Genomic DNA, 56620 nt, shown 5'->3' on the forward strand with positions numbered 1-56620 from the left:
CGACGTGGATGGCGAGCGGCTGCCCGGCGCGGAGGGGCGATCGCAGGACTTCATCATGGTCAACGCCACCGCCTTTCAGGCGAAGACCGCCGAGAAATTCCTGAGCAGCCTCAAGCTGCTGGCGCGCACCACCGACAGGGCGGAGGGCGGCAAGAAGGCGCTGTCGGCGGTGCTGCGCGGGGTGAGCAGCGCGCTGGGCGCGGTCGGAGTCGAGAGCGCGACGATCAACACGCTCGGCGGCGCGCCCAACGTCGACCCGATCGGCGAGACCTATTACAGCGCGACCGCGTTCCGCTACGGCGATCATATCGCCAAGTTCAGCCTCGCCCCCGTCGCCCCGGGCCTGAAGGAGCGCACCGGAGCGATCATCGACACCGCCGGCGACCGCGACGCGATCCGCCACACCGTCCGCGACGAGCTACGCTCGATTGACGGCGAGTGGGAGTTCCGTGTCCAGCTCGCCCGCGATCTCGCGCGGCAGCCGGTCGAGGATGCGACGGTCGAATGGGACGAAACGGAAGCGCCGTTCGTCCGGGTCGGCACGATCCGCGCTGCGGCGCAGAACAGCTGGGACGATGCGCGCGTCACGCAGGTCAACGAGCAGATGCGCTTCAGCGTCTGGACCGGACTTGCGGCGCACCAGCCGCTCGGCAACATCAACCGCGCGCGTCGCGACACCTATCGCCACTCCGCCGACTACCGCCAGCGCGTCAACCGCTGCCCGATCCACGAACCGGGTTGATCCGGGCGCGCCGCTGACCCGGAATGAGCGGGCGGCGGCGGATCGGATTGCGGGCGTCGACCGCCCGGCACATCCTGCTGCGCGGCGGCTTCGCGGAAGGATGTGACATGCGGATCGTGACACTGGCGGTGCTCGGGTTGCTGATCGGGGCCGCGCCCGCCGAAGTGCCGACCGGGCGCTCCCGGGAATGGCGGTCGTGGGAGAAGAAGCCGCTGACCTTCACCTCGGGCGGCATCACGGTCGCGGTCACCCCGCTGCCATGCCCGGCGCAATCGAGAGGCGACGACACCTGCTCATGGGAGCATTTCAACAATCAGGCGGAGGTCACCGTCACCGCGCCCGGCGTGGTCCCGCTCACGGTCAAGACCGACCGTGAAGGTGCCTATGCCCGCATCGCCGTGGTCAAGCTGCGGCATGACGATCCGCGCCCCGGTGTCATCGTCGAGAGCCAGTCGGGCGGCTCGAGCGGCGACCTGACCCTGCAGCTCATCGTGCCGACGCCGGATGGATATACGGTCGCCACATCGGAGGCTGCCGGAATCAGGCTTCAGGGCCAGATCGAAGACGGACCGCGCGACCTTTCGGGCGACGGCAAGATCGATCTGGTGCTTCAGGACCCTGCGTTCGGTACGGTGTTCGGCTGCAACGCGTGCACGCCGCGCCCGCCGTTGATCGTCACGGTCGGCGCGGGCCGGCTCGTGAACGAGAGCCGCGACCCGGCGCTACGCCCGGTCTTCCTCGCCGATATGGCGCGGTTGCGCCCGCGCTGCTTCTCCACCGATCGCGACCGCAACGGTGCCTGCGCCGCCTATGTCGCTGATGCGGCCCGAGCGGGTCGGTTGACCACCGCCTGGGCGGCAATGATGAAGCATTATCAACGAGACGGTCGCTCGTGGGAGTGGTGCGACATCCCGGTGTCGCAATGGGCGGGCCGCAATTGTCCCGCCGGGCGCACGACGCGCTTCACCACTTTCCCCGATGCACTCCGCGCCATCCTCGAACGCGGCGGCTATCTCCCCGGCTGACGGACCGCCCGCATCCGCACCAGCCCCTCCTGCGCGACGCTCGCCACCAGCCGTCCGTCGGCGGTGAAGATCCGCCCGCGGTTCATGCCGCGCCCGTGCCCCGCCCACGGACTGTCCATCGTATAGAGCAACCAGTCGTCGGTCCGCGCCGGCTCGTGCAGCCACAACGCGTGGTCGAGGCTGGCGGTCTGCATCCCCGGCGTGATCCACGTCACGCCGTGCGGCAACATGCACGTCCCCAGCAGCATCATGTCGCTGGCATAGGCAAGCACCGCGCGGTGCATCGCCGGATCGTCACCGACCGGCGCGACCGCGCGAAACCAGTAATGATGCACCGGCGGGGCCGGGGTCGGCTCGGTCCAGTGCCGCGGCGTCACCGGGCGATATTCGATCGCGCGCGGGCGGAGCAACTGCTCGCGAAGCTGCGGCGGAATCCTGTCCGCCACCGCCGCGCGCAACGTCTGCTCGTCCTGCAACGCTTGCGGGGGCGGCACGTCGGGCATCGCGTCCTGATGCGCCAAACCGTCCTCGGCGCGCTGGAACGAGGCGGCCATGTTGAGGATCGGCGTGCCGCGCTGCATCGCGATCACCCGCCGCGTCGCGAAGCTGCGCCCCTCGAAATCGCGCACCACGCGGTAGATGATCGGATGTTCCTCCGATCCCGCGCGCATGAAATAGGCGTGGAGCGAGTGCGCCACCTTGTCGGTCTCGCCCGCCGAGCGCTGCGCCGCCTGCAACGCCTGCGCGATCACCTGCCCGCCGAACACGCGCCCGACCCCGCCGGTCGAGCGCCGCCCGCGATACAGGTCGGTGTCGATTTCCTCGACGTCGAGCAGATCGACCAGATCGGCGACCAGTTCGGCAGGGGAGGGCGCGTCGCTCAATAGCCGCGCCCGCGCGCCACGCGCTCGGCGTGGAAGTTCGTGTCGCCGAACATCTCGGCGAGCACGCGGGCGCGCTTCATGAAGAAGCCGATGTCATATTCGTCGGTCATGCCGATTCCGCCGTGCATCTGCACGCCTTCCTGCACCGACACCGTCGTGGCAAGCCCCGTCATCGCCTTCGCCACCGAAACCGCCTGATCCGCCGCCGCATCGCCGGCGTCGAGCAATTGCTGCGCCTTCAACACCGCGGCCCGCGCCACCTCCAGCTCGGCATAGAGATGCGCGGCGCGATGCTGGAGCGCCTGGAAGCTGCCGATCAACGCGCCGAACTGCTTGCGCTGCTTCAGGTACGCGACCGTCATGTCCATCGCGCCACCACCGACGCCGAGCAACTCCGCCGACGCCCCAGTCCGCCCGGCGCGCAACAGCCGGTCGAGCGGCGTGCGCCCGTCATCGACCGTGCCGATCACCGCATCACCGTCGACCGCGACCCCCTCGAACGTCAGCCGCGCGGCGATGCTGCTGTCGGCGAGCCGCTCGGCGGTCGTGGTGAGGCCGGCGGCGTCGGCGGGCACCGCGAACAGCGTCATGCCCTCGTCATCCTCGTCGCTACCGGCGGTGCGCGCCGCGACGATCAGCAGGTCGGCGGCATGGCCGTGCGTCACGAACTGCTTGGCACCGCTCAGCCGGAAGCCGTTGCCGGACCGCTCCGCGCGCATCGCGATGCGATCGCGGTGCTTCGGTCCCTCGTCGATCGCGAGCGCCGCGACCGTCTCGCCCGACAGGATGCCGGGGAACCAGCGTTCCGCCTGCATGGTCCCGTCCAGCGCCGCCACCGCGGCGACCGCGGTGGTGAGGAAGGGCGAGGGCGACAGGTTGCGCCCGATCTCCTCCAGCACCACGCCCGCCTCGACATGCCCGAGCCCCAGCCCGCCGGCCTCCTCGCCGATCAGGATGCCGGTGAACCCCATCTCCGCGAACTGCTTCCAAAGCGCGCGGTCGAAGCCGGTCGCGTCGTCATTGTCGCGCAGCCGCCGCAGGTGCGCGACCGGCGCATGCTCGCCCACGAAATCGCGCGCGGTGTCGCGCAGCATCGTCTGTTCGTCATTCAGGAAAAGCGGCATCGCATCCTCCGTTCAGGCCCATGGGGCAGGGCTCTATCGTCAACATATCCGTCGTCCCGGGCTCGACCCGGGACTCCGCTTCTTCTTCTCGACCGCCCGGCAGGATCGCGGCCCCGGATCACGTCCGGGGTGACGGGAAAGGGCTTTGCGCGCACTCTGAGTCAAAGACCGCCCCCGCCACCTCCACCGTCGCCCCTGCGCAGGCAGGGGCCCATGTCTGTTTCGTGTGCCGGATCATCTGACACACGCAGCCCGCTCACCGACAGCCACCGCAGCATTTCCATTCGACAGCCATAGGCCCCTGCCTGCGCAGGGGCGACGGCGTTTCACGCGACCGGCCCGCACGATCACCCCGGCAATTCCAATATCCGCTTCGCCACGATGTTGAGCTGGATCTCGCTCGTGCCACCCTCGATCGAATTCGCCTTGGTCCGCAACCACGCCCGCGCCGCGCGCCCGCCGCCCGAGCGCTCGCTCTCCCATTCGATCGCGTCCGACCCGCCCGCCGCCATCGCCAGCTCGTGCCGCGCCTTGTTCAGCTCGGTGCCGTAATATTTCATCATGCTCGGCTGCGCGGGATGCGCCTGTCCGGCCTTCAGCTCGTCGATGAACCGCTCGCTCTGCGCCGCGAACGCCAGCGCGCGCACCTCGTACATCGCAATCTGCGCACGCAGCAGCGGATCGGCGAGCCGCCCCTCAGCATCGACCCCAACCGTCGCCAGCGCCCCCTCGACCAACGCATCGCCGCCGCCCGACAGCCCCATGCCGGAGATCATCTCCCGCTCATGCCCGAGCAGATATTTGGCGACGTCCCAGCCCTTGTTGAGTTCGCCGACCAGATTGGCCTTGGGCACCTTCACATCGTCGAAGAACGTCTCGCAGAACGGCGAATAGCCGCTGATGAGCAGGATCGGCTTGGTCGACACGCCCGGCGAGGCCATGTCGAACAGCACGAAGCTGATCCCGCCCTGCTTAGTGGTCTTGTCGGTGCGCACCAGACAGAAGATCCAGTCGGCCTGATCGGCATAGCTGGTCCACACCTTCTGCCCGTTGACCACGAAATGATCGCCGGCATCTTCGGCGCTGGTCGCGAGGCTCGCGAGGTCGGACCCGGCGTTGGGCTCCGAATAGCCCTGGCACCAGCGGATCTCGCCGCGCGCGATCTTGGGCAGATGCTCCAGCTTCTGCGCCTCGGTCCCGTATTTCAGCAGCGCCGGCCCGAGCATCGAGATGCCGAAGCTGTTGAGCGGGTTGCGCGCCTTGATCCGCGCCATCTCCTCGCGCAGCACCTTGGTCTCCGACGCGCTCAGCCCGTCGCCGCCATAATCTTTCGGCCAGTCGGGCACGGTCCAGCCGCGCGCCGCCATCCGGTCGAGCCACGTCTTCTGCGGCGCGGTCAGCCGCGACTGGTCGCGCCCGCCCCACACCACGTCCTTATCGGAGACGATCGGCGCGCGCATCTCGGGCGGGCAGTTCGCGTCCAGCCACGCGCGTGTTTCTTCGCGGAAGGTATCGAGATCGCTCACTTGAACGCCTCCCCGGTCTTGAGCCCCTTGGCGACCGGAAAGCCGTAGCGCTCCAGCCCGGCGATCACCTTTTCGGCACCTTCGCTCTGCGCCCAGAACATCGGTCCGCCACGATAGACCGGCCAGCCATAGCCATAGACCCATACGACATCGATGTCCGACGCGCGCTGCGCCATGCCTTCCTCAAGGATCAGCGCGCCTTCGTTGACCATCGTATAGAGCGTGCGCGCAACGATCTCGTCGTCGCTGATCGCGCGCGGTGTCGCGCCCTCCTTGGCGCGGAAGTCGTCGATGATCTCGGCCACGCGTGGCGACGGCGTCGGGTTCCGCTTTTCGTCATAATCGTAGAAGCCCGCGCCTTTCTTCTGCCCCCAGCGTCCCTCGGCGGCGAGCGCGTCGCGGATGTTCTCGATCCGGCCGGGATCGCGGTGCCAGCCGATATCGACCCCGGCGAGATCGGCCATCTGGAACGGTCCCATCGGCATCCCGAACGCGACATGCACGCGGTCGATCTGCTCGGGGGTCGCGCCCTCCATCAACAGCTTGTTGGCCTCGACCTGCCGCGGCATCAGCATCCGGTTGCCGATGAACCCGTCGCACACGCCCGCGACCACCGCGACCTTGCGGATCTTCTTGGCCAGCGCCATCACCGTCGCCAGCACGTCGGGCGCGGTCTGCCTGCCGCGCACCACCTCCAGCAATTTCATGACGTTCGCGGGTGAAAAGAAGTGCATCCCCAGCACGTCGCCGGTGCGCTTCGTCACCGCGGCGATCTCGTCGATGTTGAGGTAGCTGGTGTTGCTCGCGAGGATCGCGCCCGGCTTGGCGATCGCGTCGAGCCTGGTGAAGATGTCCTTCTTGACGCCCATATCCTCATAGACCGCCTCGATGATGAGGTCGCAATCGCCGAGATCGTCGAGCGACAGGGTGGGGGAGAGCAACCCCATCGCCTTGTCGGGCGCATCCGCGGGCAGCCGGCCCTTGGCGGCGCTCGCCTCGTAATTGCGCCGCATCACCCCGGTGCCGCGATCAAGCGCTTCCTGCTGCATCTCGACGATCGTCACCGGCACGCCCGCCGACAGGAAGTTCATCGCGATCCCGCCGCCCATCGTCCCCGCGCCGATCACGCCGACGCGCTTGATCGGGCGCAGCGGGGTGGCGGCGTCGATGTCGTCGATCTTCGCGGCCTTGCGCTCGGCGAAGAAGAGGTGCCGTTGCGCCGCCGATTGCGTGCCGTTCATCAGCGCCATGAACTGTTCGCGCTCGACCGCCAGCCCGTCCTCGAACGACTGTTCGGTCGCGGCGACGACGCAGGTGATGCACGCCTCGGGCGCGTCGAACCCGCGCAGCTTGCGCCCGTGCGTCTTGCGGAACGCCTCGATCGCGGCTGGATCGGGCGCGACGAGCCGGTCGCGGACGCGCGGGATCGGTCGCTTGCCCGCCACCTCGCGCGCGAAAGCCAATGCGTCGGCGGCCAGCGTGTCCTCGCCGACCACCTTGTCGACCAGCCCCATGTCCGCCGCCGCCTGTGCGGACACCGGATTGCCGAGCACGATCATCTCCAGCGCCGCCTTGACCCCGACCAGCCGCGGCAGCCGCTGCGTCCCGCCCGCGCCGGGCAGCAGCCCCAGCTTCACTTCGGGGGTGCCCAGCTTCGCCGAGGGGACGGCGACGCGGTAATGGCAGCCGAGCGCCACCTCGCACCCGCCGCCCAGCGCGGTGCCATGGATGGCGGCGATCACCGGGGTCGGGCTCGCCTCGATCACATCGACCAAGGTCGGCAACGGAATGCCCTGCAGCGGCTTGCCGAACTCACCGATATCGGCGCCGGCGAAGAAGGTCCGGCCATCGCAACGTATCACGATCGCCGAAATGCTCGAATCTGCGACCCCGGCTTTCACCGCGGCCTCCAGACCGTCGCGAACCGCGGCACCCAGCGCGTTTACGGGCGGCGAATCGGCGACGATGACGAGAATATCGCCTTCCCTTTCGGTACGGATCGGCCCGGACCGTTCGATGCTATGCGACGTCATGGGGCTGCTTCTCCTCGGTTCGGCATACCGTTGTTTCGAATCGCTGATTGTCTATCGTGTCAGGGGAGGGCGGCGCAATCATCCTTGTGCGGACCGCGACAACGATCGGCACCCGCCGCGACGCCGCGCACGTCGCATGCCGGCCGGGCTTGTCCCTCGACCGCTTCCCCGCCTAATCCTGCACCCCGAAAAAGAGACGGACGGGGGACGGCTGGTCGATGCGCGTGACGAAGGACTTTCTACGTGGGCGTGGCCGCAGCGGACTGACGCAGGCTGAAAAGGATGTGCTCGAAAGCGCGGTCGAGCGGGTCGAGCGCCTGCCCGCGCGCAGCATCGTCACGCGCCGCGGCGAGGCGGTGACGTACAGCACGCTGCTGCTCGACGGGGTGATGTGCCGCTACATGGATGCGCGCGACGGCTTCCGCCAATTGGTGGCGTTGCAACTGCCCGGCGACTTCGTCGACCTGCACGGCTATCCGCTGCGGCGGCTCGACCATGACGTCGGAACGCTGACCGAGGCGCGGATCGCGCTCATACCGCACGCCCGAATCGACAAGATCCTCGTCGAGCACCCGCATCTGACCCGCCTGTTGTGGCGCTCCACCCTCCTCGACGCCGCCCTCCACCGCGAATGGATCTTCCGCATCGGCCGCCTCGACGCCGCTGGACGGCTCGCGCATTTCCTGATGGAGACCTACCACCGGCTGCGGGCGGTCGGGGCAGCGGACGGCGGCGCGTTCGACTTCGCCCTGACACAACAGGATCTTGGCGAGGCGCTCGGCCTCACCAGCGTCCACGTCAACCGCATGTTGCGGCGGCTGCGCGAGGCCGGGCTGGCCGAGTTCGCGCGCGGCGTGGTGCGGATCACCGATCACGACCGGCTGGCGCGGCTCGGCGAATTCGATCCCGACTATCTCTACCTCGAAACCGGCCTGTGGCATGGCGCGAATTGAGCGGCGCGCGAAGAAGCTTGGCCGGGCGTGGTAATTGCCCGTAGGTGACGAACATGCCCGACCAATCTCCGCCCGCCGAACCGTTTATCCCGGCACCGACCGCGGCGGGGATCGACCCGCCGCTGCGGCGCGACCGCCTGCTCGCCGGGCTGACGCTGACGGCCGGGATTGGGCTGGTGCTCGGACTGCCGTTCGCGCTGCAGGCGGGGGCGGAATTCTTCATGCCGACCGCGATCGCGCTGGTCGTGTCGCTCGCGCTGATCCCGCTGCTCGAATGGCTGGAGCGGCGACGGCTGCCGTCGCCGATCGCCGCGCTGTTGTGCGTGATCCTGTTTCTGGTGATCGCCAATGTCGCGCTGGCCGCGATCGTCGTGCCCGCGACCGAATTCTTCCGGCTGCTGCCGAGCCGCATCCACCGCATCCAGGCGAACCTAGCGCCGATCCTCGACCTATACTCGAGCCTCGAACGTTACGCGAACCGCACCTTGCGCCAGATCGCCACCACTCCGGTCAAGCCATCGGCCACCGCCGCGGTGGCGCCGCCCAGCTCGATCGTCGAACTGGCCGCCACCTCGGCCCCGGCGGTGATCGTCCAGACCTTCTATGCGATCCTCGTCGCCTTCTTCTTCCTGTCCGGCTGGACGCGGATGCGCGAGAAGATGATCACCGGCCGCGCCAGCTTCGGCGGCGCGATGACCACCGCGCGGGTGTTGCAGGAGATGGTCGACGCGGTGTCCTCGTATCTCGGTACGATCACCATCATCAACATCCTGCTCGGCGCGGTGGTCGCCGGCGCGCTTCACCTGCTCGGCATGCCGTTCCCGCTGATGTGGGGAGGGATCGTCACCCTGCTCAACTACGTGCCCTATTTCGGGCCGGTGGTCGCCGCGCTGCTGCTCGCGATCGGCGGGCTGATGACCTTCTCCGACGTCTGGACCGCGTTGTCCGCGCCCGCGCTGATGTACGGTGCGCATCTGATCGAGGCGAACGTCGTGACTCCGTTGATCGTCGGGCATCGCCTGACCATCAATCCGGTGATGATCCTCATTTCGATCAGCTTCTGGGGATGGGTGTGGGGGACGGTCGGCGCGTTGCTGGCGGTGCCGATCCTGATCATCGTCCAGACGATCCTGTCCGCCGCCGGCCGCCCCGACATCGCCGGCTTCCTGTTCGAGGACGGCACGCTGATGCGCGGTCAGGAGGAGCAGGTCGCCGTCGTCGAAAAAGTCGCCGATAGTCGTTGACAGGGGGGGGCGTGCCGCCTAGTTGGCGCGCCTCACGCTTCTACAAGCGGGTGTAGCTCAGTTGGTTAGAGCGCCGGCCTGTCACGCCGGAGGTCGCGGGTTCGAGCCCCGTCACTCGCGCCATCCCTTTTGCGGGTTGGTTTGTGGTCGTCGCGAGGATGACGCGAAACATGCGATCTTGCGGGCGCGACGCCGCGCCGATTCGTGGCTCGCGTTAGGAATGCGGGTGTAGCTCAGTTGGTTAGAGCGCCGGCCTGTCACGCCGGAGGTCGCGGGTTCGAGCCCCGTCACTCGCGCCACTCATCAGTGGCTCAGACTCAGCGCCAGCGGCCGGTCTCCATCCAGCGGAGCAAGGGCTTGAGCGGCGTGATCCAGATGATCCCGGTCACGACATAGAAGAGCAGTTGCACCGCGCGGTGCCAGCGGCCGATCGTCGCGGACAGCGAGGCGATGCCCACGCACCACAGCAAAATCAGCAGCAGGATGATCAGCATCCCGGCGGGCTTGCGCCATGAAGGTGTCATGCGGTGATCCACTCCTGTTCGGTTGCGACGGCGTGCAGCGGCACGTCCCATGGATCGGCAGTCAGTCCGTCGATCCTCTGCACGCTCCACGCCACCCCGATCCGCAGCGCGCCGGGAAAAGCCGCGAACGCGCGGTCATAATGCCCGGCGCCCTGCCCGAGGCGGTTGAGCGCGCCGTCGAAGGCGACCAGCGGCGTCAGTACCACGTCGGGCGCGACCGGCACGCCGTCATGCGCGGGTTGCCGCAACCCGAAGGGCCCGTTCTGCAACCCGCTCCCCGGTGTCCAGCGCAGGAACGACAGCGGCGTCGCGCGATCGACCACATGTGGCAGCGCGAGTGTGCAGCCGGCGGCGAGCGCCGCCTGTTCCAGCGGGGCGGGATCGGCCTCGCTGCCGATCGGAACATAGCTCGCGACGATCATCCCCGGGGTCAGCAGCGCCACGAACCGCGCATCGACCCGGATCGGCGGGTGCGGCGCCGCGACGAAGGTGGCACGCGCGAGGCGCGCGGTGGCGCGCAAGCTGATCTTGTCGCTCATCGAAGCACCATATGGCGGGTGGCGGGACCGCCATGGTCGTTTGCCGGATTATCCACTGACGCCCAGTACGTCAGGTGGGGATCATGTGCGTCGGGCCAGGACCCGGGCAGGGACAACCCCCATGGATGATGAATAGCCTCAGGGATTTCTCTAGGCTCGTACCGGGCAGAACCCGCCGCCACCAATCTAGGCGCTCGGCAGCGTTTGCTCAAGGGCCGCGGCGATCGATTCGAGGCGTTCGGACAATTGGTCGAGTGCGACGCCCTCCGGAGTCTCGGGGGGCGGCGCGTTGCGCGCGTCGATCAGCGCGTCGGCGACCATCAGCGCGGCGAGCAGCATCGCGCGGTTGGCACCGCCCGCGCCGGCAGCGCGGCGCGCCAGCTCCCAACGCTCGTCGATCAACGCCGCGGCCTCTTTCAGCCGCGCCTCGCCGCCGTCGCGGCAGGCGAGGTCGTAATTGGTGTCGCCGATGCGCAGCGTGACGATCGCCATCAGCGCTGCGCCTCCGACTCGGCGGCGTTGGCGATGATCGCGTCGAGCGCCACCACCGCCTGCGCCATCGTCGCTTTCAGCGTGGCATGTCGCCGCTCCAGCAGCGCATCGGCGGCATGGCGCGCGGCGATCGCGTTTTCGACGCGGGTGATGGCGGCGTCCAGCCGGGCGATCGCGGGATTGTCCATAGCGGCAAAGCGATAGGATCGCGCGCGCGGCGCGACAAGTAGCTTGCGCGCCGGACGGTCGCTGCAGCGGGGCGGTTGACGGGTGCGCGTCCACCTGCGCAAAAGCCGCCGCATCTGGACGGAATTGGCGGAGGACTGACGATGACGAAGGTTGCGATCAACGGCTTCGGGCGCATCGGCCGGCTGGTGGCGCGCGCATTGCTGGAGCGCGGCAGCGAGCTGGAGCTGGTGGCGATCAACGATCTGGCCGACACCAAATCCAATGCGTGGCTGTTCAGCCGCGACAGCGTCCACGGCAAGTACGCCGGCACCGTCGAGGCCGATGGGCAGGACATGGTGATCGACGGCAAGCGCATCCGCGTCACTGCCGAGCGCGATCCCGCCAACCTGCCGCACAAGGAACTGGGCGTCGACATCGTGCTGGAATGCACGGGCTTCTTCACTGACCGCGCCAGCGCGCAGAAGCATATCGACGCGGGTGCGAAGAAGGTGCTGATCTCCGCGCCGGCCAAGGGCGTCGACATCACCGTCGTCTATGGCGTCAACGATGACAAGCTGGAGGCTGGCCACACGATCGTCTCGAATGCGTCGTGCACCACCAATTGCCTCGCGCCCGTCGCCAAGGTGCTGAATGATGCGATCGGTATCGAGCGCGGCCTGATGACCACGATCCACGCCTATACCAACGACCAGAAGATCCTCGACCAGATCCACCCGGACCTGCGTCGCGCGCGTGCGGCGGCGATGAGCATGATCCCGACCACCACCGGCGCGGCGCGCGCGGTGGGCGAGGTGCTGCCCGAGCTGAAGGGCAAGCTGGACGGCTCGGCGGTGCGCGTGCCGGTGCCGGACGGCAGCCTGGTCGACCTGACCTTCATGCCGGCGCGCGAGACGACGAAGGACGAGGTCAATGCGCTGCTCAAGGCGGCGGCGGACGGTCCGATGAAGGGCGTGCTGCACTTCTCCGACGAGCCGTTGGTGTCCATCGACATCGTCCACACGCCTTATTCGTCGACCGTCGACAGCCTTGAGACCGCGGTGCTCGACGGCAAGCTGGTGCGTGTCGTCAGCTGGTACGACAATGAATGGGGCTTTTCAAACCGCATGGTCGACACCGCCTCGGCGATGGCCAAGCTCGGCTGACGGCGGGAGGCGCGCGATGGCGGGGGTGTTGCTCGGGATCGCGCGACACGCCCGGTCGCGCGCGCCGATGGAGCTGGTCGACCATGTCGAGGTCACCGTGGAGGGCGGCATCCATGGTGACTTCCGCGGCGCGATGCGCGGCAAGCCCTACAAGCGGCAGGTCACGCTGATCGAGCGCGGCGACTGGGCGGCGGCGATGGCGGAGGTCGGTCACACGATCGGCTGGGAAGAGCGTCGCGCCAACCTGCTGGTCGACGGGTTCGACCTGCCGCAGACCGCCGGCGTGCGGGTGCGGATCGGTGCCGAGGTCGTGCTCGAGATTACGCGCGAATGCGATCCGTGCGAGCGGATGGAAGCGCTCGCCGAAGGACTGCGCGCGGCGATGACGCCGGACTGGCGCGGCGGCGCGTGCGCGATGGTGATAAGCGGCGGCCGGATCGCGGTCGGTGACGAGATCAGGATGGAGGAAGCATGACCAAGTCGTTCCGGACGCTCGACGATATCGGCGACGTCACCGGCAAGCGCGTGTTGGTGCGCGAGGATCTGAACGTGCCGCTCCATGACGGGCAGGTCAGCGACGACACCCGGCTGCGCGCCACAGTGGCGACGGTCGCCGAGCTGGCCGACAAGGGCGCGATCGTGCTGGTGCTGGCGCATTTCGGGCGGCCCAAGGGTGTGCCGTCGCCCGAACTGTCGCTGGCGCAGATCGTCAAGCCCTATGAGGCGGTGCTCGGTCGTCCGGTGCGCTACATCGACTGGGAAGGCGCGGCCGATGCGATCGCGACGCTCCAGCCGGGCGACATCGGCGTGCTGGAGAATACGCGCTTCTTCGGCGGCGAAGAAAAGAACGATCCGACGGTGGTCGAGCGGTTCGCGGCGCTGGGCGACCTGTACGTCAACGATGCCTTTTCGGCGGCGCACCGCGCGCACGCCTCGACCGAAGGGCTGGCGCACAAGCTGCCCGCCTTCGCGGGCCGGGCGATGGAAGCGGAGCTGGATGCGCTCGAAAAGGCGCTCGGCAAGCCCGAGCATCCGGTCGCCGCTGTGGTCGGCGGCGCGAAGGTGTCGACCAAGCTGGCGGTGCTCAAACATCTGGTCACGCGCGTCGATCACCTCATCATCGGCGGCGGGATGGCCAACACCTTTCTCGCCGCGCGCGGCGTCGATGTCGGCAAGAGCCTGTGCGAGCATGAGCTGACCGGCACCGCCGACGAGATCTTCGACGCCGCCGAGGCGGCGGGCTGCACGATCCACCTGCCGTATGACGTCGTCGTCGCGAAGGAGTTCAAGCCGAACCCGGTGACGCGCACCGTCAATGTTCACGAAGTTGCCGCCGACGAGATGATCCTCGACATCGGCCCGGCTGCGACCGAGTCGCTCGGCGACGTGCTCAAGAACTGCCGGACGCTGGTCTGGAACGGCCCGCTCGGCGCGTTCGAGACGCCGCCGTTCGACACCGCGACGGTGGCGTTGGCACGGACCGCGGCGGCGCTGACCAAGGAAGGCGGGCTGGTGTCGGTCGCGGGCGGTGGCGACACCGTCGCCGCGCTCAATCAGGCCGGGGCCGGCGACTCTTTCACCTTCGTCTCGACCGCTGGCGGCGCCTTCCTCGAGTGGATGGAAGGTCTGGAGCTTCCGGGAGTCGCCGCGCTGACGCGCTGAGTGCTGACCGTCGCCCCGGACTTGATCCGGGGCCCGCTTCGAGCTGAAGTACCGGGGAGAAAGCGGGCTTCCGCGTCAAGCCGAGGGCGATGAAGTGGTTATTTCGTTTACGTGAGGACGTCAGGCGTGCAGCGGACGCTGCACGCCGGTGTTGCGCGACAGGATCGCGCGGGCGTCGCCGGGCGAGCGGACCTCACCGTGCGGCCCACCGGCTGCGGCGATGACACGGTCGAGCAACTCCAGCCCCTCCGGCCATTGTCCGAGCCCGCTGGCGGCGTTGAGGTGACCATGGGCGCCGTAATCGATGAAATGGCTGCCCCAGTCGACCGCCATGCTGTGCGCGCGTTCGATGGATGCCCATGGATCGTCGCTTGAGCCGACGAGGATCGACGGGAAGGGTAAGGCGATCTTGGGGGCGGGCGCGAACGGCGCGAGTTCCGGTGCCACCGCGGCGCGGTCGACATCGGCCGGTGCGACCAGCAACGCACCCGCGACCGGCCAGCCGTAGGGCTGCGGGCTCATCGACGCCCACCATGCGATCGCGACACAGCCGAGGCTGTGCCCGACGAGGATCACCGGCGCGCGCGCCGCGGCCACTGCCTGATCGATCTTCGTCACCCAGCTGTTGCGGTGCGGGCGGTCCCACATGCCGAGGTCGATTCGCGCGGTGTCGGGCCGGCTCCGCTCCCACAAGGTCTGCCAATGCGCCGGCCCCGATCCGCCGAGTCCGGGGACGGTCAGCACGGTCGGCTGGACCGACAGATCGTAGTTGGCATGTCCCATGACGTACCTCCTGTTGCGTGCCATCAAGGCGAGGCCGCGGCTCAGTGCAGGGGTCGGGCGACCGCGGCCTCGATAACGGACATAATCCCTAGTAAGTCGATGGGCAATCGTGCAGCGCAGCAATCGGCACGGGGCGAGCGACTGGCGCGACGGAGCGTTGCCGATGCTTGCGGCGCGGCGCGGCGCGCGCGATAGCGAGGGCATGGCAGCACCTACCAAACAGCGGGTCGATCAGTTGCTGGTCGATCGCGGCCTCGTCGAGTCGCGCACCCGCGCGCAGGCGTTGGTGATGGCCGGGCTGGTATTCGCGGGCGACCGCAAGATCGAGAAGCCGGGGCAGCCGGTCGCGATCGATGCCACGCTCGACGTGCGCGGCCGCGATCATCCGTGGGTGTCGCGCGGCGGGATCAAGCTGGCGCATGGGCTCGACCATTTCGGCTGGGATGTGCGCGATGCGATCGCGATCGACGTCGGATCGTCGACCGGCGGCTTCACCGACGTGCTGCTGACGCGCGGCGCGGCACGTGTCTATGCGGTCGACAGCGGCACCAACCAGCTCGCGTGGAAGCTGCGACAGGACGCGCGCGTCATCGTCCACGAACAGACCAGCGCCCGCATCCTCACCGCCGCGCACATTCCGGAGCCGATCGATCTGGTCGTGTGCGACGCCAGCTTCATCGGGCTTGCCAAGGTGCTGGAGGTGCCGCTCGGCTTCGTCCGCGACGGCGGGCGCGCCCTGGTACTGGTCAAGCCGCAGTTTGAGGCGGGGCGCACCGAGGTGGGAAAGGGCGGGGTGGTCCGCGATCCCGCGGTCCATGCGCGCGTCTGTGGCGAGGTGTCGGACTGGTTCGTCGCGGGCGGCTGGCGGGTCGAGGGCGTCGCCCAAAGCCCGATCACTGGTCCGGAGGGCAATGTCGAATTCCTGCTGGCGGCGCAGTGCGGATGAACCGGTCGCGCTATGATGCGCTTTGCGGCAGGTCGGTGTGGAGCCGCGTGACGGAGGAGTGAGCATGGGCGAGCTGGCATCGAAAGAGCAATTGCGCGGATCGCTGCTTCGCTATGCGGCGGTCGCGGTGCCGGCGGTGCTGCTGCTCGGGTTCCTTTCCGGACGCACCGTCCCGTCGGGCGATCAGAACGGCTGGTATGCGGTGCTCGCCAAGCCCGAGCTGACGCCGCCGGGCTGGGCGTTCCCGGTCGTCTGGTCGGTGCTGTACGTGATGCTGGGACTGGCGCTGGCGCTCGTGCTGAGCGCGCGCGGCGCGCGGCTGCGCGGGCTCGGCATTGCCCTGTTCGTCGCGCAACTGGCCGGGAATCTCGCCTGGACTCCATTGTTCTTCGGGGCGCACCGCATTGCGGCGGCGTTCCTGTTGATCGTCGCGATCCTCGGCCTGTCGATCCTCACCACGATCGTCTTCGCGCAGATCCGCCGTCCCGCGGCATGGCTGATGGTGCCTTATATGACGTGGCTGTGCGTCGCCGGCGCGCTCAACTGGCAGATCGGCCGGCTCAACCCGGATGCGGAACGGGTTGTGCAAGCGCCCGCGGCATCCCAAGTGATCCGCTGACCTTTTGCTCTCGCAGGACGATTCGCCATGCAATCCGAAAACCCTCTGTTCGGTGACGTCGCCAAGCTGTTCAACGGCGCCGCCGGAACGATCGCCGGCATGGGCCGCGAGGCCGAGGCCAATGCCCGCGCCCGCGCCCGCGAATGGATCGGCGGGCTGGACTTCGTCGCACGCGAGGAGTTCGAGGCGGTGAAGGCGATGGCCGTGGCCGCGCGTGACGAGAATGACGCACTTCGCGCACGGATCGATAAGCTCGAAGCCGCGCTCGCTGCGCGCCCCATCGTCTGACGCGACGCTCGCCGAAGCTGCTGCCGGGGATGACGCGCGACCACGGTCGTGCGATAAGATCATGATGCTTGACGAAGCCGACCAATATTCCGAGCCCGAGGCGCCGCTCGACATGCTCGAATCCTATTTCCTCGCGCACGGCTGGCCGTGCGAGCGGAACGAGGACGAGATCACCGCGACGGTGAAGGGCAGCTGGACCGAATATGAGCTTCGCGCGCTGTGGCGCGAGGAGGACGGCGTCGTGCAGTTGCTCGCCTTCCCGGACGTCAAGGTCGCCGAGGGGCGACGCGGCAAGATCTACGAGACGCTGGGGCTCATCAACGAGCAATTGTGGCTCGGCCATTTCGAGATGTGGTCGTCGAGCGGCATCCTCCTGTACCGCTGTGCGACCGCGATCGAGACGCGCGAAGGTGAGGCGACGATGTCGCTGACGACGGCCGAGTTGCTGATCGATTCGGCGATCGACGAGTGCGAGCGCTTCTATCCGGTGTTCCAGTTCGTGCTGTGGGGCGGCAAGTCGCCCGCGGAAGCGATCGCCGCGGCGATGGTCGAAACGCAGGGCGAGGCCTGAGGCGCGGATGCGGTTGTGGATGATCGGCTGCGGCAACATGGCCTCGGCGATGTTGCGGCGCTGGCTGGAGAGCGGCGTGGTTGCGGCGACGGACGTCGACGTCGTCAACCGGCACGACCGCGCCTTGCCCGGCGACGTCCGGCAGGCCCGGACGCTGCCCGACGGGCCGGCACCCGACGTGGTGGTGCTGGGGATCAAGCCGCAGCAACTCGACGAGGCTGCCGCGGTGCATCGCGAGCGCGTGCGCGCTGCGCCGCTGCTCGTGTCGATGCTCGCCGGCCCCGATCCTGCGCGATTGTCGACGGCGTTTCCGGGGCCGGTCGCGATCCAGACGATGCCGAACCTGCCGGTCGAGCTGGGGCGGGGGGTCGTCGCGATCCATGCCCCGGACGCGCCGGTTGAGGCGCGCGCAACCGTCGACCGGCTGATGGCGCCGCTCGGGCTGGTCGAGTGGTTCGATGACGCCGCGCGCTTCGCGGCGGCGGGGGCGCTGTCGGGGTGCGGGCCGGCGTTCCTGTTCCGCTTCGTCGATGCGCTGGCCGCGGGCGGGGTCGCGATCGGGCTCGACCCGGCGCAGGCGGCGGCGGTGGCGCTGGCGACCGTCGAGGGCGCGGCGGCGATGGTCGCGGCCAGCGAGCGCAGCCCCGGTGCGCTGGCCGATGCGGTGGCGAGCCCCGGCGGCATGACCCGCGCCGGATTGAACGTACTTGATGAGGCGGCGGGCCTCGTCCCGCTGCTCGAGCGCACGCTCGCCGCTTCCGCGAAGCGCGGCGCTGAAATGGCGAAGGGGTAAGCGCGGCGCGCCGACGTGCCCGGTTTTACCCGGCACCGCGCTTCTTCGTCACGGCCGGGGTGAGCGTGCGATCCCGCAACAAGCCCGGGGTGACGACCGGCCTGATAGCCAAGGCCGTCGCGGGAAAACTACCCGCGCAACCCTTCGACCCGCGCGATCTCGTCATCGGGGATCAGCCCTTCCAGCACCGCCCAGAAACCGGTCACCGCGCCCTGTCCGGCACGCGAATAGGCCGCCGACAATTTCTCGCGCAGCGCCTCGTACAGGCTGCCCTCCAGCTCCACCCCGGCCGGGGTGAGCCGCAACAGCCGCTGCCGCCGGTCGCGGTCGCCCGCGCGCGTCTCGACCAGCCCGCGCTCCATCAATTCGTTGAGCACTCGTCCGAGCGACTGTTTGGTGATCGCCAGCAACGCCAGCAGGTCGCTGACCGGCATGTCGGGCTTGCGCGCAATGAAATAGAGCGCGCGATGGTGCGCCCGCCCCAATCCCTGCCGCGCAAGACCGCGATCGATCGAGCGCGTGATGTGCGCATTGCCGAAATACAGCAGCTCAAGGCCGCGACGAATCTCGGTTTCGCGCAGGAAAAGCGGCGAGGCGGAATGCGTTGAGGCAGCCATGTTGACCCGCTTTGCCATCGGCCCTAGGCCGCTGCAACCCCGGCGCGTCGACCAGCCGTCGCGCGTCTGCGATCTCTGGAGGTCCTGTGAACTTCGCGTTCGAACCGCATCCCTCGCCCGTTTCCGCCAATGAGCGCGCCGCGCGGCTGGTCGATCCCGGATTCGGGCGCGTGTTCACCGATCACATGGCGGTGCTGCATTATTCGGATGGGCGCGGCTGGCACGACGGCCGGATCGCGCAGCGGATGCCGCTGACGATGGATCCCGCTTCATCGGTGCTCCACTACGCACAGGAAATTTTCGAGGGGCTGAAGGCGTATCGGCTCGAGGATGGCGGTCTCGCGCTGTTCCGCCCCGAGGCCAATGCGCGCCGCTTCAACGCCTCGGCGCGGCGCATGGCAATGCCCGATTTGCCCGAGGAGCTGTTCCTCGAGTCGGTCGAGCGGCTGGTGCTGACCGAGCGCGAGTGGATGCCCAGCGTCGAGGGCGGATCGCTGTACCTGCGCCCGTTCATGATCGCCTCGGAGGCGTTCCTCGGCGTCAAGCCGTCCGCCGAATATCTCTACATGGTGCTGGCCTCGTCGGTCGGCGCTTATTGGAAAGGCGGCGCGCGTGCGGTGTCTTTGTGGGTGAGCCACGACTACACCCGCGCGGCACCGGGCGGCACCGGCGCCGCCAAATGCGGTGGTAACTACGCCACCAGCCTGATCGCGCAGCAGGAAGCGATGCGCCGGGGCTATGACCAGGTCGTGTTCCTCGACGCGACGGAGCGCCGCTGGATCGAGGAACTGGGCGGGATGAACATCTTCTTCGTCTTCGAGGACGGGTCGCTGCGCACCCCGCCGCTGACCGGCACGATCCTGCCCGGCATCACGCGCGATTCGATCCTGCAGATCGCGCGCGACCAAGGGCTGGTTGTGCAGGAAGAGCCCTATGCGATCGAGGACTGGCGCGCCGATGCGGCGAGCGGCCGGCTGGTCGAGAGCTTCGCCTGCGGCACCGCCGCGGTGGTGACGCCGATCGGACGTGTCGCCGGCCCGGATTATGAGTTTACGATCGGCAGCGGCGGCACCGGCCAACTCACTGCGCATTTCCTCGAACGGCTGAGCGCGATCCAGCGCGGCCGTGCCGAAGATTCGCACGGCTGGTTGCATCGTATCGGTTGAGCTTTCCCGCGCGCCCGGCTAAGGCGCGCGGCTCGTTGGGGCGTCGCCAAGCGGTAAGGCACCGGTTTTTGGTACCGGCATTCGCAGGTTCGAATCCTGCCGCCCCAGCCAGCACTTAGCTGAGTTATCCACAGGGCGTTCCGCACCCCGTTCCGCACTTTTCATGCCCTCGCCTCGAGTTTCGCGACGGCCGAATCGCTCAGCTTCGCCGTCATGGCCTGGTAGGTGTCGAGCATTCGGTTGACCGTGCTCACGGTCCAACCCAGCATCGCGGCGATCTCGGATGGCGTAGCGCCAGCCTCCGCGAGCTGCGTACAGGTCGTTCCCCGAATATCGTGGAAGTGCAGCCCGTCTCGCCCGGCGGCGAGCACCGCCTTTCGCCACAGGTGATCGAAGTAGATCGCCTGTCCCTTGTCGTTGATGGTCCATGGTAGGTCCTTGTGAGACAGGATCGTGGTGGCCTTCTTCGGCGCGGCATCGAGGACGCGACGGAGGGCCTGTGTCACCGGCATGTCCACCAGCCGCTTGCGCTTGCCTTGGCGGAAGCGCAGGCGCTTTCCGTCGTATGCGGTCCACGGCAATCGCAGGAGGTCGGCCTTGCGCTGACCGGTTCCCAGTGCGAGCTCGAAAGCGAGCAGCAACGCCGGCGGAGCCACCTCGCGGATCGCAGCAATGTCGGGCGGCAGCCACAGTTTCTCGGAGCGATCGGCTCGATAAACCTTCTTCGGCCTGGTCGCGTGGTTGTGCGCAAGGATGCCGCGATCACGCCCCCATTCGATGATGATGCGGAGCACGGCGAAGATCGCGTCGGCCTGGCGCGGCGACGTGGTTGCCATATCGTCGCGCCAATCGAGCAGGCCGCGCCGGATCTTCGGATCCTCGATCACGTCGAGCGGCGCGGTCGCCCACTTCTTCTCGATGATGACGATCGCGCGTGAATAGTCCGACTTCGTGCGCGTCCCGAGCTTCGCCCAGGCGGCGCTCTTTTGATAGCCGGTGATGATCTCCTGGAACGTGCCCGCCACCCGCGCACGTGCCGGCGCGGCGATCGCCTCGTTGTAGGCGCGCATGAACGCCGGCGTGCCAGGACCAAACGGCAGTAATTCGTCGCCGGCGAGCGGCTTGAGCGGGCCGACGCCGCGCATCGTCCAGTAGTAGCGGATCGTCCCGTCCGCCAATTTCTTGCGATGGCGATACAAGCCCCTGAGTTTAACTTGCATGTCCTGCGGTCCATTGCTCGTAGGGTGACAGGCTCGGGCTATTTACTGGCTTTACCAGGCCAGCGCGCTGGTCGAGCACATGGTCGTGCTGCCGACGATCGTAGCGGTTCGTCCCCGGAACTGGCCCGGGCACGATTCCTTTCGCCTGCCACGCATCGTAGGTCGCCGGGCTGATGTGCCCGAGATACGCGCAGATACCTGCCTTGCTTTGCAGGCGAGCATTCGGATCGAAGGGCAACACGTCGGCCGACATTCAGCTATCAGCCGCGATCGGAGGAGGCATGAGCTGGCTGCTCACGCGCGTATTTCCTCGTAGCGAACCCGCGGCGTGCGGACCGGAGGCTCCGTCGGTTGCAGCCGCGCAAGGATACGCGGAGCGCGCGATCGCAGTGTTGCCCCTACCGCGGCAAGGTCAATGACCGTAACGGCCGGCTCCGCCTTAGAACAGGCGGCGTCAAGCTTGTCGATCGCCCATACCTTGCCGGTGCCGTTGCACGCGAGATAGCGGGTCGTCGGGGTGTAGTGCTCGCGGCATAGCGTCCAGGCGTGCCATGCTTTCTCCGTCGCCCACGCCGCTTCATCGTCTAAGGCGAAGAGCATCACGTCGGTGGCGGCCGCGCGCAGTGATGCCGCCGCCGCCTTGATCTTCAGTCCGTGCGCGGTGAGCGTGCGTAGCAGCACGAGGTAGGCGACGCTTTCGAGCGGAAAACCCGCCGCGCCGCCACCAATATCATGACCAATGACCCCGCGCCGGCGCCAGTCCCGTATAAGTACGGGAGCGGCACCGGTAATCGGTTGAAGATCATCCGGCGCGAAGGTGGCGAACGCGAAAGCGATGGATGCTGACGGTGGCATGCGCTCGTGGTGACGCAAGCGTTGGGCAAGTGTCAACGTGCCCGAGCTTGATCCATTGCGACGTGGTGAGACGCGTTGAGACGCGTTGGCACCGGGCGTGACACTAGAATTTATTTCGCCCTCGACTGGCTTCTCTTGGTTTTGCATCATGCCGCATCTCGGCTGTGTAGGTCGGCAGTCTCAACTGCCTTCATCACAATGTCGGCCTGTGCGCGGATCAGGTTCAGCAGCACCTCCGGATAGGTCCAGGCCTCGCTGTCTGCAATCGCGGAGGCCGGCATCCTGTCATCAAATAGTCGGGCGTGAGCGCGAATGCGCGCGAGCTCGTGGTCCACCACGACGGCAAGCACGTCCAAAAACTCGGCGGTCCCTTGCAGGGCGGTGACACGCGCAAAGGTGTCGGCCGGCAGCGTGACCATGCGGAGTGAAGATTGTTCGTTCGTAGGTGCGCAAAAGGGCGCGCCCGTGATAGGGGCGTCAGTAGCCATGATCGTTCCTCCAGAACGGTTGTGGTCAGAGCCGGGCGGGAAGGTGCAAACTTCCCCTCGGCTCGCTTTGGTGGTATCACCGGCGCATCATGATGGCAACTACTGATACCACGAAACGAAAGCGCCCTGCTCAGGCCGGAACTCCGATCATGTTGCGCTTGCAACCCGATCAGCTCGCGGCACTTGACGCGTGGATTGTGCAGCAAGAGCCAAGGCCGTCGAGGCCCGAGGCGATACGCCAGATAATTTCGCGTACACTGACATGATGCCTATCTATCAGCGGATGGGTATAAATGACCCAGTTTGAGCCTGGAAAACTCTTTTGGGGTGTCGTGAGTGCTGCGGTAACACTTGCCTTCTTCAGCAGTCAGCAGCTTCCATATGCAGACGCATCCGACCTTGTGGGCATAGGCGTGCTATACGCTGGCTCCATCATAGCCGTATGGATCGCAAGTGTTTCGGAAGGTTTTGCGGAGAAGATCTTCGTCGCGGCAGCCGTCGTGCTTTTCGGATGGGCCGGTGTGCTGCTTGGTCTACAAGTATCATTTGCTGAGAACGCAAGCCGTACGAACGACAGGCGCTGTCTAACGATACAATCTGATATGCTGAGCGCTCATCCGAGGCTCTTAGACGGGCACGATAAATTTCAAGCTCTAGGCTGTCGCCCACAGGGCGTGGATGACCGGATCATCGTGCCACCTACCGACCGCGAGCGGCTTGCAGGCAAAGCGCTGCCCTGGGGAGGCTACCCTCCACCCGTAAAGTCGACCCAATGATAAGTCGAACAATCGCGCCAGCTATAATTGCGGCTACAGCAGTTCTGGCATTTACTCTTTCACCCCTTCTGAGATTGACCAACCCTGGGCATCTCCTAATTGGAGGCTTGGTGATAGCATGCGGTTTATTGGTTGTTATTCTGACAGAGATTGAAGGTGGCTCGGATCGTCGTTTCTGGCTGGGAGTCGTCATTGTTTCTTTAGGAGTAATAGAGCTTACAGTCGTGGCGGTGCGGGCGCGTGAGGCTTCGGAAGCTAACGATGTTCGATGCATGACGATCCAAAGTGACATGCTAAGCGCTAGACCGCGCATGGCTAATGCTGCTGACGCTTTTCAGGCTTTAGGCTGTCGACCTCAGGGCATAGGGACCCGTATTCTTGTCCCCCCTAGCGACCGCGAGCGAGCTGCGCGGCGGCCGCTGCCTTGGGGCGGCTATCCACCGTCAAGCTGATGGCTGCGCGGTTCGGAGGGGCATATGGAAACTAAGGATATTGCGCAGCTTGCTGTTTCAGGCATTGCGCCCTTTATAGCTGCTGGTGCCGCTCTTTGGATCGCTGCGCTACAACGGCGGGAGCTGATCTCGGTCTTTATCTCGCATGACTACGACCATCAACGCTACGGCGACGTAGACTACTTTGTCGTACATAATCGCTCCACGCAGCCGGTTGCCATCACCTCGATACGCTACCTATCGGGAGTGATATGGCGCGCACCTCAGCAGGGAACGGCACTGGATTATGAAGATCCGACAGACCTGAACTTCCCTTATCTAGTTCAGCCGGGTGTACTTGTGCGCCTTCGCCTAGATTCACATGCGGCGCAGAAGATTGCCTCGCGTTTTGGCCGTAAGCGCCGATGGCTGGCATGGCTTCTCCGAAGATCGCGTTTCCTAGTAGAGTGTCGCTCATCCTCTGGTGCGCGCTACCGCACGAGCGGTGAGCCAATACTACCTTGGGACGATCAACTGCCATGGCGACGCGGACGATAGCGAGGCGCTATGGCGTCTCGCCGACGTCTACCAGCACCCAGCCCCAGCCCCAGCCCTCGCGCACGCTGATCGGCACGTCGCAGAACATCGTCGTGCTCGCGGGCGTCGTGCCGATCGCCGCTGCCAGGGCGTCGCGTAGCTCGGCCGCCACCCATAGTATCATGTCGGCTGCGCCGCTGATCCTGCGCAGCTCGATCGCGGCTTCGATCATCGGCATCAAGTCGCACATCGCGCTGGCGGCGGCGGCCGGCGCGTTCTCGCTGGTTGAAGGCGCGGCCTGCGCGGCGGCGCGCGTCCTGGTCGTGATCGGCGCGAGCGTCCAGGCCATGAACCGACCAAAACGCTCGTGCAGCTTGTTCGCGCAGAACTTGAGCACGATGCGCGTTCGCTCGCCGGCTTGGCTACGCGCGAGGTCGGGGAACGCGACGGCCGCCACCGGCCCCAGCGCCTCGTTGCGACAGACGATCGCGTCGAAAATCTCGGCATAAGTCCGGGGCAGCATCTCGGTCGCCTCACGCATCATGTCGCGGGCGTGCGCAATGGCGTCGTTGCGCGCCATCAGCCGATCGCCAGCGGTCGCCCGATCGGGCGACGGTCCGCCGCCGTCGTACACTGCGGTCAGTCCGGTCGTGTCCCAGGCCAGCGCTGCCGTCTCCGCGTACCACTCGCACGCATCGGCTTCGTGCAGCTCGAGGACGCCGGCGCGCTTCATGCGCTCGATGCGCGTCATCTTCCGGACTGTGAAGTCAGCGGTACGCGGGGCGGTGCCGATCTGTGGCACCTTCACTTTCTCGATCACGGTCGCGTCGCGCTGCGCAGCCGGCACGCCGGTTTGCGCGGCGATCGATTGCAGCTCGGCCGCGTGCTGCTTCGCGCCGCGCGCCAGCGCACGTGCATTGCCGCCGCGCGGCTTCACCTTGACTGCGATCATAGAACCTCCCGGGCAGCGCCGCCGGCGATCGGGAGCGTTCCGGATATGTGCCGGTGACCATCGTCGGCGGACAGTCCGGAATCCGGCACACAAGGTGTCGGCGGGGTTTCGGCTATGTCATCCCGCCGACGACGCGGACATAGACCTGACCCGCGCCGGCGTCACGGCGCGATCAGCTCGCCAACCTTGTCGGGGAATTCGCCCATGAGCCACACGCGCACGCCCCGACGGGTGACTTCCGTCAACTCGACAGCCCCGCCTACGCGAAAAGGCACCTCCTGATCGACGCCAGGCGTAATGGAAAGCTGCGGAGTTGCGCGCTGTGCCGCTACCAGTGCGAACGCGTCTGCCTCGGGATTGAACGTCGCGGCATCGTCCAGCTCGCACTGACGCCCGAGCAGCTCGGACACGTGCACGTGCGTCCCATGCGAGTGGCGCACCTCGGCGACTTGGTAGCTTGACCATCCAGGGCCGATAATCGCTGCCGCAGCGTCGTCGTGAGACGCGATGATGTAACCGACTGCGCGTTTGCGTCGAGCGCACCAAGCCGCCACCTTCAGGATAGCCCAGCCTTCGGCATCGGGTGGGGCCGCAGCGACGGTTTCATCCAACGCCCTTTTCAGGGCAGATTGAAGGCCCGTCACGAGCGTGCGGAGATTGGCCGCATCGAGGTTGTAAAGCGCACGAGCGAGGATCGCGACGTTGACGTTGCCGGTGGCGGCGATCGCGCAGGGAAAGCGGTCGAACGAGATGATCTTGCCGCTGATCTTCTCAATGCGGCCGTCCGGACGGGTGAAAGCGCAATCGCTGATGATGTACGCCGCGCGCCTGGCGGGCTGCACCGCGAGGTTGATCGCGGTCACGCGTGACGCTTCCGAATGCCGGCGGGCACCATCGCAACACCGGCCGTGGCCGACGCGGCCAGCCCGATCGCGGTGAACGTGCTGGCGCTGATGCCGGCGAAACTCGCTGCACCGGCCGCTGACGTCACCCCGATCAAGCTGGCACCGGCGAGCGCGCCGACGCCGGTTGCGGCCAGCGCAACGGCTCCCACGACGAATGCGGCGGTACGAACAGCTTTCATATGCACCTCCTTGAACAAGGCGATGCCGGCGAGGTCCCTTGCTACCTCGCCGGCTTGGGTCGGGGGATCGCAACCCCGCGCGGTCAGGATGTGGATGGCCCGAGCTAGCCAGGGCAGTCCGTTCCGCGTGCTATCTGCCCTTCGCTTCTCGTTAGATCGCCACACCGTTGAGGCGCGCGACCACAGTGGCGTCGCCGGCGGCGGCATCACGCGCCGCCACCGCGACGTAGATGTTGCCGGCCGCCGTCTTGGTCAGGTTCTTGGCGGCGTTGTCCCAGTAGAGCTTGTCGCCAGCGCTGACCGCGCCGGCCGCCTTGGAAAGCGAGAAGACGCCGACTGTCTCGATCGCCGCGACCGTGTTCTGTTCACCACCCTGCGGGGCAACGCCGAACAGCGCCGCCCCGACCTGGACGCCGCCGCCGGGGGCGACCTTGTAGGGGAGCGTGACGTTCACGTTCTCCCCGCCCTTGATGAAATTCCGCATGGCTATCTCCGCTGGGTTACGCCGGCGCTTTGCCGGGGTTCAGATACGCGCCGCGGTGGTCCACCACGCCAGCGCCGAAATCGAGGATCACGCGGAACTCGGTCCCCAGTACGTCCCAGCCCTGGCGCGTCTCCACGATCGGGCCGCCGCCGCCGTTCAGGTACGCGTATTCCAAGACCGGCATCGATGCCGGGTCTGCCCATAGCGACCAAGGGATGCCGGTAATGCGAGGATCGACCAGCGGCGTGAGCTTGCCGATGAACGGGTTCGTGTCGCCGGGAAGCGTGGCGAGGAACTGCGTCATCAATTGCTCAATGGGCGTTTCCAGCGCCGCGCCGGACAAGATGTATTTCGCCGTCGCATTCAGCGGCGTCACGTCATCCGTGTCCTTTTGCGCCCGCATGACCTGACGGCCGGCATCGAGCGAGGCGACGCTCGGTACCGCCGCCGCCGCCGCCGGAGCGAGGTTGCCGTGATCGGCGTGGAACAGCGCCTTTCCATCCGACAGGGTGACGCCCCGATTGTTGTTGGCCGTGAGTAGGCCGGCGAGCAGCTGCGCCTCGGTTTCGGCCGACGCACGCCCCATGGACCGAAGCGGATCGGTGAACGCGCCCAAGTCGTCGTTGATGAGCGCTTGCCGCGACAGTGCAAAGATCTTGGCGAAGGTGGTGACGCTGTAGCTCTCCGCGCCTTCCTTGAAGGTGCCGCGCTCGATCGAGCCGCCCTCGGGCACCTGATCGAGCTTGCCGGCGCCGCTCAGCTTCAGCGCAGTGATCGCGCGGAAGTCGGCGGCGGTCCGGGTGCGCGCCAGCAGCTTGATCGCCGATGCGGCCGCCTCGAATGTGTCCATGAGGTAGCGCGCGCCTGCATTCTGCAACAGGCCGGGAAAGTCGCCGGTGGTCATCGCGCCGCCGCCGGCCGTGTAATCGGCGCGGGGCGAGAATTGCGAGGCAACGTTGAACACCTCGTCGGGACGCATTCGGCGGACGCCGCGCACGCCGCGATGCTCCAGCATCTCGCGCGCCATGTCCGTCATCGTCAGGTTCATCATGGCGACCGCCGCACCCTCGGGTCGCCTGCCGGACATGCGGGCGTAGAGCGCGTCGGCCATCGTCTGCGCGGAGAAGCTGGGATTGTCGAAGGTCTGCGCCTGCGTGCCGTGCGGGGCGTAATTGGTGATGACCGGCGCGGCAGCGGCGATGCGGTCGATCACGGCCGTGCGCACCTGATCGACGGGAAGCCCCTGTGCAAGCAGGTCCAACGCGAAGCCTTCGGGTAGGCGGGCCTGCGCGACGATCTCGCGAACCTGGTTGATGGTCGCCGGCTGCACCTGGTTGACGATCGCCGGCGCGGCCGGGCTGGGGGAGGGCGCCGGAGCCGGGGAGGGCGTCGGCGTGGCAGTCTCGGGAGGCATGCGGTCACCTTTCAAGCGAGCGGGAACATTCAGGAAACCACGGCCGGTCACGTCCGCCATCGCGATCGCCGTGGAAGGGGTGCCGATGCGATCGGCCAGGCCGATGGCCTTGGCTTCGTCGGCGGTGAACCAGGTCTCGGCCGCCATGAGGGCGGCGATGCGCGCAACCGGCTTGCCGGTGCGCCTCGCGTACATGCCGGCGAGCTGCGCGCCGACCTTATCGAGCTTGTCGGCGTCGGCGCGCAGCTCGCGGGCGGTGCCGGCACAATCCGACGATGGATCGTGGATCATCATCATGGCATTTTCGGCCATGACGATCGGGTTGCCGGCGAGCGCGATCACGCTGGCGATGCTGGCAGCGATACCGTCCACATGGACGGTCACCCGGCCGCGATCATAGCGGGTGAGCGCGTCGTGGATCGCCAGCCCTTCAAACACCAGGCCGCCCACGGAGTTGATGCGCACCGCGAGGTCGCCGGATGCGCCCCGGATCAGTGAGGTGACGGTCGCGGCGTCGAGCCGATCGTCAGGGTCGCCGATGATGCCGTAGAGCAGGATTTCCATGCCGCCGGGTGTACCGGGCGGTGATCGACGGCATCAGCTACGTTGAGCGTCCGAATGCGGCAGCGTGCGGTCATGTGCGGCAGCGATCCGCGCCCCGCGCTGTAAATCTAGCAGCTGGTCCATTGTGTAGCGGATTCGGCCGCCGGGGGTCACGTAGTGGTCGACCTTCCCGGCCTTGCGCCAGGCGCGCAGCGTTCGCGGCGATATGCCGAGGATCCGCGCAGCCGCCTTTTCATCGAAGCCGAACAGCGTTTCAGCCACGAGCGCCGCCATGCTCCACCCAGGCGCGGATGCATTCGTGCAGGGTCGCGCCATCGAGCGGCATGATGTGACGCGCGCGCAGGTCGAAAATCCGCCGCGTGCTGACGCCCAGCAACGCGGCGAGCTGCGCCGCTGTCGGACGGTGAATTGCGAGGTCTGCGCGTGTCAGGCTGCGCGATTTGGGGTACATTTTGCATCCTCGTAACGCCAGAATTGGCGCATTTCCGCGAAAAATAGGAGGTATGATGATGAAGTGACGTTTTCGGCTGTACCTAGCGCGCTTGTGCGCCATTGCCCCCCGCATACTGCGCGGCCTGGGGAGGACCCAAAGGGTGGGGGGTCACCCCGTCCCCGGGGCCGGCCCGGGCGGGGCTGGGGGCGGCTGGTCGCCAGCGCCGGCGTGCACCGCATCGTGGAACGCGGCGGCGAGCAGGGCGACCACCTGGACAGGCTCGAACCGGGGCTGAAGGATCGAGGCGGCCGCGCCGACGAGTGCGCCAACGGCATCGGCCGGATGGCTGGTGTTGCATACCGCCAGCTCCTGAAGGCGTCGGGCAAGGTCCTGGTCGTTCATCGTTGCGGATCCTCGGTAGTGCGTGGAATACTCGGCCCCGGCTCGTGCGGGCTGGTCGTGCCGTCCGCGTTCCACCGCCAGGCGAAGCCGCAGCGAGCTGCGACCGCGTTCATGCCGGCGAGCATGTCCGCGCCGATCGGGCGCGGCGGGTTGGCGTGCGCATCGTCTGCGCGGCGCGGGACGGGCGCGCGTTCCTCGCGCGCGGCGCGGTCGGCGAGCATGTCGAGATAGGCGGCGTGTGCGCGCCGCTGCGACAGGTCGGGGTTGATGAACGCGCGCAGCTCGCCGGCCGATCGAGGAAAAAACCTTCGGCCGGGATGATTGCGATAAGCGCGACTCGCCGCCTCGAGGATGTCGGCCGGCACGTCGGCAAGATCCTCGCGCAGGATCTCGAACGATGCGCGCGCCTCCTGCTCGCTTTCGTCACGCGCGATCGTCGCCAGTCGGAGGCGCGCAAGGATCCGCGTGCATCTGGCGAGGTCGGCCGGGGCGAGCGCGCGGCCATGTTCGTCGGCCGCGAGGCGAAGCGCCGCAGCGCAGCCGGCCGGTAACTGTTCGCCGGCGGCGAAGGCCGCGAGCGCCGCCCGAGTGCGGTGATCGAGCCACGGTGAGACGGGCGTCGTCGTGTCGAGGCGCGGGCTTAGCGCGGCTGGCGGCGGCGCGGCGATGGTGAGCTTGGGTGGCAAGGGTCTAACTCTCGTGATGCTGGGATAAGGGCTCGTTCTCGAAGGCGTTCAGCAGCGGGTCGCGGAAGCGGCCGCGCGATCGCCAGTTGCCGGCATCCGGCGGCTTCGCATCGGGTTTGTCGAAGCGATCGGCACCGGTGACCCAGTTGCGCCAGGCTGCGTCCCAATCCGCCATCGCGCGGCCGGTGGCGGCGGCGTGGTTGCGGAAGCGATCCAGCTCCGACGCGATCCGATCCGGTCGCCAATCGGCCGCCGCGGCTGCCGCGCGGCCGGTGAGTGGAGCAGGCTGCCAATCGCCGGGAAGCCCGCTGCGTGATCGCGTGCGCGTCCCCTGAGAGGGCGAAGCCCTCTTAGGGGTAATGGTTGTTCCTGGTTGTTTGGGTGCACGTGGTGCGGGGGTTCCCGCACGTGGTGCGGGGGTGCATGTCGTTCGGGGGTGCACGTCCTGCGGGGGTGCATCATCTTCGGGGGTGCACGTGGTGCGGGGGTGAACGGTGTAGACGATCCCGCGCCCTCGTCGCTCATCCCGGGTGATGTGGCCGGCGGCGGCAAGTGCCTTGGTCGCGTTCTGGACTGCTCGTTCGCTCAGGCCGGTGTCGGCAACCAGGCGCGCGATTCCCGGCGTGCAGCGACGGGTCGCAATATCAGCACGAAGCGCGAGCACGAGCAGCACATGCCGCTCCACCGACGATGCGCCGACGATCGCCATTGCCGCGCGCTGCAGGTCGAACGTGGTCGTCACGCACCCGCCTCGACAGCCGACCGATCCGGCCCACATCGTTCCGCAAATGGCTGTGTGACTCGCGCAAACGCGCTGGGGATAACTTGGGCGTTCCGCAAAAAAAGCGTGTGACTACATGTCCCAGCGACGGTTTTTGGTACCGGCATTCGCAGGTTCGAATCCTGCCGCCCCAGCCATATTGCCATCTAAGTTATTGTTTTAGCGGCAGGAAATCGGTCGCGGCCACTGGATTGGGCCGGTGGGTGTGATGGCTCCATGTGGAGATGCCGTGCCCGCTATCCAGAACGTCGAGCGCCGAGGCGCCGTCTATTGCTGGCGCCGTACCGTCCGTTTTCAGGATGGTAAGCCTTTTACCATACGTCTCAGCCTTCGAACGACCGCCCAGGCGGTGGCGCGCAGCATGGGGTGCGCGATGACCGCGAAGAGCGAGACGCTGAAGATGGCCTTGGGCCAGGACGGCCGAGCGGCAAGCCTGACGACCGTTCAGAAAGCGGGGATCTTCCGCAAGGCGATGGAGGCGATGCGCGATCATCTCGAGCAGGTCCACGTCGGCTACCAGCGTACCGAACCCGACGCGACGTTCATGATCGAGGGGCTCGTCGGCATCTACGAGGCGATGCTGAGAGATTTCGTCTGCCGATCTGAACCGGGTCGCGATCGCTCGGGCGTCGGCTCGAGCACGGGACCGAGATTTGGCACGACGCAGGCTTTTGGGTGCTACCCATTGCTTGGTACACCGGCTGCCGGAGAGAGGAAATCTGCCAGCTGACGCTCGACGACATCGGTGAGGAGAACGGGATTTGGTTCTTCACGATCACCGACGAGAACGGTGGGCGTGTCAAGAACAGGGCGGCGGTTCGACTGGTGCCATTCGCCGACGAACTGATCCGGCTCGGCTGCCGGACTACGTCAAGGCGCTGCGTGCCGCGGGCGAGACGATGCTGTTTCCCGAGCTTCGGACCGCGTCGGGCGAGCGGAGCTATGGCGACGTCTATTACAAGAACTTGTGGATGAAGATCGCCCGGAAGCTGGATTTCATCGAGCCGGGGCGGCCCATCCACTCGTTTCGGCACACGGTCACGACGGAATTGAAGCACCGTGAGGTATTCCTCGAAACCCGTGCGGACCTCGTCGGCCATAACATGAGCGGGGAAACCGCCGGCCGCTATTCGAAGGCGGCGCGGTTGACCCGGTTGAAGGAGGCAGTGGACCAGATCACCAACGTTACCGACCGCCTCCGGCCGCTGCCAAGGCGTCTTCTACCTGCCTCCAGTCGCCAACCTCGTCCGGCACGATTGAAGGTTGGTGAACGATCTTGAAGTTCAGTATTTCTCAGAGTCAATTACGAAGGGAGAAGGCGCCAAATCGAACCCAGCCGAAATTGACGTAATTGGGCTGATCTCAATCTTACATCCAGCGAAGAACCGAAATTGACCGATGTCATTACCCTTCAGGTATAGTAATCAACGGAGTCCCATCCGATCCATCTTCTTGAGCAAGCCGACCCGCGACAGGCACAGTTCGCGCGCGGTGTGGGTGTGGTTATGGCCGGTGCGAGCCAGTGCCTCGACAATGCGGCGGCGTTCCAGCCCGGCGACTTCTTCTTCGAGACTTTGAGGGGCGGCGGGGACGACGCTTTCTGACGGGGTGTCGCCGACCGCGAAGGCGAGGTCGGCGGCGACTACGATCGTGCCCGCGGCGCCCTGGATCGCCAGCGCGGCGGCGCATTCGACGGCCGAGCGCAATTCGCGGACGTTACCGGGCCATGCACGGCCTGCCAGCCAATCCAGTGCGTCCGGCGAGAAGCTGGCCCGGCCTTCGCTGGCCCGCCGCAGGAACAGGCGGGCCAGCAACGGCACATCCATCGCCCGCTCGGCCAGCGAGGGCGTGCGCAGCACCACGCCTTTGAGCCGGTAGAACAGGTCTTCGCGGAAACTACCCTCCGCCACGGCAGCGGCGAGGTCGCGATGGGTAGCGGCCACGATCCGCACATTGGCCTCGCGCGGGGCGCGGGCGCCGACCGGCTGGTAGCTGCCATCGTTGAGGAAGCGCAGCAGCTTGACCTGCATGGCGGGCGGCATCTCGCCGATCTCGTCGAGGAACAGCGTGCCGCCATGCGCCGTCTCGATCAGGCCGAGCCGGTCGGCAGTCGCCCCGGTGAAGCTGCCCTTCAGGTGGCCGAACAGCTCGCTCTCCAGCAATTCGGCCGGGACCGCGCCGCAATGGATCGGGACCAGCGGCCGGGCGGCGCGGGGCGACGCGGCATGGATCGCGCGGGCGACCAGTTCCTTGCCGGTTCCGCTCGGCCCCAGCACCAGCGCAGGCAGGCGGGTCGGCGCGACGCGGCGGATCAGGTCGCGCAACCCCGCCATCGCGGGCGCGGTGCCGACCAGCCCCATAACCTCCTCCGCCCCGACCTGTGCGCGCAAGGTCGCGACCTCCCGGGCGAGCCGCGCCCGCTCCAGCGCGCGGGCGACGACGACGCGGAGCATATCGGGGTCGACCGGCTTGGCGAGGAAATCCCATGCGCCTGCCTCGACCGCCTTCAGCGCCAGCGCGTGGTCGGCATGGCCGGTCATCACCACCACCGCCGCGGGCGCGAAGGCCGGGATCAGCGCAAGCCCCGCCGCCGGGTCGTGATGCGGCGGCATGGCGAGGTCGAGCAGGACGAGGTCGGCGGGTTTCGCCTTGAACGCCGCCACCGCCGCGTTGCCATCCCCCGCGACCTCGACGTCATGGCCGAGACCACGCAGCCATGCGCCGGTCAGCCGCTGAAAGGCGGGTTCGTCATCGGCAAGCAGGATCATCGGGACGCTCCGAAGGTGAGGCGGAAACAGGTCGACCAGCCGCGTCGTTCGGCCAGCGTCACGGTGCCGCCATGCGCCTCCATGATCCGGCGGACGATGGCGAGGCCGAGGCCGGTGCTGCCGGGGCGGCGCGAGACGAAGGGGCGGAACAGGCTGGCGCGGATCTCGGGCGCGATGCCGGGGCCGTTGTCGCAAATATCGATCGTGATCGGCGGCCCGGCCGCTGCGACGATCGCGACGCGGGTTCCGAGCGCGCGGGCATTGTCGACGAGGTTAGTCAGCGCGCGCAGCAGCGCGTGGCGATCCGCCGTAATCATCAGTCCTTCGGGCACGTCCGCCTCCACGCCCAACGACGCGACAAGGTCGGCCACACGCAGTGGCTGCGGTACGACCGTCCACGCGCGCGCAAAATCGAGGATGTCGGTGAGGAGATGATTCATCCGCGCCACCTGCTCGCCGATCTCGCTGCGGACCTCGGGTGGGGCGCCGGTGGCAGCCATTTGGACGATGCCGAGCGGGTTGCGCAGGTCGTGCGCTACCGTCGCTGCCAGCGCGCCCAACTCGGCCAGCCGCGCCTCGCGCTCGGCATCGACCATGCGGCGGGCGGTCGTCAGGCGGCGTGCGCTTTCCGCTACCAGACCCGCGAAGCGTTCGGCGACATGGCGGGTGGCGGCCGGGGCATCGTCCCAGCCTTTCCAGGGCGACCGTCTCTCCCGCAATGGCGAGGGTTGGACCATCGACCGGCAGGTTGAGCCGCTTGCGCAGCAAGGTCAGCGCGACGTTGCCCAGTGCGGCTTCGTCGGGTGCTTCAGCCAGCCGGTCGCGCCATTCTGCCACGTCCGCCTCGTTGATCCGGCCGCCGGGAAAGACGATCCGGTCGGCCAGCCGCTTGAGCGGGGCGAGGATCGCGAGGCCCAACGCCAATGTCGCCGCCAGCACGCCCCACGTCGCGAACAGCCCCGCAGGGCGTCTAGCCAGTGCTAGCGGGAGCGAGGCGATCAACGCGCTTGCCGCGCCCGCGCCGGCGACCAGCATCAACCACACCAGCCCGCGCCGTGCCCAGATATCGGCGGCCATGAAGCGGTGCCGGACGATGCCATAGACGAGTGCGACCGAGTAGAAGGGCAGCAGCAGGACCGGCACGGGTAGGCATCGATCCCCAGCGCCGGAGAGGCGAAGCCCGTCAGCGCGACCAGCCCGACCAGGCTGGCCACGAACACCGCGCCCGCCTGCCGCCGATGGGCGCCACCCTGTTCGCGCCACGTCTGCGCCAGCCGCAAATGCCCAGCGGTCGACAGCAGAGCCGCCAGCCCGAGCACGCACCAGCCGATGACCGACGGCACGAACATGCCCGGAAAGCCGTGCCACGGCACGACCGCGCCGACGCCGAAGATCAGGCCGACCAACGTGGCGAACGCCGCGGTCCCATAGCCCGCGATCGCCACCTGCCGCACGACGCCGCACAGTGCGAAGGCGAAGGCGAGATGCAGAAACCCCGCCGCGGGCAGCGGTGACAACGCGATCAGCGTCGCCGTCACCCGCGTCGCCGCTGGCCCCAGCAGCGCAGGCAGCGTCTGCGCCACGCTCCACAGCCCCACGCCGAGCAAAAACGCGGCGAGCAGGTTCGCACCCGGCACTGGCCGAACCCGAAGCGAGACGAACAGCGCCAGCAATGCGCTGGCGATCGGGGTCAGCGACAGCGCGCCAATATAGGCGAAAAGGCCGACAGCTATATCCATCGTGGACAGCATAGCAGCTTGTTCCGTTCACGGCGTTCACAATCGCGCACCCGTCTCACGACGGAAAGGCACGCGTTTCTGCCATCCGTGTCAATTGGCATGCCATTCGCAAAGCGTCCTTCGAACCGGGCGATCGTCGCCTGGCATTGAAGGAGACCAACCAACCATGTTGTTGCCCATCGCAGCCCTGCTCATCACCTATGCGCTGACCGCGTTAATCGCATTGCTGGCGGTAGTGACGCTGTGGCGTCCGCTGTCCATCCTGCTCGCCGAACTGTGCGGCACCGAGGAACGCTCGCGCTTCTGGACGGTGTGGTCCACGGTGATGATGGTCGCGACGCCGATGCTGTTCGTGTCGTGGCGCGGCATTGCCACCGATCCGACCGCACTGGTGCAGGGAACGATGACCAGCGCGCTGATCGGCGTGCTGCTGGCGCTGGTCGGCATGGGCCTTGCGGTGTGGAGCCGCAGCCCGCGTGCCGCCGCCTGACGGGAGCGGAGGCGATGCATGTCCTGATCGTCGGCGCGAGCGGCTTCATCGGTCGCCACCTCGCCGCCCGGCGGGTGGCGGAGGGCGTCAGCGTCACCGCCGCTGGCCGCGCGCCGAATCGCCTGAGCTGGCGACTGCCAGGTGCGAAGGCGATCCGCTGCGACCTCACAGCCGATCGCGCGGAGGACTGGCGCGAGCGGTTGGCGGGTGTCGACGCGGTGGTGAACTGCGCCGGGCTGTTCGGTGACGATCGGGGCTATGCCCGCGTCCATACCGGTGGCGCGATCGCGTTGTTCGACGCCTGTCGTGCCGCCGGGGTCGGCCGCGTGCTCCAGATTTCCGCGCTAGGCGCGGCGGCCGACGCCGCCAGCGCCTGTCACCGCAGCAAGGCCGCCGCCGACGACCATCTGGCGGCGATGGGTGCCGGGATCGGCTTTGCGATCGTCCGACCGTCGCTGGTCATCGGTCGTGGCGGGCAGAGCAGCGCGCTGTTCACTACTCTCGCGGCCTTGCCAGTCACGCCCGATCTGGGGCGCGCCGATGGGCCGGTTCAGCCGATCCATGTCGACGATCTGGTCGAGCTGTTGGTTCGCCTGCTTCACGCCCCGCTGCCATTGGCCGTGCGGATCGACGCGGTCGGTACGGAGCCGATGACCACGGGCGCGCTGGTGGCGATCCTGCGCCGCTGGCTAGGCTTGTCGGACACGATGCGGGTGACGGTTCGGCGATGGCTGATCGCGGCAGTCGCTCGCCTCGGCATCGGTCCGGTGGCGCGCGAGGGACTGGCGATGCTGGCGGCGGGCGACACGGCGTCGGTCGAGCCGCTCGTCGCTATGACCGGCTTCCAACCGGTACCGATCGCCCAAGCCCTAGCCCGCCGTCCGGCGAGCGACGGCGATCTGCGGATGGCACGCCTTGCCCCCGTCGCGCCGGTCCTGAGCGCCGCGCTCGCGCTGGTCTGGTTCGCCGGTGGAGCGATACCGTTGTTCGTAACCCCGGCGGCGACCAACATGGCGTGGCTGGCGCGGGTCGGCTTGTCGGGCGGCGCGACGACGACCGCCCTATGGGCAGGCGCGCTGGCCGACATCGCGATCGGCGCTGCGCTGCTTCTCCGGATACGCGGCGCGGCGCTTGCGGGAATCGCCTTGATGACGACCTACACGCTGATCCTGACCCGTATCGCGCCCGAATTCTGGGCCGCACCCCTCGGCCCGCTCGCCAAGAACATTGCCGTTCTCGCCCTTTCGCTCGCCGCCCATGCGCTGGAAACCCGTCATGGCTGACTATCTGCTGCTGAAGACCGTTCATATCCTCAGCTCGACCTTGTTGTTCGGCACCGGGGTCGGCACAGCGTTTTACGGCTGGATGGCGAACCGTTCAGGCGATGCGGGGGCGCGGCGGGTGGTCAATCGCAATGTCGTCCTCGCCGACTGGTTGTTCACCACACCCGCCGTCATCGTCCAGCCGGTGACGGGCGTGTGGCTGGCGCACATAGCCGGCTTTCCGCTGACCACCGGCTGGCTTGCGGCCTCGATCGCGCTCTATCTGATGGTCGGGGCCTGCTGGCTGCCGGCAGTCGGTATCCAGATCCGGATCCGCCGCATCGCCCACGCCACCGCGGCGGACCTGCCGTTACCGGCGCGCTATTTCCAGCTGTCGCGGACGTGGTTCCTGCTCGGCTGGCCCGCCTTTATCGGGGTGATCGTCATCTTCGGGCTGATGGCGACCAAGCCGGAGATCGCATGGTGACTCAGCCCCTGTTCCGCCGACTGCTCGGCTACACGATCGACAATCTACCGCCCGTTTTGCGCGAGGCGCACGACAGCGGGATCGACCAGCGCTGGCGCGGGTTGGCGCAGGTCGAGGCGAACCCGAACCCGCTGGCTCGGCTGCTCTGCCGGATGATGCGGCTCCCTGCGCCAGGGACCGCCATTTCGGTGACAGTGCGGTTCGAACGACACGGCGACGCCGAGCACAGGCACCGCAATTTCGCCCGGCGCAGCTAACGAAGCAGGCTTGTCGACCGCGACGGGCTGATGATCGAGCGGACGGGCATGGCGACCAACATCTTCCGCGTTTCGGTGGAGGACGGCACACCCCGGTTGGACTTGATTGGCTTCCGGTTCCTGGGCGTCCCGCTGCCTTCCGCCCTTCGCCCGTATTGTCACGCCCGCGAATATGAGGGCGACGGGTGCTACGTCTTCGACGTGCCCGTCGACCTCTGGCCCTTCGGTCGGATCATCCGCTACACTGGCCGCATGGAGCGGATTGATGACTGACGGCCCGATCATCCCGTTCGACGCGCAATGCGTCCTGTGCTCCGTCAACGCCCGCTTTATCCTGCGCCACGATCGCCGGCACCGCTTCCGAGTGGCGGCGATGCAGGGTGCAGCCGGTGCGGCGCTGTTACGTCGGCACGCGATCGACCCGACCGATCCCGACACGATCCTCGTCGTCGAAGGCGATCACGTCCTGCGGGACAGCGACGCGGTGATCGCGATCTATGTCGGGCTGGGCTGGCCGTGGCGGGTTGCGGGGGCGGCACGGCTGGTGCCGCCTTGGTTGCGCGACCGGGCCTACCGATGGATCGCCCGCAACCGCAATCGACTTTTCGGTTGGCGATCGACGTGCTGGCTTCCAGCGCCAGAGGATGCCGCTCGGGTTCTACCATAGCCGCAAACCTGCTTGATACGGGAAGAGGCAGTTCGCCAATGTTGCTCTGCGACGAAGCGAAGGCGACTGGATTTGGGACGAAATCGCCGTTTGGCGGCCGGTGGCGAGGGTCGGCTCCAATCAGCAGAGGGTATCGCAGGAGCTTCCGTGTGCCGGTCGACCGTCGCTTCCGCTTGAGCCATTCGGTAATGACGCGGCGGCGGGCTGATTGAACGAGAAGCCGGCACGCCCGTCCGCTTCGTTGGACTGAACGTCTGCGCTAGCCTTATGCGAGATCCAGTCTCACGCGCAGCGGGTCGTTCTGAACTAAACTATCAGCGGCGATGTGTTTTTCTACGCGGTCTCACCTAGCCCTCTAGGGTCAGGACTCGTTGATCACAGCCAGAAAATGACGGTGGCAGCGAGGGCGACGGCGGAAAAGAAGGCCGTGGGGCAGCGATCGTAGCGTTTGGCAACGCGCCGCCAGTCCTTGAGGCGGCCGAACATGATCGCGATGCGGCTTCGACGCCGGTAACGGCGCTTGTCGTATCTGACCGGCTCGTTGCGCGATCGTCGGCCCGGGCCCGGATGCATGGCTGGATGCCTTTGGCCTGGAGAGCGTCCCTGAACCAATCGGCGTCGTAGCCGCGGTCGCCGAGCAGCCACTGCGCTTTTGGCAGGTCGTCCAGCAGGGCTGCCGCACCGGTGTAGTCGCTAACCTGCCCGGCGGTCATGAAGAAGCTCAAGGGGCGGCCGTTCGCATCGGCGACGGCATGAAGCTTGGTGTTCATGCCGCCTTTCGTGCGTCCGATCAGGCGGCCGAGATCCCCCTTTTAACCCGCAGGCTCGATGCCGTGCGGTGCGCCTTCAGGTATGTCGCGTCTATCATAACGGTCTTCGGCTCTGCATCGCCCGCAGCCAGCCCTTCCATCATGCGCGTGAACACGCCTCGCTCGCCCCAGCGCTTTCATCGATTGTACAGCGTCTTGTGAGGACCATAGGCGCTGGGCGCATCTCGCCAGCGCAGCCCATTGCGGTTGACGAAGACGATGCCGCTCAACATCCACCGGTCATCCACCCGAGGCCTACCGTGGCTCTTGGGAAAAAACGGCCGCAGCCGCTCAATCTGCTCGTCCGTCAGCCAAAAAAGGTCGCTCATCCCGGTCTCCTCGCGGAGCCTGAATCAGATCACGACGCTCACATCAATGGGTCCTGACCCTAGCTTCGCCCCGCCGCCGAGCGCAGCCACAGGCATAGCGCCGACCGCTAGCAACTATCTCGTCTGCGTCTCCGCCATGCTCGCGATCGCCGCATCTTTGTCCCGCATCATACGTCTCGCCTCTTGGCTCAGTAGCTTGTCGCAGGTAAAAATCGGCGAGGCAATCGCGCCCCGCCGATGGAACTCAATCAACTTACGGCGTTACTGTATTTGATGGTGCCGTTCACCCCTCCAGGGAAGAAGCCGCCGCTGGTTACCGCCGTTTTCGACGCATAGGCGATGTTAAGCACCAGATCGGGAGTTCTGGCCAGCAGTGCTCCATAATTTGCGTTGTTGGGAACGTTGTCGAGCACGACGATGGTTGGCGATGCCGCGCTTCCTACGCCGCATTCGTAATTCGCCAGCAGATAAGTGCCGTCACCGCCGTTCAGCTTGTTGCGTGCGAGCACCATCTTGTTCTCGGTGTCGTAGAGCGCGCTCTTGCTGAGCCCGGCGCGCCACAAGGCAAGCCGGAAGAAGGTGTCGGCATACGCCTTCCCGCCGATTATCCCCAAAATCTCATCGCGGTTGCTGGCGGTGGTCAGCCGAAACACAATGCCGCGCGCCGCCGAAGTGCAGAGATAGCTGAGCGCACTGGCGCCAAGCAGATAGTTTTCAAGCGACGCATAGGGATCGAAAGGCGTACCGCTTGGAAAAGCGTCGCGCGACGCAATGGCGTCGAACGGACTGCCGCTTCCCCCAGCGATGCTGATTACAGGCTGCGCCGTGACGCTCGCCCCGATCAGCGAGCGCAGCTGTCCCAAACGCGCGACCTCTGCAAGCGCTACTTCACGCAATCCCTGCATAAACAAGTCGTCGGTGAACTGTACTTGCGCGCCGCCGGTAATGGCACCGGCACTTCCCGCCCCTGTCAACAGTGACGACGCAATCGATCCGCCGAACGCCGAGCGCCAGAAGAAGCCAGCGGTCAGATACTGGATTTGCAGCAGAAAATTGAGATAGTCGGTGTCAGTTGCCGTATAGCTCGGAGCTGCCGTCGGCGCTGGCGCGGGCGTCCCCTGCACCACTTCCGCGCCATATTTATCGCTCCCGCAACCGGCCAACATCGCCAGCGAGCTGACCGTGGCCGCACCGCCGCAATATTTCAGAAAGGCGCGGCGCGCATGCGCGCGGTCCACGATGTCATTTCTATCGATCATGATCTTTCCCCTCCCCAGGCGCTCAGGCGGCGCTATTCTTGATGGCGCCATTGACCCCGGCCGGGAAGAAGCCCCCGGACGTCGCCGCCCCACGTTTGATGTAGAAGATGTTCAGCGCCTGCGCGGGCGAACGAGCCGCGGCCGAGCCGCTGGCGTCCAGCGACGCGTGGCTGGCCACCGTTACCCCGTTGACGCTCGTCGCCCGGATGCCGGTCGCAATCGTTTGCCCGGACAGAGTGTTGAACGCTGCCGCAATCTTGTCGACCCATTCGAGCACGGCCGGCGTGGTCTGCGCCGAGCGAAGCAACGCCTCGCGCAGAATCCCAGAGTAATAGCTGTGCGTGCCGAAGAGACCGGTCAATGGTTCAAGCAGCATCGCATCCGAGATGCCGGGAAGGATGCTCCGCAACACACGGTGCATCTCCTCGCCGATAATATAGCCGCCAACCAGAAAGTTGAGATCTGACGCATAGGGATCAAACGTCTCGGTCGCACCAACGATTTCGGCGTAGCGTGCGAACTGCGTGAACGCTCCTGTCTCATCGCCTGCGAGGTTCATGGCCGGCTGCGATACAATGTTCGTTTTCAGGATCGCGCGAAGCATATCGATATGCCCGCCCTGCTGATAAATGATTTCAGTTACGATCGGTTTGATCGTGCTGCCGGTGGCGAATTTGACCTGACGGCCGCCGGTCGGCAACCCCGGCGTGCCCGTCCCGCTGGTTCGGGCCGCCTCCAACGACTTGATTCCCAAAACTCCCATTCGATAATATTGATTGAGGAGATATTCGAGGTTCAACGCGAAATTAAGGTTGTTGGCCGCCTCGCTCGACAACGATCCTGCGCCCTGAGTTTGCGCGACCGCCGTGTTAGCCACCACCGAAAGAACCGCGGCACCGACGAGGCCACCGGCTAGAAGATGGCGGCGAGGCACTTGAGGAACGTGTGCACCTGTCACCTTGGCTCCCGCACCGTTATCATTTCTCATCACTTACCCCCTCCTTGATCTGCCTGTTTGAAAGCGCAGTTCATTTCTCCCGACACCATTCAAGCAGCCTCAGCCATTCGAGCGCGTCGAGTTCGCAGAATCGGAACTCTCTCTCACCGGCCGGCCATCATGACGCAAAGCAGGTGCAACCTCAATATGTGCGTCGTAATCTATATTGTGGTAGCTTGACAAGGCTGATACGCTTGGTTGTGCTCACGTCGGGGTGGAGCAGACCACAATCGAAAAAGGGGGGAGGATTGATGAACGTTCGATCGACTAAATTACTGAATAGTGTGGCAATGACGTCGCTTGCGGTGTCGCTAGTTGTCGCTGCGCCGGTTCACGCACAGGAGTCACAGGTCACTGACGCGGCTCGTGTGGATGCTGGAGCCAAGCCGACCGAAGTTTCCACGACCGTCGACTCGGATAAGCCGGATGCGGTCGGTCAAGACATCGTCGTGCGCGGCCTGCGTGCCTCGCTCGCGAAGTCTCGCGACCAGAAGCGACGCGCCGCGCAGATCGTCGACGTCATTACCGCGGACGACATCGGCAAGCTGCCCGATAAGAACGTGGTCGACGCGTTGCAGCGCGTTCCTGGAGTCATCATGGACCGCACGCGTGGCGAAGGCGGGGACTTCTCGATCCGTGGCCTGTCCGGCGTGATGACGACAGTCGACGGTACGCCGACCTTCTCGGGGATCAACCGGACCACCAATCTTGCTGATATGCCTGCCGATCTCGTATCCGGTATCCAGGTCTACAAGACCCGCACGCCCGACCAGATCGAAGGCAGCAAGTCCGGCGTCGTCAACCTGACGCTGCGCAAGCCGACCGACTTCAAGAGCGGATGGACGGTCGCCCTGAACACCCGCGGCGATTATTCGGACCAAGTCAAGAAAATCAATCCGTTCGTCAGCGGCGTGGTGAGCTACAATACCGATACCGATCTCGGCAAGTTCGGGTTCGTGCTAAGCGGATCACACAATTACGTTCGCTATAACGAGTCGATGCGTGGCAACTCCAATCCTGTGCAGCTACGCTCGCCACGACAAATCGTCGAGCCGACAACCACGCCCGCAAATCTCTATGTTCCTTCAAGCTCCTATTTCTTTGCTCGCGCAGGCTATAATCAACGGGATTCCTTCAACACCTCGATTCAGTGGCGTCCCAACGATCATTGGAGCTTCAGTAGCGACTTCGCGATTAGTCGCGCCGATCGCCCCAACTACGACGACGATTTTGGATTTCCGGTGCGTGATACCTTTTCGGCGTATCCGGCGCCTCGACTCACGAATCTCGTGATCGGTTCGGACGGTCGGTCGATTTCGTCATTGACCGTCGAGACGCGTCAGCCGCTTGGGCCTGGAAAAAACTATGCCGACGCCACTTGGAACAACAAGTCCGCTAAGCAGACCATTGAATATTCCGACGACGTCGCGCACCTGATCGTCTCGCACAATTATGCGGTCTCCGATTACAAACTTGATCAGATCTACCACAAGATACAGTTTGCCAACAACCCGATCTACGACATGGTGTTCAACACCGACAAGGATCCGCGTGGCGGCGTCGCGGTCACGCTTCGTGGCATCGACCTTAGCGACCCAGGGAACTATTCAAACGTTGCGCGGGTGACTCAGACTCACTGGTGGTCCGGCAGCACGGAGCGCGAGATCAAGTTCGATTTACAGCTTCAGACCGGTTGGCTATTCGACTTTCTCAAGTTCGGCGGGCGCCGTGCCAAGCGCACGTTTCGCAGCAGCTATGCCGATCGCGGAACAGATGAGTCGCTCGGAATCCCGATTTCCACGCTGAGTGGCTATAAGCTGGTTCCGATCAGCACGGCACTACAGGGCTCGGGCGACGACATGAGCTGGATGATCGGTGACGCCAACTCGATCACCAACGTATGGAGTACGCTCCGGCCGCTCGTCGCGAAGCGCTTTCCGGATTTCGCCGAGGGCGACTGGCCGATTACCAAGCCGTATAATAAGGTAAATGGCTTTGAAACGAGCTATGCCGCTTACGGCCTTGCTCATTATCAATTCAAGCTGCTGATCCCCTTTGAAGGCATCGTCGGCGCCCGCGTCGTCCACGCCAAAACGGTCATGAACTCCTTCCAGTACACGTCCAATCCGAACGGCGAGGACATCATTGACCCGGTGCAGGGCAGAGGCAACACGGTGGACGTGCTGCCGAGCGTCAACGCGATCGGGCATATCACCGATGGGCTGCAACTCCGCGTGTCGTGGACCAAGGACATGCAAAGGCCCGCTCTCGACAACCTAAATGCGCATGTCAGCCTGGATTCACCGACGTCGACCAATCCTGCGGGCAGCGGCGGCAATTCGAAGCTGCGACCGGTATACCTGAAAAAAATCGACGCTTCGCTCGAATGGTATTTTGGAAAGACCGGATCCGTATCAGTCGCATTGTTTGACTGGCGCGAGGAAGGAACGATCTTCAACGATTTCCGGTACGAGTCGCTGCCTGGCTACACTGTGCCGGTGCGTGTCACACGTCCATACAACGGCGGGCGTAGCAAATACCGCGGCATCGAATTGCAGGGGACGACGTTCTTGCCGATATTGCCGTGGTTGTTTAAATATGTCGGGGTAAACGGTAACTTCACGCTGTTCGACTCGAAGGTTCAGTATCCGATCTTTGATGAGGCAACTAAGACTACGAACTGGTACGAGAGCCAGCAGTTTTGGAAGTCGAAATATGCGTTTAACGCCGCTGTGTTCTACGAGCATGCCGGTCTGAATGCACGCGTGGCCTATAATTGGCGTAGCAAGCGGGTCGACAGCTTGGATCCGAATAATCGCTACCGCAACCTATTCACCGATCCGACCCAGCGGCTCGACGCGTCGATCAACTACGACATCAATGAGCACTTCTCTGTAGGCGCTGAGGCCACGAACCTGACCCGCAAGGGAGATCGTAACTTCTGGGGCTATTACACCTTCCCGCAGGAGATCACCTATTTTGCGCGGACCTTCGCACTGACCGCGCGGGCCCGTTTCTAAGCCGTTCCTCGAAGCCGCCGCTTTCCCATACTAGCGGCAGCATGTGCCTCAGGGCGTCCCATCTCTAATGGGACGCCTCTAGGGACAGGATCACTTCATGGATGGCCTTCCGCTTCGTCGCCTCTTACCTCCCGGTTCGGGCGGCGAGTCACGGATGGGCACCTTTGCAACCCTTGCCTTGTCGCCGTATCGCCGCGCGAGCTGGTAAAGCCGATGGTGGTGTCTTTAGGCGCGTAGACTGACGCGAGGCCAAGCCAACATCCTTCGCGCTAGCGGCACCGACGAAGGCGAGCCCCGGGAGGCGGTCGGCCGGACAGGTTATAAGTAGAACACCCCTCCACGCGGCTGGGTTCGCGTCGGGTTGGACATGCGGCGCGGACTCGTGCCCCCTCCTCAGCATCGCCTATCTGACGCCGACCAGCTTTCTGTCGGGTCGTTATTATTCCGCGCTGCGTGAGCTGATCGCAAGGAGGCGCCTCGATCTAGCCGAACAGCGCCTGCCTCGCTTCGGCCTGGGTGGTCCACCGGCACTGACGGACGAGTTCGGCCTTTGAGGTGTGGAAGAAACTCTCCATCGGGGCATTGTCGTAGCAATTGCCGCTGCGGCTCATCGAGGGCGTCGCGCCGATCGCGGCAAGGTGGTCGACATAGGCGCTAGCTGCATATTGGGACCCGCGATCCGAGTGGCAGATGAGACCCCGCGCGGGTCGTTGCCGCTGGGCTGCCATCATCAGCGCGCGAGCGACAGCTCGGTGCGCATATGGTCGCGCATCGCCCATCCGACGATCTTGCGGGTCGCCAGGTCAAGGACGGCCGCCAGATACAGCCAGCCCTCACCGGTCGCGATATAGGTGATGGCCGCGAGCCAGACCCGGTTCGGCGCAGAAGCCGTGAAGCACCTGGCGGCTGTTGGTCGTCGAGGGCCGGAACCGGCGCCCGGCCAGCGCGCGGATGCGGTGTCGGCGTCATCAGCCGCTCGACGCGGCCACGGCTGCACCGATGGCCTTCCGCCCGCAGAGCGGCATACTTCCTGGGTGATCCGTATCGTCCCTGGTGGCGCGCCTGAAGACGGCGCACGTCGCTAAGCAGCGCAAGATTCGCCGTCGTCCGCGCACTCGGCACCCGACCCCGCCAGTCGTAATAACCGCTGCGCGACACGCCGGGCATGCGGCACATGACGTTCACCGGTCAGGTGGACGCATGCTGCTCGATGAAGCCTGTCCTGAGCCTGCCAAAGGGCGAACTTCACCGCGGCATCTCCGCCGGCTTCTTTTCAGGATGTCACGCTCCATCCGCGTCCTACCCAACTCGCGACGCAACCGCGCAATTTCAGACGCCTGATCCGCCGGCGAGGCCATCGTCGATACTGGCGGCTTCGCCGCCGAGCTTGCCGGCTGAGTGCCGATCTCCTGTAACTTGCGCTGCCAGCGACGCAGCATCGTCGGCATGATTACCAACTCGGCTGTCACCTCGGTCTGCATCCAACTGCTCGTCTCCCAAAGCGCGATTGCCTTACGCTCAAATTCGTTTGTGAACCGACGCTTTGTCGGACTAGCCATCATACACCTCCAGGCTCCGCAGAACCTATAATCGGTGTCCGCCAAAACGGGGGAAGATCAACGCGGGCGTCCACGGTCATCGCGGACGGCATGTAGCTTGGAGTTCAGGCCGCCTTTGGTGCAACTGATACATCGGGGAAGAGCACCTTTTCTAGCCGGCTTGACGGCGTTCGAGGTGCTTTCAAATGCGTGGCGCCGAACATCAACTGGTCCGGCGGCCCGCCTTCATCCTCCGGTCCGGCGAAGATTTCTTTGAAGATCTATCTGCCGGCTTTCCAACCATGTTGCGCATCAACGGAGCCTTGGCAGGCTCCGCTCACCCGGCTTTAGGGAATGAGTCGGTTGGAGGCGGTCTTTGGTGAACCGTAAGCCGCTGATGCATGTCGCAAGCAAAAGCCTTAGCAGATCAAGAACATGATCCCGCTGACGATCCGCCTCATCTGCTTGCCCGTCAGTCAGCACACATCACTCATCAGCGCCTCTCCACACTAGTGAATTAGATTACCACTGATCACAAAAGGTATTTAATGGGTCATGAGCGTAAGTCACACAAAAACCTCTTCCCGGATTGAAGGTGAGCTGACTATTCCTCAATCCCTAGAAACTTAACTGACTAGGGACTTATGTATGGTAATTTTTATCTACATCCTATCTTACTGATATAAAATGATATCTTTCATACCTCTCAGACCTTTGACCCATAAGGTGACGTTAATGTGTACTTAGTGACGTATTAATTGGGTGTCGAAGTTGTAATCGACGTATGTCATAGGCCATGGAAAGGCCATCTAATCTCGAAATAAAGTCGTTGATTTCAGGAGCGATCACGGCATCGCTTTTTGGACTTTGGCCGCAATGGGCAACGGCGCAATCGGCCGGGCAGGTGGACCGCGAAGCGCAGCGAATACTCGAGCAACAACAACAACAGGTGCGCGACCGGGCAGAACAGTTCGACCGGTCGCGCATGCGCCCGCCTAGCGGGGAAGAGGCCCAGGCTCCGGACGCAACTGGGCTGCGCGGCAACGGCTGCGTGGCGGTTCGCGAGGTGCGGCTGACCGGTGCGGATCGCTATCCCGCGGGTAGCTTCGCCGACGTCGTTGCGCCGCTGCGGGGCGATTGCGTCGGCACCGACGCGATCGACGCCGCCTTGCGGGCGATCACCGACCGCTATGTTCGCGATGGTTTCGTCACAACGCGCGCCGTGGTGGGGCCGCAGGACCTGAAACCCGGCGTGCTGACGATCACCGTGATCGAGGGACGGATCGGCGGCATCGAGGGGGCAGGTAGCAGCAAACATTACGGGGCCGGCGAAATCGGGGCGGCTTTCCCGACCCGCGCCGGCGATCGGCTGAACCTGCGCGCGCTGGAACAGGGCGTCGACCAGCTGGCCCGCATGGCCAAGGGCGATCCGAAGATCGACATCGTACCGGGGGCTGCGCCTGGCACCAGCACGGTGCTGATCGCCCGCCAGCCGCTGTCGCGCTGGCTCCGCCCTGCAGTCCTCATCAACAACGAGGGCGCGGCGAGTACCGGACGCTGGCAGGCGAGCGCCAGCGTGGATGCGGATTCGCTGCTCGGCATCGCCGACAGCTGGTCCTTCTATTACCAGGGCATTGCCAGCAAGGACCGCGAGCGGCGCAATACCGCTTATGGCGGGTTCGCATCGTTGCCGCGCGGTTGGTGGACGCTGTCGCTGGCGGCGGGCTATTCCGCCTATCATTCGATATTGGCGGGCCACGGACTGCGCTTCGCGACGCGTGGCTGCACCGTCACGGGATCGGCGACGCTCGATCGCATGATGTTCCGCGACGCGCGGAACAAGCTCGCGCTCTCCGCGGGCCTGTCGCTGCTCGACACGCGCAATTTGATCCAGGGGATTGCGCTGCGGACGAGCAGCTATCGGATCGTTTCCGGTTCGGTCGGCGTGCGTTGGCAACGCCGGCTCGGCGAAACCCAGTTGAGCCTGTCGGGCGGCTATGACCAGGGGCTGGGGCTGCTCGGCGCGCACACCGTCGATACCGGCCCGGGCGGCGCCACGGGCCGGTATCACCGCGTGACCTTCGATGTCGGGGCGCAGACTCCTTTCACGATCGGTCGGTCGCGGTTGATCAACGCGCTCGTGCTGCGCGGGCAGGCGGCCTTCGACAACGTGTTTCCGGCCGATCGCCTGAGCCTGGGCGGAAGCTCGACCGTGCGGGGCTTTCGCGATGACGGCATCTCCGGGCGGACCGGGGTGGCGCTGCGCGAGCAACTGGGGTTCGGGATCGTCGATCTGGCCCGGGCGCAGCCCGAACTCGCCACCAGCCTCTCCGGCTATCTGGCCTATGACGCCGGTGCGATTCGCCCCGTGCGGGACGATCATTTCGAGCGCGGCCTGCTCCAGTCCGGGAGCGCGGGCCTGATGATGCGCAGCCGGCACGTCCAAGCCGAAGTTGCCGCAGCGATACCGGTCACCGCGCCTGCCTGGGTGCGTCACCCCAAGGCCTTGTTCAGCACCAGCATCAGGATCCTGCTGTGATGGCGACCGCTCTCGATTTCGCGCCGCGCAGCGCACGGCGCGGTGCGCTGCGTGCGCTCCTCCTGTCGGTGCTGGCGACTTCGGCACTGTCGCCGGCGCGGGCGCAGAATACCGTGGCCGTGGCCACGCCGCCCTTGCAGCCGGCGAACAGCCGCACGGGGCTGGACGTGACGCCGGGCGGCACGCCGATCGTCAACATCGCCACGCCCGATGCGAACGGCACCTCGTACAATCTCTTCACGCGGCTGTCGGTCGGCAAGGAAGGGCTGATCTTCGACAACAGCCCGACGACCGGAAAAAGCGCGATCGGCGGATTGCTGCTCGCCAATCCCAATCTCACCGGCGGCAAGGCGGCATCGCTGATCCTCAACGAAGTGACGGGCGGGGTGCGCACCACGCTGGCCGGGCCGGTGGAGATCTTCGGGCAGCGCGCGGCGCTGGTGATCGCCAATCCGACCGGCATCACCTGCGATGGCTGCGGCTTCGTCAACACCAGCCGGGTCAGCCTCGCGGCGGCGACCTTGCGCTTCGCGGCCGACGGCAGCTTTAGCGGCTTCCGGCTGGCCGAGGGCGGTGACGTGACGCTGGCCGGGCAGGGGCTGCTGGCCGGCAATGTCGATTATTTCGACATCATCGCAGCCGCGACCCACATTAACGCCAGCCTCTATGCCAAGGACCTGCTGGTCGCCGGCGGCAGCGGCACGGTCGACTATGCCAGCCGGACGGCGGCAGCAGAGGGCGAGACGCAGCGCAGCGGGGTGGCGATCGATTCCGCGCTGCTGGGCGGCATGTACGCCGATCGGATTCGGCTGATCGGCACCGGAGCCGGTCTGGGCATCAACCTGCAGGGAACGGTGGCGTCGCTCGACGGACCGCTGATCATCACCGGTGACGGCGCGATCGCGCTGGCGGCGACCACGTCGTCGGGCGATGCGACCGTCACGACGACGCAAGGCGCGATCACGCTGGGCGACCGCACCTATGCCGGGGGCAAGCTGCGCCTCGCCGGGCAGACGATCCGGCAGCAGGGCGGCTTTGCGGGGGCGCTGGAGGGGGTGGCGCTGGAGGCGGCGGGCGGTGTCAGCTTCGAGGGCGGCAAGGGAGTTTACGCCGGCCTCGACGGCAAAGGCGAACTGAGCGGCACGGGCGCCTTGTCGATCGACGCGGGCGGGGTGGTGGAAGCGGGCAGCGCCACGCTGGCGGCTGGCGGCGGGCTCCGCATCGACGCGCTCGCGGTTCGCCAGGCGACGGGCGGCCGGATCGGCGGCGCGGACATCACGATCCAAACGTTCGCCGAACAGACGCTGTCGGGCGCGATCAACACCGGCGGCACGGCGCGGCTGGAGGGAGACGTGCTCCGTCTGGCCGGCACGTTGGGCGCGAATGGCGGCCTCGTGCTGTCGGGTCGGCAAGTGGTCGTTGCCGGCACTGTGACCGCGCCCGGCTCCGCGACGGGCAACGCCAGCGAAGGGTTTTCGGTATTGGCGGGCGGCGTGTTGCAGAGCGGCGGCCTTGCCAGCCTGACTGCGCCGACGCTCGACCTTGCAGGCACGGTGTCGGGCGGTTCCGGCGTGTCGTTGCGCGCGACGACGCTGACCACCAGCGGGACGATCCGGGCAGGCGGCGATCTGGTGGTGAGCGCAGCCGGCGATGCAGCGCTGGGCGGCAATTGGACGGCGACCGGCGACGGCACGCTGGGGATCGCCGGCGACGCGTCGGTAGCGGGCAGCATGGCGGTGGCGAAGGCACTCGCCATCCGTGCCGGCGCGCTCAACATCGGTGGCGCGGTGCAGGCCGGCGGCGTGGCGGCGCTGGCGTCAGTGGGCGATCTGACGACGCAGGCCGGCGCGAAGCTGCTCGCCAATGGCGCTGTCGACATCAGCGCCGGTGGGTCGATCGCGCTGGGCGGACAGATCGGCGGCAACGACACCCTGAACATCCGGGCGGCGGGTGTGCTGGATGCGGGCGACGCCACGCTGGTGGCGAGCGGTGCGCTCAGCCTCACGGGCGGGGCGCTGCGGCAGGGGGCAAGTGGACAGATCGTCGGCGAGCAAGTGACGCTGGACACGAGCGGTGAGCAGATGCTGGCCGGCACCATCAACGCGCGCGGCGATGCGATGCTCAGGGGCGACATCATTAACGTGTCGGGGACGCTCGGCGCCCAGCACGACCTCACGCTATCGGGACGCCGGTTGCTGGTGTCCGGCACCGCGACGGGGCTGGCCTCGGCTGCGCTGGAGGCGGACGAGGCCTTGTCCGTCAAGGCTGGCGGCATCGTGCAGACGGGCGGGATTGCGGCGCTGAACGCGCCGGTGCTTGACCTCGCCGGCACGGTGCTCGGGCGCGCCGGAATAACGGCACTGGCCCGAACGCTTACGAGCAGTGGCACGGTGCGATCGGGTAGTGACCTGGCCGTGACCACGGATGGCGACGCAACGCTGGACGGCGGTTGGGCCGCAAGCGGTAACGCCGCCTTTGCAGTTACCGGAAAGGCGGATCTGGCTGCCACACTGCTCGCAGGGAAGGCGCTTTCCATACGCGCTGACAAACTTGTCCTGGGTGGCAGTGTTCAGGCGGGGGAGACGCTGTCGCTACAAGCGATCGGTGATCTTACCACCGCCGGCGCCACGAAAATACTGGCAGGGCGCGCAGCCGCGCTGACCGCAGGCGGCGCGGTATCCCTTAGCGGCACCATCGGCTCCAACGATACCTTGTCGATCCAGGCCAAGGGCGCGATCGATACGGGCGAGGCCGCCCTGACCGCAATAGGCGCGCTCCGCCTTGAAGGCGCGTCAACACAGCAGGGCACGCGCGGGCAAATCGCCGCCGCACACGTGACGCTCAATGCGGGCGGTGAGCAGTTGCTGGCCGGCACCATCGGCGCGCGCGGCGATGCAATGCTCAAGGGCGACGTCATTGACCTGTCGGGCACGCTCGGCGCTCAGCACGACCTCGTGCTATCGGGCCGCCGGTTGCGGGTGTCCGGCACCGCGACAGGGCTGGCCTCGGCTGCGCTGGAGGCCGACGAGGTCTTGTCCATCCAGGCCGGCGGCGCCGTGCAGACGGGCGGGGTCGCGGTGCTGGGCGCGCCGACGCTCGACCTCGCCGGTACCGTGCTCGGCCGCGCGGGGGTTACGGCGCTGGCGGCAACGCTCACCAGCAGCGGCACCGTGCGCTCGGAGGGCGATCTGAGCATCGCCGCGTCGGGAAGCGCGAATTTGAGTGGCACGCTGGCGACAGCGAAGGCGCTGACGATCCGGGCCGGCGATGTGACGGTAGGCGGTACGGTGCAGGCCGGCGACACGCTGTCCGTGACCACCGCGGGCGATCTGGCGGCGACTGGCGATGCGCGCATTTTCGCCAATGGCGCGGTCACCCTGATCGGCGGTGGCAATGTCGCGCTGGCGGGAGAAATGGGCGCGAACGACGTGCTGTCGATCCGCGCGGCGGCGCTGCTCGACACCGGAAGCGCCGCGATCGCCGCGACCGGCGCGCTTCGCCTGGAGGGTGGGGCGCTGCGGCAGGGGGAGGGCGGCGACATTGCCGGGGCCGGCGTCACGCTCACCGCGCAGGGCGGGCAGGCGCTGGCGGGCACGATCCGCTCCAGCGGTGACGTCACGCTGCGCGCCGATACGATCCGCCTGACCGGCGAGATCGGCGCGGAGGGCCAGCTTTCGCTTGCGGGCCGCCGGTTGCTCCTCGGGGGGACGGCGACCGGCCTTGCCTCGGCAACGGCGGAGGCTGGCGAGTGGCTCTCGATCGCGGCCGGGGGCGCGCTCCAGACCAACGGACGCGCGGGCATCGTCGCGCCGATGCTCGACCTTGCCGGCACGCTGCTCGGCGGCAGCGGGGTGACGGCGCGCGGAACGACCTTGACCGGAAGCGGGAGCGTCGAGTCCGGCGGCGACCTCACCGTGACGGTGGCCGGGGATGCGGCGCTCGGGGGGAGCCTGATCGCGAACGGCGCGCTGGCGCTGGTGGCGGGCGGTGACCTCACGCTGTCCGGCACCGCGCAGACCCGGGGCCGCCTGTCGCTCGGCGCCGCGACGCTGCACCTGACCGGCGAGGCGCTCACCGCCCTGGACGGCGAAGTGTCCGTGGCGCGCGCGGCCGAGATCGGCGGTATCCTGTCGGCGGCCGGCGACCTGACGCTGACCGCGCCGACCCTGTCGACCGCGCACACGGCGCAGCTGCTGGCGGGCAAGGCCTTCACCCTCGATACCCCTGGGCTGTTCGAGCATCGTGGCGTATTGAACGCCGGCGCGATCACGATCGCCGCCGACGCGCTTGCCAATAGCGGCACCATGGTCGCGGCGGGTGATCTCGGCGTGGTGGCCGGGACGCGCATCGCGCAGGACGGTGCGATGCAGGCGGGTGGCACGCTGGCGCTCGATGCGGCGCTGGTGACGCTGTCCGGCAGCACGAGCGGCGGCGTCGGGGGCGCGGCGGGGACCGGGGTGACGATCCATGCGCCGGTGCTGGCCTTCACCGCGGAGTCCGATCTCCAGTCGGGAGCTGCGCTCGAGATCGCCGGCACGGCGGATTTCGTGACGCGCGGCCGGATCGTCGCGCTCGGCGCCGCGCGCATCACCAGCGCCGGCGCGCTCACCCAGGCGGCGACCGCCAGCGGCAACGGCGCGTTCGACCTGGCGGCCGGCACCACGCTCGACCAGACCGGCGTGCTGGCGGCGCTGGGGCCGGTCAGTCTCACCGCACCGGTGCTGCGCAACAGCGGCAGCATCGGCAGCGATGCCGGTCTTACGCTCGCGGCAACCACTGCGATCCTGTCGAGCGGATCGTTGCAGACCGGCGGCGCGCTGCGCCTGAGCGCGCCGACGCTCGGACTGGCGGGGCCGACCGCCAGCAACGGTATGCTGTACCTCGCCGGTGACAGCGTCACGCTGGCCGGCACGGTCGCGGGCCTGCAGGGCATCGACGCGCGGATCGGCGAACTCACGCTCGGCAGCGGCGCGGCACTGCAGAGCGGGGCGGCGTTGCGCCTCGATCTCGCACGGCTCGACAATGCCGGGCTGATCGCGAGCGATCAGGCGCTCACGCTTGCCACGACGGTGGGGTTCGCCAGTCGCGGCCAGATCGCAGCGGGCGGTGACCTCGGGCTGACGGTTGCGGGGGACCTGTTCTCCACCGGGCTCCTGCAAGCCGCGGGCGATCTCGAGTTGCGCGCGACCGGCATCGCCAGCCTTGCCGGGGCCGTGCGCGCGGGTGGCAAGGCGCTGCTGGCGGCGGCGGGGCTGCGATCGGCAGCGGTGATCTCGGCGCAAGGTGCACTGGACGTCAGCACGCCGGGTGACGTCACGTTGACCGCCGGTTCGACCAGTTACGCAAAAGGGGCGCTGACGCTGTCGACGGCCAATCTCTCGGCGCTGGGAGGGATACGCAGCGATGCCGGCCTCACGCTGACGGCCAGCCAGGCGTTGACCCTGGCGGGCCGCATCGAAGCCCGCGACGCGACCGAGATCACGGCCGGGGCCGATGCGGTGCTCGGCGGCACGCTGGCGAGCGGCGGCGCGCTGCGGCTGACGGCTCCGACCGTTTCAATCCCGGGCCAGATCCTCGCCAATCATGCGGTGTCGATCACCGCCAATGCCGATACGCTCAGCCTGACCGGCACGATCCAAGCGACCAGCGACGTGGCGTTGCGCGCGATCACCCGGCTCCGCATCGGCGCACCGGTGTCGACAGGCTCGACCGAGGTATCAGCCGCCGGAACTCTGCCCTCCAACGGCACCGGCAAGGCCGGCGGTGACGTCCCCGCCGGTGGCGACAGTGGCGGCAGCCCTGCGAGCGGTGGCGATCACGGCGGCGCGCCCGTGCTCGCCACGCCCTCCGCCGACGCCACGCCTCCCGCGCTGCTTGCGATCAGCGTACCCGCCCTCGCCGGGGTGATGATGCCCGGCTCGCTGGCGGCCGGTGGCGCGGTCACGCTTTCCGCCGCCGAGATCGAGATCGCCGGCACCATCGCCGCCAAGGGCGACCTGACCGCATGGGCGGACCATGTGCTGACGGTGCGCGGCGGCGCCTGGAGCGATCACGCCCTGACCGTCACGAGCGACAGCGTCACAGTCGCGAGCCTCGGCAGGCTGGCGGCGGCGGGGCCGGTCGCAATCACAAGCCGGAGCGGCCTCGGCAATGCCGGCACGATCGCCTCGAACGCCGGGGCGCTTACCCTCGATGTCGGCGGCGCACTCGACCAGAGCGGGACGCTCTCGGCGGGAACCGACCTGCGCGTGCGTGCCGGGGCGGACATGGTCACCGCCGGGACGGTGTCCGCCGCCACGATCGCGATCGACGCGCGCGACCTGACGCTCGGCGGGACGATGGTCGGGGTCGACAGCCTCCGGCTCGGCGGGCGTACGCTCACCCTTGGTGAGGGCAGCGACATGCAGGGCGGCCGGGTCGACCTCGCGAGCAGCGACGCCACCACCCTTGACGGCAAGCTGCTCGCCACCGGTGGGCTGTCCGTCACGGCGGGAACGATGCTCGCGCTCGGTGCCGGCGCCGACGTCCACGCCGACGGCACAATCGGCCTTACCACCGCCGGCGACCTTGCCAGCGCTGCCGGCAGCAAGCTCGTCGCCATCGGCGCGGCGGCGCTGAAGGCGGATCGGCTTGCGCTTGCCGGCACGATCACGGGCAATGACACGCTCGACCTCACCGCAGCGCATGATCTTGCCCTGAGCGGCGCGACGATGTCGCTGGGCAATCTCAGCGTCGTGGGCGGCGCGACCAATGTGTCGGGCAGCCTTGCCACCGGAGCGCGGCTGACGGTGACCGGTGGTGCGACCACGCTCGCCGCCGCATCGACGCTGCAGGCAGGTGAGGCGCTGTCGCTGTCCGCGGCGACGCTCTCGGGCGACGGGAGGATCCAGTCCCGCGGCAATCTGACGATCGACAGCGCGGACGCCGCGCGCCTCGCCGGCACGCTGACCGCCGGGACGATCGACGGTGAGGGACATCTCCTGACGCGCGGCAATCTGGTCGTGACGTCAAAGGGCGCGCTCGAACTGGCGGCCGACGCCAGCGTCACCGGCACCGCCCGGCTTGCCGCGCAGGGGCTCACGCTCGGCGGGACGCTGGTCGGGCTGGGCGACCTGTCGCTCCACGCGGCCAGCCTCGCCACCAGCGGCACGGTGAAGGCGCAAGGCGCGATCGTTGCGACGATCGCCGGAGACGCGATGCTCGGCGGCGCGCTCACCGGGCTGGGCGGGATGGCGATCACCAGCGGCGGTGCGCTCGTGCAGAATGCCGCGCTCGCCTCCAATAGCACGCTGCGTCTGGTAGCCGGCGGCGCGCTGACCTATGGCGGCACCAGCAATGCGCTGGGCGACATGCAACTGACCGGCGCCGGCCTGTCGCTGGACGGGACGATCCGCGGCAATGGCGCGCTGTCGCTCGTCAGCACCCGCGACGACATCCTGCTCGCCCAGGGCGCGCAGGTCGCGGCGCGGTCGATCGATCTGCACGCCGCC

General features: G+C 66.8%; 52 protein-coding genes, 3 tRNA genes and 4 pseudogenes (2 of these 59 cut by a window edge). 27 read left to right on the forward strand and 32 right to left on the reverse strand.

What is annotated here, in order from left to right:
- On the forward strand, positions 1 to 742 hold the 3' portion of the coding sequence (locus tag FHS97_RS12415; protein WP_184038149.1) for a catalase family protein. It extends 326 nt beyond the left edge of the window; 742 of the gene's 1068 nt are visible here — the last part of the coding sequence; its start codon lies beyond the left edge, outside the window; its stop codon occupies positions 740 to 742.
- 107 nt (positions 743 to 849) lie between these two features.
- The gene (locus FHS97_RS12420) at positions 850 to 1767 is read left to right on the forward strand and encodes a hypothetical protein (RefSeq protein WP_184038152.1); all 918 of its coding nucleotides are present in this window, start codon (positions 850 to 852) and stop codon (positions 1765 to 1767) included.
- Here the strand turns inward: FHS97_RS12420 and FHS97_RS12425 are convergent.
- From FHS97_RS12425 to FHS97_RS12440, 4 genes are all read right to left on the reverse strand, one after another.
- A complete protein-coding gene (locus FHS97_RS12425) occupies positions 1752 to 2651 on the reverse strand; it encodes an acyl-CoA thioesterase (protein ID WP_184038155.1) in 900 nt (299 codons plus the stop codon). The two genes, FHS97_RS12420 and FHS97_RS12425, sit on opposite strands and share 16 nt — an antisense overlap.
- Positions 2648 to 3775: an acyl-CoA dehydrogenase family protein gene (locus FHS97_RS12430; RefSeq protein WP_184038158.1), complete on the reverse strand. Its 1128-nt coding sequence runs from the start codon at positions 3773 to 3775 to the stop codon at positions 2648 to 2650. Before FHS97_RS12430 ends, FHS97_RS12425 begins: the two co-directional genes overlap by 4 nt.
- Before the next feature lie 347 nt (positions 3776 to 4122).
- On the reverse strand, positions 4123 to 5301 hold the full coding sequence (locus tag FHS97_RS12435) for an acyl-CoA dehydrogenase family protein (RefSeq protein ID WP_184038161.1): 1179 nt from the start codon (positions 5299 to 5301) through the stop codon (positions 4123 to 4125).
- Positions 5298 to 7334 carry a 3-hydroxyacyl-CoA dehydrogenase NAD-binding domain-containing protein gene (locus FHS97_RS12440; protein ID WP_184038164.1) on the reverse strand — a complete coding sequence of 679 codons (2037 nt, stop codon included), beginning with the start codon at positions 7332 to 7334 and terminating at the stop codon, positions 5298 to 5300. The genes FHS97_RS12435 and FHS97_RS12440 overlap by 4 nt, the downstream gene beginning before the upstream one ends.
- Positions 7335 to 7552: 218 nt before the next feature.
- On the opposite strand from FHS97_RS12440, the gene FHS97_RS12445 reads away from it, so the two are divergent.
- From FHS97_RS12445 to FHS97_RS12460, 4 genes are all read left to right on the forward strand, one after another.
- Complete coding sequence (locus FHS97_RS12445) at positions 7553 to 8287, forward strand: Crp/Fnr family transcriptional regulator (RefSeq protein WP_184038167.1); 735 nt, start codon at positions 7553 to 7555, stop codon at positions 8285 to 8287.
- Positions 8288 to 8340: 53 nt separating this feature from the next.
- Positions 8341 to 9531, forward strand: a complete 1191-nt coding sequence (locus FHS97_RS12450) for an AI-2E family transporter (RefSeq protein WP_184038170.1) — start codon at positions 8341 to 8343, stop codon at positions 9529 to 9531.
- A gap of 46 nt (positions 9532 to 9577) precedes the next feature.
- Positions 9578 to 9654: transfer RNA gene (locus FHS97_RS12455), tRNA-Asp, on the forward strand.
- Positions 9655 to 9753: 99 nt separating this feature from the next.
- Positions 9754 to 9830: transfer RNA gene (locus FHS97_RS12460), tRNA-Asp, on the forward strand.
- A gap of 18 nt (positions 9831 to 9848) precedes the next feature.
- Here the strand turns inward: FHS97_RS12460 and FHS97_RS12465 are convergent.
- The 4 genes from FHS97_RS12465 to FHS97_RS12480 all read right to left on the reverse strand — a co-directional run bounded on the left by FHS97_RS12465 (position 9849) and on the right by FHS97_RS12480 (position 11274).
- Positions 9849 to 10055 carry a DUF2842 domain-containing protein gene (locus tag FHS97_RS12465; protein WP_184038173.1) on the reverse strand — a complete coding sequence of 69 codons (207 nt, stop codon included), beginning with the start codon at positions 10053 to 10055 and terminating at the stop codon, positions 9849 to 9851.
- Entirely contained in the window at positions 10052 to 10594 is a 543-nt protein-coding gene (locus FHS97_RS12470; RefSeq protein ID WP_184038176.1) for a 5-formyltetrahydrofolate cyclo-ligase, read from the reverse strand. Before FHS97_RS12470 ends, FHS97_RS12465 begins: the two co-directional genes overlap by 4 nt.
- A 186-nt stretch (positions 10595 to 10780) precedes the next feature.
- Positions 10781 to 11086, reverse strand: coding sequence for a cell division protein ZapA (locus tag FHS97_RS12475; protein ID WP_184038179.1), 306 nt, complete (start codon positions 11084 to 11086; stop codon positions 10781 to 10783).
- Positions 11086 to 11274, reverse strand: coding sequence for a hypothetical protein (locus tag FHS97_RS12480; RefSeq protein ID WP_184038182.1), 189 nt, complete (start codon positions 11272 to 11274; stop codon positions 11086 to 11088). Before FHS97_RS12480 ends, FHS97_RS12475 begins: the two co-directional genes overlap by 1 nt.
- Positions 11275 to 11415: 141 nt before the next feature.
- On the opposite strand from FHS97_RS12480, the gene gap reads away from it, so the two are divergent.
- Genes gap through FHS97_RS12495 form a run of 3 tightly spaced genes read left to right on the forward strand, consistent with a single transcriptional unit; the run spans position 11416 to position 14079 of the window.
- Positions 11416 to 12417, forward strand: coding sequence for a type I glyceraldehyde-3-phosphate dehydrogenase (gap, locus tag FHS97_RS12485; protein WP_184038195.1), 1002 nt, complete (start codon positions 11416 to 11418; stop codon positions 12415 to 12417).
- A gap of 16 nt (positions 12418 to 12433) precedes the next feature.
- A complete protein-coding gene (locus FHS97_RS12490) occupies positions 12434 to 12892 on the forward strand; it encodes an MOSC domain-containing protein (RefSeq protein WP_184038198.1) in 459 nt (152 codons plus the stop codon).
- Positions 12889 to 14079, forward strand: coding sequence for a phosphoglycerate kinase (locus FHS97_RS12495; protein WP_184038202.1), 1191 nt, complete (start codon positions 12889 to 12891; stop codon positions 14077 to 14079). The genes FHS97_RS12490 and FHS97_RS12495 overlap by 4 nt, the downstream gene beginning before the upstream one ends.
- Positions 14080 to 14199: 120 nt before the next feature.
- Here the strand turns inward: FHS97_RS12495 and FHS97_RS12500 are convergent, their stop codons facing one another.
- On the reverse strand, positions 14200 to 14862 hold the full coding sequence (locus tag FHS97_RS12500) for an RBBP9/YdeN family alpha/beta hydrolase (RefSeq protein ID WP_184038205.1): 663 nt from the start codon (positions 14860 to 14862) through the stop codon (positions 14200 to 14202).
- A gap of 202 nt (positions 14863 to 15064) precedes the next feature.
- On the opposite strand from FHS97_RS12500, the gene FHS97_RS12505 reads away from it, so the two are divergent.
- From FHS97_RS12505 to FHS97_RS12525, 5 genes are all read left to right on the forward strand, one after another.
- Positions 15065 to 15808 (forward strand): TlyA family RNA methyltransferase, encoded by a 744-nt coding sequence (locus FHS97_RS12505; RefSeq protein WP_184038209.1) that lies wholly within the window; start codon positions 15065 to 15067, stop codon positions 15806 to 15808.
- A 64-nt stretch (positions 15809 to 15872) separates the two neighbouring features.
- The gene (locus tag FHS97_RS12510) at positions 15873 to 16427 is read left to right on the forward strand and encodes a TspO/MBR family protein (protein ID WP_184038212.1); all 555 of its coding nucleotides are present in this window, start codon (positions 15873 to 15875) and stop codon (positions 16425 to 16427) included.
- 27 nt (positions 16428 to 16454) lie between these two features.
- Positions 16455 to 16715, forward strand: coding sequence for an accessory factor UbiK family protein (locus tag FHS97_RS12515; protein ID WP_184038215.1), 261 nt, complete (start codon positions 16455 to 16457; stop codon positions 16713 to 16715).
- A gap of 61 nt (positions 16716 to 16776) precedes the next feature.
- The gene (locus FHS97_RS12520; protein ID WP_184038218.1) at positions 16777 to 17286 is read left to right on the forward strand and encodes a type III secretion system chaperone family protein; all 510 of its coding nucleotides are present in this window, start codon (positions 16777 to 16779) and stop codon (positions 17284 to 17286) included.
- A gap of 7 nt (positions 17287 to 17293) precedes the next feature.
- The gene (locus FHS97_RS12525; protein ID WP_184038221.1) at positions 17294 to 18079 is read left to right on the forward strand and encodes a pyrroline-5-carboxylate reductase family protein; all 786 of its coding nucleotides are present in this window, start codon (positions 17294 to 17296) and stop codon (positions 18077 to 18079) included.
- A 128-nt stretch (positions 18080 to 18207) separates the two neighbouring features.
- On the opposite strand, the gene FHS97_RS12530 is transcribed toward FHS97_RS12525, so the two are convergent.
- Positions 18208 to 18696, reverse strand: coding sequence for a MarR family transcriptional regulator (locus FHS97_RS12530; RefSeq protein WP_246346644.1), 489 nt, complete (start codon positions 18694 to 18696; stop codon positions 18208 to 18210).
- An 86-nt stretch (positions 18697 to 18782) separates the two neighbouring features.
- On the opposite strand from FHS97_RS12530, the gene FHS97_RS12535 reads away from it, so the two are divergent.
- A complete protein-coding gene (locus FHS97_RS12535; protein WP_343053445.1) occupies positions 18783 to 19862 on the forward strand; it encodes a branched-chain amino acid aminotransferase in 1080 nt (359 codons plus the stop codon).
- Positions 19863 to 19898: 36 nt separating this feature from the next.
- Positions 19899 to 19973, forward strand: a tRNA-Gln gene (locus FHS97_RS12540).
- Between the two features lie 50 nt (positions 19974 to 20023).
- Here the strand turns inward: FHS97_RS12540 and FHS97_RS12545 are convergent.
- From FHS97_RS12545 to FHS97_RS12610, 14 genes are all read right to left on the reverse strand, one after another.
- The gene (locus tag FHS97_RS12545; protein WP_184038228.1) at positions 20024 to 21082 is read right to left on the reverse strand and encodes a tyrosine-type recombinase/integrase; all 1059 of its coding nucleotides are present in this window, start codon (positions 21080 to 21082) and stop codon (positions 20024 to 20026) included.
- Entirely contained in the window at positions 21072 to 21335 is a 264-nt protein-coding gene (locus FHS97_RS12550; RefSeq protein WP_221233286.1) for a hypothetical protein, read from the reverse strand. Before FHS97_RS12550 ends, FHS97_RS12545 begins: the two co-directional genes overlap by 11 nt.
- 41 nt (positions 21336 to 21376) lie before the next feature.
- Positions 21377 to 21973, reverse strand: coding sequence for a hypothetical protein (locus FHS97_RS12555; protein WP_184038232.1), 597 nt, complete (start codon positions 21971 to 21973; stop codon positions 21377 to 21379).
- 110 nt (positions 21974 to 22083) lie between these two features.
- On the reverse strand, positions 22084 to 22425 hold the full coding sequence (locus FHS97_RS12560) for a hypothetical protein (protein WP_184038235.1): 342 nt from the start codon (positions 22423 to 22425) through the stop codon (positions 22084 to 22086).
- A 1772-nt stretch (positions 22426 to 24197) separates the two neighbouring features.
- Positions 24198 to 25106: a hypothetical protein gene (locus FHS97_RS12565; RefSeq protein ID WP_184038238.1), complete on the reverse strand. Its 909-nt coding sequence runs from the start codon at positions 25104 to 25106 to the stop codon at positions 24198 to 24200.
- 176 nt (positions 25107 to 25282) lie between these two features.
- Complete coding sequence (locus FHS97_RS12570) at positions 25283 to 25984, reverse strand: hypothetical protein (RefSeq protein WP_184038241.1); 702 nt, start codon at positions 25982 to 25984, stop codon at positions 25283 to 25285.
- Complete coding sequence (locus tag FHS97_RS12575) at positions 25981 to 26223, reverse strand: hypothetical protein (RefSeq protein ID WP_184038244.1); 243 nt, start codon at positions 26221 to 26223, stop codon at positions 25981 to 25983. The genes FHS97_RS12570 and FHS97_RS12575 overlap by 4 nt, the downstream gene beginning before the upstream one ends.
- Before the next feature lie 133 nt (positions 26224 to 26356).
- Entirely contained in the window at positions 26357 to 26689 is a 333-nt protein-coding gene (locus FHS97_RS12580; protein WP_184038247.1) for a DUF2190 family protein, read from the reverse strand.
- 16 nt (positions 26690 to 26705) lie between these two features.
- Positions 26706 to 28667: a head maturation protease, ClpP-related gene (locus FHS97_RS12585; protein ID WP_184038252.1), complete on the reverse strand. Its 1962-nt coding sequence runs from the start codon at positions 28665 to 28667 to the stop codon at positions 26706 to 26708.
- A 33-nt stretch (positions 28668 to 28700) separates the two neighbouring features.
- Positions 28701 to 28928, reverse strand: coding sequence for a helix-turn-helix domain-containing protein (locus FHS97_RS12590; protein WP_184038255.1), 228 nt, complete (start codon positions 28926 to 28928; stop codon positions 28701 to 28703).
- A complete protein-coding gene (locus tag FHS97_RS12595; RefSeq protein WP_184038258.1) occupies positions 28921 to 29220 on the reverse strand; it encodes a hypothetical protein in 300 nt (99 codons plus the stop codon). Before FHS97_RS12595 ends, FHS97_RS12590 begins: the two co-directional genes overlap by 8 nt.
- A 48-nt stretch (positions 29221 to 29268) precedes the next feature.
- Complete coding sequence (locus tag FHS97_RS12600) at positions 29269 to 29502, reverse strand: hypothetical protein (RefSeq protein WP_184038261.1); 234 nt, start codon at positions 29500 to 29502, stop codon at positions 29269 to 29271.
- Positions 29499 to 30188, reverse strand: a complete 690-nt coding sequence (locus FHS97_RS12605; RefSeq protein ID WP_184038264.1) for a hypothetical protein — start codon at positions 30186 to 30188, stop codon at positions 29499 to 29501. Before FHS97_RS12605 ends, FHS97_RS12600 begins: the two co-directional genes overlap by 4 nt.
- Positions 30189 to 30192: 4 nt before the next feature.
- On the reverse strand, positions 30193 to 30930 hold the full coding sequence (locus FHS97_RS12610) for a helix-turn-helix domain-containing protein (protein ID WP_184038267.1): 738 nt from the start codon (positions 30928 to 30930) through the stop codon (positions 30193 to 30195).
- Positions 30931 to 31342: 412 nt separating this feature from the next.
- Here FHS97_RS12610 and FHS97_RS12615 point away from each other — a divergent pair, with 412 nt between their 5' ends.
- Both FHS97_RS12615 and FHS97_RS12620 read left to right on the forward strand, forming a co-directional pair.
- Positions 31343 to 31699, forward strand: coding sequence for a hypothetical protein (locus tag FHS97_RS12615; RefSeq protein WP_184038270.1), 357 nt, complete (start codon positions 31343 to 31345; stop codon positions 31697 to 31699).
- A 31-nt stretch (positions 31700 to 31730) separates the two neighbouring features.
- Positions 31731 to 32249, forward strand: a complete 519-nt coding sequence (locus FHS97_RS12620; protein ID WP_184038273.1) for a site-specific integrase — start codon at positions 31731 to 31733, stop codon at positions 32247 to 32249.
- Positions 32250 to 32393: 144 nt separating this feature from the next.
- On the opposite strand, the gene FHS97_RS12625 is transcribed toward FHS97_RS12620, so the two are convergent.
- The 3 genes from FHS97_RS12625 to FHS97_RS17530 all read right to left on the reverse strand — a co-directional run bounded on the left by FHS97_RS12625 (position 32394) and on the right by FHS97_RS17530 (position 35476).
- Positions 32394 to 33737, reverse strand: a complete 1344-nt coding sequence (locus tag FHS97_RS12625) for a sigma-54-dependent transcriptional regulator (RefSeq protein ID WP_184038277.1) — start codon at positions 33735 to 33737, stop codon at positions 32394 to 32396.
- On the reverse strand, positions 33734 to 34474 hold the full coding sequence (locus FHS97_RS17525) for a sensor histidine kinase (protein WP_246346646.1): 741 nt from the start codon (positions 34472 to 34474) through the stop codon (positions 33734 to 33736). Before FHS97_RS17525 ends, FHS97_RS12625 begins: the two co-directional genes overlap by 4 nt.
- A 297-nt stretch (positions 34475 to 34771) precedes the next feature.
- Entirely contained in the window at positions 34772 to 35476 is a 705-nt protein-coding gene (locus tag FHS97_RS17530; RefSeq protein ID WP_246346647.1) for a histidine kinase N-terminal 7TM domain-containing protein, read from the reverse strand.
- A 166-nt stretch (positions 35477 to 35642) separates the two neighbouring features.
- Between FHS97_RS17530 and FHS97_RS12635 the strand changes: the two genes are divergently transcribed.
- From FHS97_RS12635 to FHS97_RS12655, 6 genes are read left to right on the forward strand one after another with little or no spacing between them, the layout of a single operon-like run.
- Positions 35643 to 35966 (forward strand): hypothetical protein, encoded by a 324-nt coding sequence (locus FHS97_RS12635; protein ID WP_184038280.1) that lies wholly within the window; start codon positions 35643 to 35645, stop codon positions 35964 to 35966.
- 14 nt (positions 35967 to 35980) lie between these two features.
- Complete coding sequence (locus tag FHS97_RS12640; protein ID WP_184038283.1) at positions 35981 to 37249, forward strand: SDR family oxidoreductase; 1269 nt, start codon at positions 35981 to 35983, stop codon at positions 37247 to 37249.
- Positions 37242 to 37715 carry a DUF2269 family protein gene (locus FHS97_RS12645; RefSeq protein WP_184038287.1) on the forward strand — a complete coding sequence of 158 codons (474 nt, stop codon included), beginning with the start codon at positions 37242 to 37244 and terminating at the stop codon, positions 37713 to 37715. The genes FHS97_RS12640 and FHS97_RS12645 overlap by 8 nt, the downstream gene beginning before the upstream one ends.
- A complete protein-coding gene (locus FHS97_RS17785; RefSeq protein ID WP_425506313.1) occupies positions 37709 to 37972 on the forward strand; it encodes a DUF4166 domain-containing protein in 264 nt (87 codons plus the stop codon). Before FHS97_RS12645 ends, FHS97_RS17785 begins: the two co-directional genes overlap by 7 nt.
- 48 nt (positions 37973 to 38020) lie before the next feature.
- Positions 38021 to 38245 (forward strand): DUF4166 domain-containing protein, encoded by a 225-nt coding sequence (locus FHS97_RS17790; protein ID WP_425506314.1) that lies wholly within the window; start codon positions 38021 to 38023, stop codon positions 38243 to 38245.
- A complete protein-coding gene (locus FHS97_RS12655) occupies positions 38238 to 38639 on the forward strand; it encodes a thiol-disulfide oxidoreductase DCC family protein (RefSeq protein WP_184038292.1) in 402 nt (133 codons plus the stop codon). The genes FHS97_RS17790 and FHS97_RS12655 overlap by 8 nt, the downstream gene beginning before the upstream one ends.
- A gap of 375 nt (positions 38640 to 39014) precedes the next feature.
- Here FHS97_RS12655 and FHS97_RS12660 read toward each other — a convergent pair.
- The 3 genes and pseudogenes from FHS97_RS12660 to FHS97_RS12670 all read right to left on the reverse strand — a co-directional run bounded on the left by FHS97_RS12660 (position 39015) and on the right by FHS97_RS12670 (position 42024).
- Positions 39015 to 39777 (reverse strand): annotated as a pseudogene (locus tag FHS97_RS12660) (IS5 family transposase).
- A gap of 248 nt (positions 39778 to 40025) precedes the next feature.
- Entirely contained in the window at positions 40026 to 41036 is a 1011-nt protein-coding gene (locus FHS97_RS12665) for a ferritin-like domain-containing protein (protein ID WP_184038295.1), read from the reverse strand.
- 22 nt (positions 41037 to 41058) lie between these two features.
- Complete coding sequence (locus FHS97_RS12670; protein WP_184038298.1) at positions 41059 to 42024, reverse strand: ferritin-like domain-containing protein; 966 nt, start codon at positions 42022 to 42024, stop codon at positions 41059 to 41061.
- Between the two features lie 299 nt (positions 42025 to 42323).
- Between FHS97_RS12670 and FHS97_RS12675 the strand changes: the two genes are divergently transcribed.
- On the forward strand, positions 42324 to 45053 hold the full coding sequence (locus FHS97_RS12675) for a TonB-dependent receptor (RefSeq protein WP_184038301.1): 2730 nt from the start codon (positions 42324 to 42326) through the stop codon (positions 45051 to 45053).
- Positions 45054 to 45541: 488 nt separating this feature from the next.
- Here FHS97_RS12675 and FHS97_RS17535 read toward each other — a convergent pair.
- Positions 45542 to 46612, reverse strand: a pseudogene (locus tag FHS97_RS17535) (IS3 family transposase); the annotation flags it as partial.
- A 63-nt stretch (positions 46613 to 46675) separates the two neighbouring features.
- Positions 46676 to 46818, reverse strand: a pseudogene (locus FHS97_RS17540) (IS5/IS1182 family transposase); the annotation flags it as partial.
- 569 nt (positions 46819 to 47387) lie between these two features.
- On the opposite strand from FHS97_RS17540, the gene FHS97_RS12695 reads away from it, so the two are divergent.
- Entirely contained in the window at positions 47388 to 49130 is a 1743-nt protein-coding gene (locus FHS97_RS12695; RefSeq protein WP_184038316.1) for a ShlB/FhaC/HecB family hemolysin secretion/activation protein, read from the forward strand.
- Positions 49130 to 56620 (forward strand): annotated as a pseudogene (locus tag FHS97_RS12700) (two-partner secretion domain-containing protein); it runs 9819 nt beyond the window's last position. Before FHS97_RS12695 ends, FHS97_RS12700 begins: the two are co-directional and overlap by 1 nt.

Origin of the sequence: Sphingomonas endophytica (assembly GCF_014199415.1) — a bacterium.
In the GTDB taxonomy this organism is placed as follows: domain Bacteria; phylum Pseudomonadota; class Alphaproteobacteria; order Sphingomonadales; family Sphingomonadaceae; genus Sphingomonas; species Sphingomonas endophytica.

Excerpts from the sequence above, each read along its gene's own strand:
- FHS97_RS12625 (WP_184038277.1), bottom strand. The coding sequence starts at position 33,737 with ATGATCCTGCTTGCCGATGACGAACCCGCCTTTCAGCGGCTGACCGGC.
- FHS97_RS12470 (WP_184038176.1), bottom strand. The coding sequence starts at position 10,594 with ATGAGCGACAAGATCAGCTTGCGCGCCACCGCGCGCCTCGCGCGTGCC.
- FHS97_RS12475 (WP_184038179.1), bottom strand. The coding sequence starts at position 11,086 with ATGGCGATCGTCACGCTGCGCATCGGCGACACCAATTACGACCTCGCC.
- FHS97_RS12450 (WP_184038170.1), top strand. The coding sequence starts at position 8,341 with ATGCCCGACCAATCTCCGCCCGCCGAACCGTTTATCCCGGCACCGACC.
- FHS97_RS12510 (WP_184038212.1), top strand. The coding sequence starts at position 15,873 with ATGGGCGAGCTGGCATCGAAAGAGCAATTGCGCGGATCGCTGCTTCGC.
- FHS97_RS12445 (WP_184038167.1), top strand. The coding sequence starts at position 7,553 with ATGCGCGTGACGAAGGACTTTCTACGTGGGCGTGGCCGCAGCGGACTG.
- FHS97_RS12635 (WP_184038280.1), top strand. The coding sequence starts at position 35,643 with ATGTTGTTGCCCATCGCAGCCCTGCTCATCACCTATGCGCTGACCGCG.
- FHS97_RS12440 (WP_184038164.1), bottom strand. The coding sequence starts at position 7,334 with ATGACGTCGCATAGCATCGAACGGTCCGGGCCGATCCGTACCGAAAGG.
- FHS97_RS12640 (WP_184038283.1), top strand. The coding sequence starts at position 35,981 with ATGCATGTCCTGATCGTCGGCGCGAGCGGCTTCATCGGTCGCCACCTC.
- FHS97_RS12465 (WP_184038173.1), bottom strand. The coding sequence starts at position 10,055 with ATGACACCTTCATGGCGCAAGCCCGCCGGGATGCTGATCATCCTGCTG.
- FHS97_RS12600 (WP_184038261.1), bottom strand. The coding sequence starts at position 29,502 with ATGAACGACCAGGACCTTGCCCGACGCCTTCAGGAGCTGGCGGTATGC.
- FHS97_RS12560 (WP_184038235.1), bottom strand. The coding sequence starts at position 22,425 with ATGGCTACTGACGCCCCTATCACGGGCGCGCCCTTTTGCGCACCTACG.
- FHS97_RS12615 (WP_184038270.1), top strand. The coding sequence starts at position 31,343 with ATGACCGCGAAGAGCGAGACGCTGAAGATGGCCTTGGGCCAGGACGGC.
- FHS97_RS12515 (WP_184038215.1), top strand. The coding sequence starts at position 16,455 with ATGCAATCCGAAAACCCTCTGTTCGGTGACGTCGCCAAGCTGTTCAAC.
- FHS97_RS12655 (WP_184038292.1), top strand. The coding sequence starts at position 38,238 with ATGACTGACGGCCCGATCATCCCGTTCGACGCGCAATGCGTCCTGTGC.
- FHS97_RS12670 (WP_184038298.1), bottom strand. The coding sequence starts at position 42,024 with ATGAGAAATGATAACGGTGCGGGAGCCAAGGTGACAGGTGCACACGTT.
- FHS97_RS12480 (WP_184038182.1), bottom strand. The coding sequence starts at position 11,274 with ATGGACAATCCCGCGATCGCCCGGCTGGACGCCGCCATCACCCGCGTC.
- FHS97_RS12580 (WP_184038247.1), bottom strand. The coding sequence starts at position 26,689 with ATGCGGAATTTCATCAAGGGCGGGGAGAACGTGAACGTCACGCTCCCC.
- FHS97_RS17785 (WP_425506313.1), top strand. The coding sequence starts at position 37,709 with ATGGTGACTCAGCCCCTGTTCCGCCGACTGCTCGGCTACACGATCGAC.
- FHS97_RS17530 (WP_246346647.1), bottom strand. The coding sequence starts at position 35,476 with ATGGATATAGCTGTCGGCCTTTTCGCCTATATTGGCGCGCTGTCGCTG.
- FHS97_RS17525 (WP_246346646.1), bottom strand. The coding sequence starts at position 34,474 with ATGGTCCAACCCTCGCCATTGCGGGAGAGACGGTCGCCCTGGAAAGGC.
- gap (WP_184038195.1), top strand. The coding sequence starts at position 11,416 with ATGACGAAGGTTGCGATCAACGGCTTCGGGCGCATCGGCCGGCTGGTG.
- FHS97_RS12545 (WP_184038228.1), bottom strand. The coding sequence starts at position 21,082 with ATGCAAGTTAAACTCAGGGGCTTGTATCGCCATCGCAAGAAATTGGCG.
- FHS97_RS12500 (WP_184038205.1), bottom strand. The coding sequence starts at position 14,862 with ATGGGACATGCCAACTACGATCTGTCGGTCCAGCCGACCGTGCTGACC.
- FHS97_RS12490 (WP_184038198.1), top strand. The coding sequence starts at position 12,434 with ATGGCGGGGGTGTTGCTCGGGATCGCGCGACACGCCCGGTCGCGCGCG.
- FHS97_RS12675 (WP_184038301.1), top strand. The coding sequence starts at position 42,324 with ATGACGTCGCTTGCGGTGTCGCTAGTTGTCGCTGCGCCGGTTCACGCA.
- FHS97_RS12595 (WP_184038258.1), bottom strand. The coding sequence starts at position 29,220 with ATGGCGCACAAGCGCGCTAGGTACAGCCGAAAACGTCACTTCATCATC.
- FHS97_RS12695 (WP_184038316.1), top strand. The coding sequence starts at position 47,388 with ATGGAAAGGCCATCTAATCTCGAAATAAAGTCGTTGATTTCAGGAGCG.
- FHS97_RS12665 (WP_184038295.1), bottom strand. The coding sequence starts at position 41,036 with ATGATCGATAGAAATGACATCGTGGACCGCGCGCATGCGCGCCGCGCC.
- FHS97_RS12645 (WP_184038287.1), top strand. The coding sequence starts at position 37,242 with ATGGCTGACTATCTGCTGCTGAAGACCGTTCATATCCTCAGCTCGACC.
- FHS97_RS12525 (WP_184038221.1), top strand. The coding sequence starts at position 17,294 with ATGCGGTTGTGGATGATCGGCTGCGGCAACATGGCCTCGGCGATGTTG.
- FHS97_RS12530 (WP_246346644.1), bottom strand. The coding sequence starts at position 18,696 with ATGGCTGCCTCAACGCATTCCGCCTCGCCGCTTTTCCTGCGCGAAACC.
- FHS97_RS12420 (WP_184038152.1), top strand. The coding sequence starts at position 850 with ATGCGGATCGTGACACTGGCGGTGCTCGGGTTGCTGATCGGGGCCGCG.
- FHS97_RS12550 (WP_221233286.1), bottom strand. The coding sequence starts at position 21,335 with ATGTCGGCCGACGTGTTGCCCTTCGATCCGAATGCTCGCCTGCAAAGC.
- FHS97_RS12495 (WP_184038202.1), top strand. The coding sequence starts at position 12,889 with ATGACCAAGTCGTTCCGGACGCTCGACGATATCGGCGACGTCACCGGC.
- FHS97_RS12520 (WP_184038218.1), top strand. The coding sequence starts at position 16,777 with ATGATGCTTGACGAAGCCGACCAATATTCCGAGCCCGAGGCGCCGCTC.
- FHS97_RS12585 (WP_184038252.1), bottom strand. The coding sequence starts at position 28,667 with ATGGAAATCCTGCTCTACGGCATCATCGGCGACCCTGACGATCGGCTC.
- FHS97_RS12505 (WP_184038209.1), top strand. The coding sequence starts at position 15,065 with ATGGCAGCACCTACCAAACAGCGGGTCGATCAGTTGCTGGTCGATCGC.
- FHS97_RS12430 (WP_184038158.1), bottom strand. The coding sequence starts at position 3,775 with ATGCCGCTTTTCCTGAATGACGAACAGACGATGCTGCGCGACACCGCG.
- FHS97_RS17790 (WP_425506314.1), top strand. The coding sequence starts at position 38,021 with ATGGCGACCAACATCTTCCGCGTTTCGGTGGAGGACGGCACACCCCGG.